This is a genomic window from Paraburkholderia bengalensis, from assembly GCF_037126505.1.
In the GTDB taxonomy this organism is placed as follows: domain Bacteria; phylum Pseudomonadota; class Gammaproteobacteria; order Burkholderiales; family Burkholderiaceae; genus Paraburkholderia; species Paraburkholderia bengalensis.
This window is the reverse complement of the sequence record NZ_JACFYJ010000017.1, coordinates 1-56,130: the sequence shown is the minus strand read 5'-3', so window position 1 is coordinate 56,130 and position 56,130 is coordinate 1. Positions and strand designations below refer to the sequence as shown.

Here is a 56,130-nt window from a genome sequence, read left to right as displayed (position 1 = left end):
CGGACACCGTAACCGCTCCGGAGGGCAAACACGCCCTCCATTTCAAAGCATCCAGCACGGTGTCTCGTATCTGTGCGTCACTGCGGCGCAAATGCCGAGGCACTTCGACGGTCAGTTCTCCGGTGACGGAGGCAATGCCATGCACCTCCTCAGCCGCTTCCAATGCTGCAATCCGGGCGCCATAGTTGGACACGGTGCCTCGCAGGACGGCTCGACAGTCCCGCACGTCAACGCAAATTGACTCGTGGCACAAGGAAGGATCGCGGCGAATATTCTCAACGATGCAATTCGTGAGGTCACAATCCCGCGGTGAAATGTTGAATGTCGCTGTCGTTGTGTTCACGCAAGCCTCCTTTCGTCGAAAACGTTGTCTCTGCCGAAATCGGAATCAGGACAAGGGTGCCCCCGAGATGCCGTGGCGTTGACGGCCCATCCTGGCGATCGGTCGGACGCGTGGTCTGAACGCTCGACGGTTCATGTTCGAAGCGGCGATTGATGATAGTGACTCACCGCGACGTCTACCTGAGCTTGATTTGCATCAATCGGATTAAATGGACGCGTTCGAAAACCGTCGTCGGGACGTCAGAGAGGCGGGATAACGACATCGCAGACGAACGGTGAAGCCGCGCCTTGCGCGCGTCTGGCGCGCCGGAATTGATCGGTGTCAATTATATGAATAATGTCGCCAGGCAGTATGGAGGTGGAGACTACTAAATCTGCGGAGCTGCCATGTCCTCGTCGTCGTATCAGGAACTCGAGCGCGATCTTGCGCATCTGAAGGCCGCAATCTCGTTGCTCGAACAGACCCGGGCGTATTTCTCAGTGCGCAGCCCCGTCACCGATCCCGCGTATTGGAAGGCGCGCCTGAGAACAGCACTGGGTAGCGCGGAATGTGACGAAGCAATTGCTCAGCAGATTGAACGTCTGCTCGGACGATTGACAAGCTTGCAAGCCGTCGCCGACAGCAATCGGGAATCTGGCCGCAAAGTGCAGACCCACGCTGCAGGCAGGCACGCTTAGCGCTATAGCGGGAGCCCCCAGAAAGCGAACAATACGCGTCGGCAGCCGGATCATGTCGACGTGACCGTGCGGGTCGCCCGACAATTCATTGTCCGTGTAGCTGAAATTCAGCATGGTCAGGCGGGCCGGATGCACAGCACCGAAAATCGGTCCGTCGACGCGTCGAACCCATGAGCCCGTCGGGAAAGTTTGCCTCCCTCGCGGAATTGACCGCTATCAATGAGCGATCACACTGGGCGTGCCGCGTCCTTCAAGCGCTGCCCGCCTCAACAACCGAGAGCGGCAGCATGATGGTGAGCGCGAATCCCCGGCCGGGCGCGGTCTGGATGGTCAGATCGCCGCTCAGGGCGGCGACGCGTTCCCGCATGCCTATTAAACCAAATGAGGTAGGGGACGGTCGAATATCGCTTCGGCAACCGCGCCCGTTGTCGACGATACGGACGATACAATACGGTTCGCTGCGCGTGATTTCGAGCGTTACCTGAGTCGCGTGCGCATGGCGAGCCACGTTCGTCAGCGCCTCCTGAACGATTCGAAACACTGCGGTGGAACTGTCCTGGTTGAAGTGGATATCTTCCGCGTCGATTTGCGCGTCGACCGATATCTCGTACCGCGACGAGAACCGCTCGATGAACCACTCGATAGCAGGCAGCAGTCCGAGATCGTCGAGCATGGCGGGCCGTAAATCGGTCGCAATGCGTCGCACGGAAACCACCAGCTGATCGATCAGCGCATAGATAGTGGACATGTCCGCGCGCTCTTTCGTCGTACCGTGATCTCGGCCAAGGCTGCCATTTTTCGCGCATTCGATCTTGAGTGCCGCCAGCTGTTGACCGAGATCGTCGTGCAGTTCGCGTGCGATCCGGGTTTTTTCATCCTCGCGGGCTCGTTGAATGCTCACGGACAGCCGCTTCAACTCTTCACGCGACGCTCTCAGTGCCTCGTCGGCCAGCCGACGCTCCGTTACGTCGATAATCCAGCCCACCATGCGATAGGCTTCGCCCGCCTGGTTCCATAGGGCCTGCCCTCGTGCATGCACCCAGCGGTACTCGCCCGTTTTGGCACGTATGCGGTATTCGATCTCGTAGGCGTATTTCTGCGCGAGGTGCGCGGCGAGTTGCGTCCTGACGGTTTCAATATCGTCAGGATGGATCAGGTCGAGGATAAGATGGCTGTCGTTGGGCAGTTCGTCCGCCTCGTACCCCACGATTTCCTTGAATTGAGGCGACAGATAAACGGCGCCGGACTGTGGATTCCAGTCCCACAGTCCGGCGCTCGCGCCTCTGACGGCGAGCTGGAACCGCTCCTCGCTCTCCTTGAGCGCCATCGCAATGTGATGACGCTCTATCGCATAGCGTATGGCGCGGCCAAGCTCAGATGAATTGATATCCCGCTTTGAAAGATAGTCCTGCGCACCCTCCTGAATAGCCCTTAGTCCCACCGATGTATCTTCAAGTCCGGTCAGCACCAGCACAGGCAGGTCGGCGGCATGCTGATTCAGTGCCCTGAACGTGCCAATTCCTTGCGCGTCCGGTAAGCCCAAATCCAGAAGCACGATATCGAATTGCGCCGACTGAATACAATCAAGTGCGTCAGACAAGCGGTTTGCACGGACCAGACGGTGCTGAAAGTCCAGCACATCAGTCAGTGCTTCCTCTATCAGCAGAGCGTCCGTTGGGCTGTCCTCGACAAGCAGGACCCGGACTTCCCGTGACATGTTCATGATCTGGCAGGGGGCAAAGTCACCACGCCGAACCAGAATTCACTGATTCTGCGCACCACCTCGACGAACCTGGTGAAGTCGACCGGCTTGGTGATGTAGCAGTTCGCGTGCAGTCCATAGGTTTTCGCCACATCTTCTTCTGACTTGGAAGTGGTCAACACGACGACGGGAATGTTCATCAGGTCGGGGTCCGCCTTCAGTTCCTGAAGAACTTCGCGTCCGCTCTTTTTAGGCAGATTGAGGTCGAGAATGACCAAGCCGGGCCGGGGCGCGTCACGGTGCCTGCCTTCGCGCCGTAGAAACTCCATCGCCGCAACGCCGTCTTCGGCTACGTGCAAAGGGTTGAGAAGCTTGTAGTAATCGAAGGCTTCACGCGTGATCATGACGTCGGTCGGGCTATCCTCAACCAGAAGGATATGGATCAGATCGTCGGCGGGCTGTGAAAGCATGAGCTACTCCAGCGAGTTGTGCTGTGAAGGGATACTGTCTCCCGTTACTGCATTGAGCGTGAAGAAAACTGTCGTGCCGTCGCCGGGTTGGGACTCGACCCAGATGCGTCCGCCGTGCTGCTCGACGATACGCTTGCATAGCGCAAGGCCGATCCCTGTACCAGGGTAATCGGCACGGGAGTGAAGACGCTGAAAAATCATGAATATGCGTTCAAAGTATTGCGGATCGATGCCGATGCCATTGTCCTTCACCGAGATCACCCAGTTGTGGTCCGCTCGGCGAGCGCCGATGTCGATGCACGCGGCGCGATCGACCTTCCGAAATTTGACAGCATTGCCGATCAAATTCTGAAACAGCAGGGCGAGTTGAGTTGGAATCGCCATGACGGCGGGCAATTCCCCTCGCGTGATCTGCGCACCGGACTCCTGTAGCGCGACGCTCAAGCTCTTAAGCGCCTGGTCAAGGGCTGCAGCACATTCGGTCAACTGCAACACCGCGCCCGATCGTCCGACCCGGGAATAGGAGAGCAGATCGTCTATCAGCTTTTGCATCCGCGTGGCGCCATCCACTGCATGCATGATGAACTCGTCCGCGCGCCCATCGAGTTGTCCTTGATATCGGCGCTGCAGCAGTTGAAGCGGACCCGCGACCGCACGTAACGGCTCCTGTAGATCGTGGGACGCCACGTATGCAAATTGTTCGAGATCCCGGTTCGAGCGCGCGAGTTCTTCGGTTCTGCGTATGAGCTCCTGTTCCGCGCGCTTTCTCTCGGTGATGTCGACAATGGCGGCGAGCACGAAGTTTTCGTTGGCGGTCCGTACCGGGTTGAGCCCGATTTCCACGGGAAACTCCGAACCGTCCTGACGGCGGCCGTACAGGTCGCGGCCCATGCCCATCGGCCGCGGTTTCAGATCATCGAGATATGCGCTTCGAGACACTTGATGACCGGCGCGAAACCGCTCGGGCACAAGGGTTTCGATTGACTTACCGAACAACTGGTCACGACTGTAGCCAAACAGATGCTCGGTCTGCGCATTTACGAGGACGATCTTTCCCTGCTGATCCACCATCACCATTGCATTCGGCGCGGCCTCTACCACTTGCCGGAAGCGTTCCTCCAGGCGTCTGCGCTCGGTGATATCGACGATGGCGGCCAGTACGAATATGCCCTCGTCGGTGGTGACAGGGTTCAGCCCGATCTCGACGGGAACTTCGCTACCGTCCTTTCGTAGCGCAAAAAGGTCACGGCCGGTTCCCATCGGTCTGCTGCTCAGGTCACCATAGAACATGCGTCGGTAGTCGGGATGCGCGCGGCGCAGACGCTCGGGCACGAGCATGTCGACACTGCTGCCGACGAGTTCGTCGCGCGGATAGCCGAAAAGCTTTTCCGCCTGCGCGTTGACGAGAACGATCAGCCCTTCCCGGTCGGCCATGACCATCGCGTTGGGCGCAGCTTCCACAACTTGCCGGAAGAGTTCGTGGGTCAAGCTGCTCAGTGGCTTGTGCGGCTCCATTCGATCTCCGTCGCTTAAAGTAGCAACCTCCGCGTGGACGCTGCTTCGCTGGGCAGCGCGTTGCCGCGGGGCGGTAGCTGATTTATAGCCTACGCACACACGAAATATGATCGCTCGCTTTCGCCCTGTCGTGTGCTGCCGTCACACACGCGTGCCGAACTGGAGGGCATCAGGGTTTTCCCTTTACCGTGGCGGCCGTTCGGACCGTCGGCAGTCGCCTGACCCCGGCCCTCGCGCGCGGTTGATACAGGTCAACGAGGACAGTACGGCACAGGCGATGATGTCCCCGTGGCACAAGTAGTTATCTACGCGCAGTGGATATAGGCGTGTGACGGAGGCGAAGATGAGCATCAGCATGCAGATCGTCTATCTGGGCTTCTGTGGAACGACACGACTGGAAGGCGAGGCCGCGGCGCAGCTAGTGCGGCTCGAACGGTACAGCGGGCTGCTTTCAAATTGCCATCTGGCAATCGAGGAGATTCATTCGCCGTCGGCCAAGCCGACCTACGAAGTTCGCCTCGACCTGATCACGCGCTCGCGCGACCTCAAACCTATCGAACATTGTTCCAGCGAAAATGCGGAACACGCGGTCCGCTGCGCATTCGACGCCGCGGAAAGAGAACTCCAGGCCGCCGAGAGCGCCGCGAAACATCGGCGGCAGTGATGTCTGGCCGCACGGCGCAGATTCAGAGACCGCCTTCGGCAAACACGCCGTTTTCCGGATCGGACTCCGTGTAATCGACGCACTGAACGTGCCACTTGCCGATAACAGGCGCGTGATGAGCGTGGCGGTACCACAACGCCCGTCCCGACTCGCCTTCGCATGGACCCGTGGCTGAACCAAGGTCGAGCCCGGTGAGTTCGAAGATCCCACGGTCGTACCCGGCGCCGCATACACGGGTGTTGTCGTTCCGGTAGGCCAAAGTACCCCATTCGGGCAATTCGAACACTGCGTGTCCTTCTCGTGACCACAGACGCGATTCGCGATCTAGCCACAGAACGGCATACGCGGCGTCGGCGTACTGAAACGCATCGAGGTGGACGGTAACTCTCATCAGTGTCTCCGGGATCGACCAACGACCAGGCGCTGGGAAGCATCTCATTGGGACATGACCCACTCGATCAGTTTGTGTGCATCTTCGGCGGACAGCGGGCCGCCACGTTCGGGCGGCAGAGGCATGGGCGTATCGCCCCAGTGCGCGCGACCGCCTTTTCTCAGCTTGATTTCGAGCATCGCCCTCGCATCGGGCACGTCCCGATAGCGGTCCGCGATCTGATGAAACGACGGCGCAAGAAATGGCGCATCCGACGTGTGACAGAACATGCAATGCTGCTGGTCGACCAGTTCGGTCGGTTCATCGACTCGCGCATAGGCTGTGTTCAGTCCGGTGTCAGAGAGCGCCAGGGCGCACGTAAGCAGAATGGACCAGCGGGCGTGGTTCACGACAAAGCTCCTTGTTGGCGAGGCGAGGTGAGCGGATTTCGGTCAGTCGGGAACAGTCGATAAAGATCGTTATTACGTTGTTCATGTGAGACATTGCTTGGCCGTGCGAGGACCACGCCTCTTGCCCTGCATTTATCGTGGCATGCCTCGGCAACTCGTCTTTGAGACAAATCAACCGTCTGAATTGACGTTGTCAGCCAGTCCGCATAGGTGCCGCCGAAGCCGCTCCGCTCACGCCTTGCTACGCGCGGTCAGACTTTCGCCAGCCGCTCGGGGTCGACGATGCGGACTGTCTTGCCGTTTGCATGGACGAGATGCGCGCGGTGAAACTTCGAAAACATACGGCTCACGGTTTCGAGTTTCATTCCGAGGTAACAGCCGATTTCCTCGCGTGTCATGCGCAGATGAAACTCAGCGGCCGAGAATCCACGCGTCTTGAAGCGCCGGGAGAGATTAAGAAGAAACGAGGCCACGCGCTGCTCTGCCGACATCGTGCCGAGCAGCATCATTTGTACTGACTCCCGCACGATTTCACCGCTCATCATCTGATAAATATGATGCTGCATCGACTTCACCTCGCGGCAGATGACCTCGAGCTGCGCGAACGGGATAATGCAGACAACGCTGTCTTCAAGTGCAATTGCGTCGCAGTTGTGTTCGCCCGCGCAGACGCCGTCGAACCCGAGCGCATCGCCCGCAATCTCGAAACCTGTCACGTGTTCCCGGCCGTCGCGGTGCATGACGACCGTTTTGAACGATCCGGCTCGTATCGCGTAAATGCTCTTGAAATGGTCGCCGGTACGAAACAGCGTGTCGCCGCGTTTGACGGTCTTCGTCGTGCAGATGACTGTGTCGAGTTTCGACAGATCCTCTGCGCTCAGATCGGGCGGCATGCAGACGGTGCGCATCGAACACGACGAGCAGCGCGCCGTGGCTCGACGCGCCGAGTTGCTCTGCTCGACGGGACGGATCGGAATGATCGCGGCAGTGGCGTCTTCCGGGGCGTGACTGGAAGCCAGCGTGTTTGCGTCAAACATGTTTGTCTCCTCGACCGTCGTTTGCGCCCGCATGGTGCGCGGCGCTTGGCGGTGAATCAAGTATCGGCGCGCTTATCGCGAAAAAGTATCGGCGACGCTTTAAGAGGAGATAGGATGCAAGGTAGCTAAACTAGGAAAATTCCTACCAACGTTGGCAATCGAAAGGTATCTACAGCTCGTCATCGTCGACGAGTTTGTAACGAATCGCGTAGCGAACCAGCGCGTTCTCATTCGGCAACTGCATTTTCTCGAGTACGCGTGTCTTGTGCGTGCTGACGGTTTTTACGCTTACGCATAGTTCGTGGGCGATTTCCGTAATGCTCTGACCGGAAACGATTCGTCTGAAGACATCGAACTCGCGGTCGGAGAGGCGTTGATGCGGTAATGCTTCCGTGGGTTCGTTCAGGGTTTGCGCGAAGCGTTCAGCCATTGCCAGACTGATGTACACCCCTCCAGCCGCTACCTTCGTGACAGCGTTGACGAGTTCCAGGCTTGCGCTTTCCTTCGTGAGATAGCCGGCGGCGCCCGCCTTGAATGCGCGTACCGCATATTGCTGCTCGGCGTGCATCGTCAGCACGAGGATGCGCAACGCGGGTTGCTCGTCCTTGATCTGCCTGATGAGTTCGATGCCGTTTCGACCGGGCATGGTCAGGTCGAGAACCAGCACCTGTGCCGGTGTGGAGCGGACGAGCGCGATAGTGGTCACGCCGTCCCACGCTTCGCCGGCCACCTCGAATCCGCTGGCGTTCTGCAGTATGTGACGCAAGCCGTCGCGGACGAGGGCATGGTCGTCGGCCAACAGTACCTTGATCATGGTTGGGTTTCTTCCTGTCAGACAGATTGCAGGGGAAACTTGACCGTTCTCGCGAAGCTGCGGTCTTTTGCCCGACGACAAATGACCGCTTCACAGACGTTGCCGGGCACGACTGAGGATCGATATTTTGATTGTACGCGTTCACATATCGCGCGTGTGGCCCTAAAAAAAGCCGTTTTTGAGCGGCTACATAACAGTTGGTCACACCGCCGACACCGGACCATCGTCCGGTTGACCTGAGTCAATCGGCGACGAGGGGACAGGAACACACTGCCTTTTATACGATTCGGTACACGTTCCAGGTAGCCGATGCGTCACAACGGGAGGTTCATCATGTACGACCGAATCCTTGTTGCACTTGACGACAGCGCGAGCGCACAGATGGCGCTCGGTGAGGCGGTCAGGCTCGCAAAAGAGTCCAGAGGCGTGGTGTATGGGGTGTCCGTGGTGGACCGTGGACGATGGCCGGGGGAGGTCAGCGCACGGTTCGAGTTCGAGCCTGAACCTTCTGCCGCGTCGAACGCCGCGACACATATCTTCGACGAGGCGAATGCGCTGTTTCGGGACTCGGGCGTCAGTGGCAAGACGCGCGCGATCGATGCGTACGGTGAGAGCGTGCCGGAGGTGATCGCTCGCGCGGCTGAAGAGTGCGACGCCGATATCATCGTGATGGGTACGCACGGGAGGCGGGGTGCATCGCGGTTCATGCTCGGCAGCGTCGCAGAGTCGCTCGTTCGCGCGTCGCAGAGGCCGGTCCTGCTGGTTCGGCACCATGGTCATGGTTCTGGCGCTCAGACAGCATCACAGGCGTGACGCCTCGCGTACGCGCGTCCCGTTCGTTCATGCGGATGCCGCTCGCCGGCGAGGCCATCAATGGTGGAATGCACGTGAAATGATGACCGTGCGCCGACCGGCTTACACGGTGGACGTCAAGTGGAGATGACTCGCATGTCAGAGCCTCGCAGCCCGATTCTTGTCGTGTACTACTCGCGCAGCGGTAGGACCCGGCGTATTGCCGAAATGCTGGCGTCGGAGCTTGGCGCCGACATCGAGCCAATCTGCGAGCGGCGCCTGGGAGTCGGGCGAAAAGGCGCACGCAGTTACGTAGGGTCGCTGGTGGATGCATGGCTCCAGCGGCGTGCTGACCTGTTGCCTGCGCGTCACGACGTCTCGAGCTATGACGTCGTGGTGGTCGGGTCCGCGGTTTGGGCGCGACATGCTTCGGCTCCTGCCGTGACGTGGCTGAAAGAGCACGGCGGGCACATCCAGCGGCTGGCGCTGTTGTGCTGTCTGCGTCGCCGGGGCGCCACCCAGGCGTTGACGCAGTTGGCGCGTGCGGCGGGCAAGCCGGCTATCGCAAGTTGCGTGGTTGCTGCCCGTGACTTGCGTCTGGGCGTCGACGGCTTAAAGCGTCAGGCGTTCGCGCGTAGCATCCGGCACCGGCTGCAGGCCCGGCGGCCAACGGAGCGGGTGGTGTGACGCCCCGGCAAGGGGGCGCCTGCCTTTTTCGTGCGCGATGGCGCGTCAATCGGGTTCCGTCATGATTCGTCCATCTACCGTCCCATCGAGGCGCTGTTGAAGACCGTGTTGACGTTCCTCAGGCGGTCCGCGACGCATATGGGCGCGGACGCTGCATTGCTCCGCGAGGTCGAGCGATTCCTGCAGGTCGCGGCGCGTGCCGACAGGCGATCCGTCGTTCGCGCGATGGGAACCATGCGTGCAGTCATTGATCAGGATCAGTTCCACTCAGGCGCTCCCCGTTATCTTGAAGGGATTCAGGAATTCGACGTGGAGCACGGAACGTGTCGATTGACGAGAGTGGAGAAGCCAGCCAGATCGAAAGATTCGCCGCGACGGGGCGCGTGATCGCAGCGCGTGGCGCCGTTGTCGATATCGATTTCGACAGCGGCGCGCTGCCGCCCGTCGATACCGCGATGTTCGTCTCGACGTGCGATGGTCGGCAGCCGGTGCTTGCGGAAGTGCAGGCGCACATCAGCGACACCGTCGTGAGGGCGCTCGCGCTGCAGTCTACGGCCGGCATTGCGCGCGGCATGCCGGTACATTCGACCGGCCTGCCAATCGAGGTTCCTGTCGGCCCCTTGACGCTCGGGCGGTTGTTCGACGTGTCGGGCGCCGTACAAGACGCGGGCGCACCGCTGCCGCAGCGCGTGGAGCGCCGTCCGATTCACCGCGCGCCGCCAGCGTTGTCGGCACAACGCGGTGCGACCCGGCTGTTCGCTACCGGGATCAAGATCATCGACCTTTTGACACCGCTCGCGCATGGAGGGAAGGCCGCGATGTTCGGTGGCGCGGGGGTGGGAAAAACTGTTCTGGTGATGGAACTGATCCACGCGATGGCCGAGCAGCACAGCGGGATTTCCGTGTTCGCGGGCGTTGGCGAGCGCTCGCGCGAGGGCCACGAGATGCTTGCAGACATGCGCAGCTCCGGCGTGCTGCCGCGCGCCGTGCTGGTTTACGGCCAGATGAACGAGCCGCCGGGGGCACGCTGGCGCGTGCCGTTGACAGCGTTGACCATCGCCGAGTATTTCCGCGACGAACGCCATCAGAACGTGCTGCTGTTGATGGACAACGTGTTCCGGTTCGTGCAGGCGGGGGCAGAGGTTTCGGGGCTGCTGGGCCGCATGCCGTCGCGAGTCGGATATCAGCCGACGCTCGCGAGCGAGGTTGCCGCGTTACAGGAGCGGATCGCGTCGATCGGCGAGGCGGCCGTGACAGCGATCGAAGCCGTCTACGTTCCCGCCGACGATTTCACCGACCCTGCTGTAACGGCGATTTCGTCGCACGTCGACAGCATGGTGGTGCTGTCGCGTGCACAAGCCGCCGAAGGCATGTATCCCGCAATCGATCCGATCGCCTCGACGTCGATCCTGCTCGATCCGCTTGTCGTTGGCGACGAGCATGTGAACGTGGCCAATGCGGTGCGCCGTGTGATCGAGCATCAGCGTGAGCTGCAGGATGTGATCGCACTGCTGGGCATCGAGGAACTCGGTGCTGACGACCGCCGGATTGTGCAAAGGGCCCGCCGCCTGCAGCGCTTTCTCACGCAACCGTTTTCGGTGACGGAGGCGCTCTCCGGGCAGCCTGGCCGGTCGGTTGCATTGACGGACACCATCGCCGGGTGCAAGGCCATTCTCGATGGCGAGTGCGATGACTGGCAGGAGAGTTCGCTGTACATGGTCGGTGCGCTCGACGAGGCGCGTGTGAAGGAAGCGCGCGGCAGGCGAACGGGTACCGTTCCCGCTGCGGTCTGACGGAGATGCGCTCATGCCGGACATATCGCTCAAACTGACCATCGCGACGCCGGCACAGGTGGTGGTCGACGGCTTGCGAATCGTCTCGTTGCGCGCCGAAGACGAAAGCGGCGGATTCGGCATTCACGCCGGACACGAGGACATGGTGACGCTGCTCAGCGCTTCCGTCGTGAGATGGACGACGCCGGACGGCGTCGCACATTTTTGCGCCGTGGACGGCGGCGTGCTGATCGTGTCGAACGGTGTGGCCGTGTCGATCGCATGCCGGGAAGCGGTGCCGGGCGCGTCGTTGCAGCGCCTGGAGGCGGAGGTTCACGAGGTGCGGGCGGCACAACTGGATGCGACGCGGCGCGCCCGTGTCGAACAGACTCGATTGCATGCACACGCTGTTCGCCAGATGCTGCGTTATCTGTGCCCGCAAGCGGAGCGCGGAGTACCCGAATGACGAGGCACCGCAATGACCGTTCCGCTACCGACGATCGCGTCGCGAAAGCGGCGCAGAACGCTGCAAGCCGCGACGCACTGGGACGCGAAGACCGCGAGCCGTCCCTTGCCGCGCGGCTCGGACAGATCGGCGTTCTAGGCTGGACGATCGTTTTGCCGACGCTCGTCTGTCTCGCGCTGGGTCGCTGGCTGGACCGGCTGATGGGAACGCGAGTGTTCTTTTCGGCTCCGTTTCTGATGATCGGCGCGGCGATAGGCCTCTGGGCCGCATGGAAGTGGATGCATCGGCAGCAAAGGAGAGATCGTGACTAGTCCGGTTTTCGCTCATTTGCACAGTGCACTGGCATTGATCGTTGCGGGTGGCGCGGTCGGCTTGCTCATCGGCGCGGTGCATTTCGTATCGCTGCGCTGGAATGCCGCCCTGTTCATCGCAGGGCGCCCGGCTGGCGCATTGTTGCTGCAACTGTTGCGTATCGCGCTGTCCGCGGCGGTGTTCGTCGTACTGGCGAAGGCGGCCATGCTCGCCTTGCTCGCAGGAGCAGCCGGTTTCATGTGGGCGCGGAGCATTGCGCTCCATCTCGGTCGAGTCGAATCATGATGCGTTCCCCGCTGACCACGGAACCTCTGCTGCATATGGGGCCCGTTACGATCAGCACGCCCGTGATTGTCGCGTGGGCGATCATCGCGTGCCTCGCGATCGGCGCTGCGTTGCTCACGCGCAAGCTCCCGGTTGCGCCTTCCAGAGTGCAGACGGTTCTCGAGCTGCTCGTCGAAACCATCGACGCCCAGATTCGCGACACGATGCAAACCGCGCCGGCCTCCTATCGCGCGCTGATCGGCACGCTCTTCCTGTTCGTGCTGGCCGCCAACTGGTCGTCGCTCCTGCCCGGCGTCGAGCCGCCCACGGCGCATCTGGAAACCGATGCCGCGCTCGCCTTGCTCGTGTTGCTCGCGACGGTTGCGTACGGCGTGCGCTCGCGCGGCCTGCGCGGATACCTCGCGACATTCGCCGAGCCGACGTGGGTCATGATCCCGCTGAATATCGTCGAACAGCTCACGCGCACCTTTTCGCTCGTCGTGCGCCTGTTCGGCAACGTAATGAGCGGCGTGTTCGTCATCGGCATCGTGCTGTCGCTCGCGGGCCTGCTCGTGCCCATTCCGCTGATGGCCCTCGATCTCCTGACGGGAGCCGTGCAGGCTTACATCTTCGCTGTGCTCGCAATGGTGTTCATCGGCGCCGCGGTTGGCGAGACGCCGCATCCGGCAGACAACAACCAGAAGGAACACGCATGAACCTCATTGAAATCATCAGCATAGCCGCGGCGGCGCTTGCGGTGTCGTTCGGCGCAATCGGTCCGGCGCTAGCGGAAGGCCGCGCCGTGGCGGCTGCGATGGATGCGATCGCGCGACAACCCGACGCGTCGGGTACGTTGTCCCGGACGCTGTTCGTCGGGCTTGCGATGATCGAGACAATGGCCATCTACTGCCTCGTGGTCGCGTTGCTGCTGCTGTTCGCCAATCCTTTCGTCAAGTGACCCGGCGATGAAGATCGACTGGTCGACGCTGGGGTTGCAAACGGTCAATCTGCTGGTGTTGCTGTGGCTATTGCAGCGCTACCTGTTCCGTCCCGTCGCGAAGATCATCGCCGAGCGTCAGGCCGCCGCGCGCGCGCTCATCAGCGATGCTGAAGCCGCGAAGATCGCGGCGCGCAAGGAACTCGACGCGATGACTGCCGAGCGCGCGCAGCTTGCCGCGCGAAGAGCCGATGCCATTGCGCAGATCGAGCACGACGCGAGCCAGCAGCGCGACGCATTGCTCGCGGCGGCGCATGAAGACGCCGACAGGGTGCGCGCGGAGGCGATTGCGCAAATGCAGCGAGACCGGGCGGCGTTGGCCGACGAGGCATCTGCACGGGCCGTCATCCTTGCGGTCGACATCGCGCGCAAGCTGTTGGCGCGCATGCCTGAATCGACACGGGTTGAGCCGTTCATCGACGGACTTGTGGACGGCGTGAACAGGCTTTCCCCGGCAGCGCGACAGCAACTGATCGGCGACGCGTCGCTACAGTTGACGGCACCGCGCGCGCTGACAGCCGACGAGCAGCGCGCGTGCGAGGCCGCGCTTGCGGCTGCGCTAGGCCACCCTGTCGTGTGGCACGCGCAGATTGACGGCACGCTGGTCGCGGGGCTCGAACTGGTCGGCCGGCACGGCATCGTGAGCAACAGCTGGCGCGACCAGCTGGAGCAGGTTCACAACGGGTTACTGAACGACGACGGACATGTTTGACGATACGAGCGACGGATGGCTGGCCTGCAAGCGCAGCGCGCTCGCGGCGATCGAACTCGAGACGCGTGCGACCTTGATGGGCCGCGTTGAGCGCGTCGCGGACGGCATCGCGTTCGTGTCGGGACTGCCGGATGTGGCGCTAGACGAACTGGTCGATATCGAAGGCGGCGTCACGGGCTACGTGCATTCGCTCGATGTCGACGTCGCGAGCGTCGTGATGCTCGACAGTGGCGAGTCTGTGCAAGCGGGTATGCGCGTGACGTCACGCCATGCCGTTCTCTCTGTGCCCGTTGGAGAGGCACTTCTGGGACGTGCGGTCGATCCGCTCGGGCGGCCGCTCGACGGCGGTGACACGATCAGGACTGACAGCAGCCTTCCTGTCGAGCGGCCGGCGCCCGCCATCGTCGAGCGGGACTTCGTCAGTGAGCCGCTCGAAACGGGTGTCCTGATCGTCGATGCTTTGTTTGCGATTGGACGAGGGCAGCGGGAACTGATCATTGGCGACCGGGCCACAGGAAAGACTGCGCTCGCGATCGAGACGATCGTCAATCAACGACATACCGACGTTATCTGTGTCTATGTAGCTATCGGTCAACGGTCGACGGCCGTGCAGCGCGCGATCGACGCGATACGGCGATACGGCGCGCCCGAGCGATGCGTCTTCGTAGTGGCATCGTCAGCGTCGCCACCCGGCCTGCAATGGATCGCGCCGTTTGCAGGATTTTCGATTGCCGAGTTTTTTCGGGACCGGGGGCGGCACGCGTTGGTCGTCGTCGACGACCTCACCAAACACGCGGCCACGCATCGCGAGCTTGCATTGCTGACACGCGAGCCGCCGGGGCGCGAGGCCTACCCGGGCGACATCTTTTACCTGCACGCGCGCCTGCTCGAACGCGCGGCCCGGCTGTCTGCGGACCTGGGCGGCGGCTCGCTGACAGCCTTGCCGATTGCCGAAACCGATGCGGGCAATCTGTCCGCCTACATCCCGACCAATCTGATTTCGATCACAGATGGGCAGATCGTGCTCGACGCGGGCCTCTTCGCGGCCAACCAGCGACCCGCCGTCGACGTCGGCCTGAGCGTGAGCCGTGTGGGCGGGAGGGCGCAATATCCGGCGTTGCGCGAAGTGGCGGGCCGTTTGCGGCTCGACTACGCGCAGTTTCTCGAACTGGAAGTCTTCAGCCGCTTCGGTGGTCTCGCCGATGCCCGTGTGGTCGCGCAGATCGAGCGCGGCAAACGCATCCGCGCGCTGTTCGCTCAGCCGCGCTTTAGCGCGCTACGGGGCATCGATCAGGTCGCGTTGCTTTCCGCGCTGGCTGACGGTCTGTTCGATGGTGTGCCCGTCGAAGCGATCGCACAGGCGCGGCAGCGCCTGGCTACATCAGGCATCGCGCATGGGCTGACGGACGACATACTCGCAAAGCCGCTCGGCGAATCCACGCGCAAGCGGCTGATCGATGCCTTGTTCGGCGTTGTCGGGCGTGGGGGCCTGGGACCGGCCGACATTCCGACGACGCGGGAGCACACGGATGACCAGCCGGCTCAGTGAAATCGAAGGCCGGATGGCAACCGCGCATCAACTGGATGCCGTGATTCGTGCGATGCGTGGAATCGCTGCGGCGCGGGAGCGTGAAGCACAGGCCCGGCTGGCGGGAATCCGTTCTGTTGCGGCAACGGTCGGCGAAGCGATCGGCATGGTGCTGACGGCAACACACCGGGACACGGGCGGTTTCGCGCGCGAGCACGACCTGGCTCCCGTCCTGATCGTGTTTTGCACGGAGCAGGGTTTCGTCGGTGGATTCAACGAGCGGCTGCTCGAGCGTGTCGAAAACTGGCCGTCGCCCGGTGCGGCCGCGCTGTTCGTGGTCGGCACGCGCGGTGCTGCCTTGGCGGATGAACGACGGCTCGCGTATGACTGGTCGGTGCCGATGGCCAGCCATGCCGAAGACGTGATGCGCGTGGCCGGGCGCATCAGCGATGCTGTGTTTGCGCGGTTCGCAGCGCATTCCGCGTCGGCGATATGGCTGATACACGCGGTGCCAGCACAAGGGGCGCAGGTGGCGATCGTGACGAGGCGGCTTGTTCCGTTCGATTTCGACCGCTTCAGGACTGCGACACGCGTGCGGCCGCCGTTGCTCACGTTACCTGTCGACAAGATGTTGACGGGGCTTGCCGAGCGTTACGTCTATGTCGAGCTATGCGAGGGCCTCATGTTGTCTTTTGCTGCGGAAAACGCAGCTCGCATGACGGCAATGCTCGCGGCAAGCGATCACGTCGGCGAGACCTTGAAAGCGCTGACGCGCGAGGCTCGCATCGTCCGCCAGGATGAGATCACGACTGAAATCGTCGAACTCGCGGTCGCGGTGGCGCCTGCTTCGGGAAGCGGCATCGGGAAGCGGGCGTAACGATGCGCAAAAAAGCCCTGCTGTGCGCCGCTTTGACGGGTTCGACACTTCTCGCCGCGTGTTCGACGCGCTGCGAAACGCCGCTTCGCGGGATGTCGCGACGGCCCCTTGTGACGACGCGTGGGCGCGAACCCGGACGTTTATTCAGACACACGGCGTAACGTAGATCGTTCAGGCAGACGACTCGGCGATTCAGACGGCGTTTCCGCATGCGTTTGGCTTCGTCTATCTCTCAGCCTCGAAAATCGGTGACGATGCCGGCAATATGGTCATTCGTCTTAGGCCGATGTGCCGGGGCATCTGTGACAGCGACGGTCGCGCCCGGGGCTGTTGTACCGCTCTTGCGCGCGATCGATCGCGTCGGTCGAGGCTCAATTTCGCACATGGATGACGGTGAACCGTTGACGGCTTGCGCGTAGGCGGCCCGCCATCGGGGACGGATATCCGGCAATCTCAGTTAGGAATATTCCTACTTGATGGCTTCATCGACTACCCGCGTTTAAAGGCTCGCCGATTTCAATCGAAGCAGGGGCCCTCAATAATGTTCTTAACCCGCCGCCGACACACAGACTCGCATTCGGTCACGGGCGCAGGCAGAACGAGGAGCACGAAATGAACGGCAATGGCATTTCTCTCAGAGATCTCGTCGACAAATGGCTCGCGCCGACGCGTTCGATTCCGGCCAAGGTGACTCAGACCGGGCGTTTCGGCGCCAGCGGCGCTCGCTTTGTCCGGCTTGAGGGCGCGGTGTCGAACGGTCCGTTGAGCATCGTTTTTTTCCGGCATGGTCAAGGCGCCTGGGACGTCTTTCCGCCCGTGCCCCACACGCCCGCGATGGGAACGCGTCTTTTCGCGCCCTGATTCATGCGAGTGGCTGGCAGCGCGTTACGGTCGAGGACCGATCTGATCAAGCCTCGAATCGAAACGTGACATAGCCTGACAGGCGTAGACACAACGTCAGTTTGTCCGCGTGCCCTTGCCGTCAAGATGACGGCACCGCCTCACGCACCGCCCGTCCGGTTTCCTGGCGTCGCACGATGGCCAATAGTCTCAGCTTCTTCACACAATCAGCTCGATGTCCTGATCACTGCCGGCGCGGCCCGCTGAGCGCGGCATGGGGCGCGCCGCCGTGGCAGACAGCCGAATGGGTGCTGCGCGTCCCGTTCGTAAGTCTCGTCGGGAGCGGATCGGGTTGTCACTGCACGAGTTCTTCACGCCGAACCGGATAGTCTGATTGCTGGCGGCGGTCGCAGCCGTCCTCGCCACGGCGGGCGTGGACACAGATAAAGCCGTCGCGATTCACTCGCCGCGAAACCGCGGTGCGGCTATTGATTGTTTGGCCGGGTTCTTGACGGGCGGGGTTTGCGTATGCGCGAGGTCGGGAGAATCTGTCGCGGCGGGGCTCGGAGATCCGTTCACGGACAGTCCGATGGAGGCTGCGGGCTTCGCGGTTTCCGCGGCCGGCAGTGGCATGGTGTGCACCGCATGCGCGCCCGCAGCGATGTCCGAGATGCGTTTGCAATACAGCATCGCCTGCGACGCGCAGGCGGGCAACATCAAACTTCCAATCGCGGCGTACTCGAGCGGATTGCGCACGGCCGCCGCACGCAACCACGTTTCCTTGCAGAGCGCCGTCCAGCTCGCAAGCGCTTCGGTGTTGGCCGTTGCGAGCGCCTCCATCGTTTCGGCTCCAAAGCCCGAGGGCGAGAAAGTATTCATGAACGTCTCCTGTGCGATTCGGCATCTCCGCTGTCCGGTTTGACTGTATGACGGCCACATCTCAATCCGTTGAGGCACGTCAATCGGCGGGACATTTTTCCAGCAAAACACACACAGGTGCGCGACGTCGAGCCCTTGATTCAGGTCAAGCGCCGATCCGCGCAAGCACCGAAGATAAGAAGCATGCGATGCAAAGCGTGATGGGGCGCAGCGAGTCGTGGCGCGAGCGAATTTCAAGGAGGCGTTCATGTACAAACAGATTCTGATTGCACTAGACGGTAGCAAGACGTCGGATCGAGTGCTGAACGAGGCAGTGAAGATGGCGCGCCTCACGGGCGGAAAAATACAGGCCGTGTACGTCGTCGACAAGACGCCGCTCTTCAGCTATGCCGGGTACTACGATCCCATCGCGCTGGTCGATGCGCTGCGCAAGGATGGCCATACCACTCTGCAGAAGGCGGAAGCAGCGTGCCGTCAGGCAGGTGTCGTGTGCGATGCGGAGATGGTCGAGACCGAGCGTCTGAACGAGGACGTCGCGACGACGCTGCAACATTGCGCCGAGCGGCTGGAGGCGGATCTCGTCATTCTGGGTACGCACGGCCGACGAGGGGTGCGCAGAATCGTGCTGGGCAGCGTGGCCGAGCGCTTCGTCCGGTTTGCGCAATGTCCCGTGCTGCTCGTGCGTGGCACCGAGCCGGAACAAGGAGAGCAGGGCTGAAACCCGGCGTGCGGCGGCGGCTGATGACGCGGCAACGACCGCGCCTATCAGGCCATCGCCCAGCGCCTGCAGGCCACAGTTGCACGTTATGCGGCGCTGGGTGGCGGTCGGTTTCCGATTTCGGATCGCCGTCGGCAAGTGCCGCACCGAACGTCCTGGCGTCGCGCGGCGCTCACGAGGCCTTCTCAGATGCGTGAACGAACGCTTTGGGCGATTCGCCCCAGCCAATCGGGGCGAAAACGGTCCCGCCCGCCAGTTCGATCAGTTCGATGAATCTCAGCAGCGTGAAGCCCGCCATGATGTGGATCTGCTTCCCGTGAAAATAGCTTTCAGTGCGCAGCCAGGGAGACGCGCCCGCATTGAGTTCGAACACGCTTATCGAGTGACCGTTGAGTCCAGCTTCGGGCGGGAAAAGAGGGCCGTCGAAAGCGATCTTCAGAATCTGATCGGTGCCGTCGCCGTAGGGCGGATGCGCCTGAAGCTGATAGGGTTTCTTATCCCAGCCATCGCCCCATTGTTCGTCGAGTCCGGTGCGGGTGAAATACGCCCAAGGCCCGCGTATGAAGCAAAGGCGATAGAGGTTGCCCACACCCTCCAGATCGACCCGCAATGTTGTCATTTATGCACCCCATCTGCATGCCGAACACATGAGCCTGCAATGTATGAAGGCCGCAAGTCAATCGTTGCACGCGTTGGACGGATCGGGTTGATGCAGGTCAACGGGCACAGGGTTGATCCCGGTCTCGCGGACGTTGACGTGCATCAAATCCGGCAGCATGCGCGGGGCTAATCTGACGTTTCAGTCTTGCGGTCCAGGTGGAGTCATTGCCATGCAGATATCGTTTCCCTCCTGCCGCCCGGATTATTGCGCGCGCGATCTGGTGTTGACCTTTCCCGCCCGCGTCGACGAGCAATCCGTGCAATGCGCGATTACGGCAGAAGCGCTCGAAGATCATTTCGGCGCGCGGTCGCTGAGAGAAGAAGACCTGTTCGACGCGTTCAATGCGCATCGTCTCGACATCGAAGTGGCCGCTCGCCGGATGCTGAACGAGGTAGGGGGCAATCCCGTTCTGCTGCATAGTGGCTACTTCCGCTTTTGCACCTGATGCGGCAAATATCGGACGCGGGTTCGACCGCAGACGAAGACATCAGATCAAGTACGGACTCCCAGAAGGTGGCTTCGTCGAAGTCCTCGACGGGACGGGTGGTATCGAAGGCGAAGGTCTGGGTCGTTTCAGCAGATGTCAGCGCGTCGGCGGTGGCGAGTTGCAGTGACAGCGTGGATGCATCGGCGTCAGACGCATCGTGCTGAGTGCGCTGACGTATGCGGATGCGCTCTGCGAGGACGTCGGGCGCGGCATGAAAGTCCAGCAGGCGCACCCGCGCTCCCAGCCGCTCCCCGAGCGAAAAAAAGGCGCTGCGATGGCGATGCTCCAGGAAGGTCGCGTCGACGATCACACTATAGCCAGCCTGTAGAACACGGAATGCGATTTGAAGCAGGTGGTCATAGACGGCGTGCCGGGCCTCAAGCGTATAGTGCGTCGCGTCCAGGCGAGCATTTGCCGCGATCGTGGACTCCAGACGCTTGCGTTCAACGTCGCTCGACAAATACACCGCACCGCTTAATTCGGCCAGCGCGCGACCGGCGACGGATTTGCCCGAGCCAGAAAAACCATGACACAGCAGCAGAACGGGCGGCGGCCTTCGCGTCTCGCCCATAGCGATGCCTATGTAGCATGCGGCATCATGTGCTGCTGCGGCGGCTTTCGGATGCGAGCCGCGTTTGCTGTACAAACAGGCCACAAGCGCTCGAACCAACGCGCGATACACAACATAGAGCGGCATCAGTTCCAGCGCGGCGTAGTCGCCCGTCGCCTCAAGCCACCGGTTGAGCAGGCGGTTGGACAGACGGGCGCCCGCCCGCGTCCGCAGATCCATGACGAGGAATGCAGCGTCGTTGGCGATGTCGATCCAGCGCAGCGCGTCGTCGAAGTCGATGCAATCGAACATCGACACATCGCCGCGCCAACGCATCACGTTGTCGAGGTGCAAATCGCCATGGCAGGCGCGCACGAGACCATTCGCCCGGCGTCCGTCTATCGCGCCCGCGCGTTGCGCAAGTTGCTGTTCGCACCAGGCGGCGGTTTCACGCAGCCCCGGCTCCGCGCAGTCGGCCTGAAGGGCTGCAATAACTGAGTCGATCTGCGCCTTGAGTAGCGCGGCGCTGCCGTATCGTGCGAGCGGCGCGACTCGCGGCGCGTGCCGATGCCAGGTGGCAAGTCGATGTGCCGCGCGATCGACTTCGCGCGGCCCCAGCGCTCCGCTTCGCGCGAGGCTGGAAAAGAGCCCGGATTCGTCGAACCGACGCATCTTGACTGCGTGCTCGACTCCGTGGCCGCTCGATTCGAGCGTAAACGTTCGCCCGCGCCGCGTGATCGGGAGCACGCCCAGATAAAGTCCCCGCGCAAGCGGTCTGTTCAGCCGCAACTGCGCTTCGCAGCAATGTCGGCGCGTTTCTGACGCCGTGAAATCCGCGAATCCGGGCGCGACGGGCTTGATGATCTTGTAAGCAAAGCGGCCCGCGAGATAGACGATGGAGATATGCGTTTCTATTCTGACCACCCTTGCGGCCGGATGCCGATAGGTGCCCGATCGTTGCATGGCGGCGTCGACGCCGCGCACCTGACGTCGCGCGGCGCGAATACGGTTTTCGCCATGCAGTGTGCCCGTCTCCGTCGAATGGCCGCGCAATCTGGCAGGGCTGTGTCTGACAGGTACTCTCACGCCTGCCTCCTGCTACGGTTTGTGCTGGTTTTGTCCGGTCGTGTGCGGACCTTCGACGCTGCCTCTTCGACGTCACGCCAGAAACTGCACAAAGCCGGATGCACGGCATCGCGCCAGCGGGTCCCCGTGAAAAGGTCATAGTGATTGCACGCAGGAACGGTTATCTGCCGGTCGAGCGGTGCCATTGAAGCACCGCACAACGCGTGCGCGCAGTGCGTCTGGCCGGCGCCCGTGATGTCGTCGAGTTCGGCTTCCACGGTGCATAACGGCATGCGGCGCAGTGCGTCCGGTTCAACGTGCCTGCCTCGAACCCACCATGCATTGCGCGGCAGCAAATGCTCCTGGAAGACGATTCGAAGGATGTCGAGGAAGTAGCGTTCCGCCATGTCGAGTACAGCGGCATATTCGCTCAATGCTCGCAGCGCCAGGGTGGCGGCGCGCGTGTCGCCTGCCAGCCAGTGCGCCCAGTAAGCTGATTCGAGACGGACGTGGCGTTCTGGATGCGCCGCGAAGATGGCGCCCTGCTGGATAAAGCCAGGATAGACGCGTCGTCCTGCACCGCGATACGGCGGTGGAACGATGTCGATCACATGATCGCGAAACCATGTCAGCGTATGCGACGTAGCGAACCGGTCGATGACGGTCGGACTGATCCGGGTATCGATGGGCCCGCCGAGCAGCGACAAGCTGGCGTAGGGCACCGTCCGCGCATTCGCGAGCAACGCTGTGGCCGCGAGTGCGGGTACGGTTGCCTGGCACACGGCGAGGACGTGTACCGGCGGTCCGTGGGCGTGGGCCACGCCTATGAAACGTTCGAGAGCAAGGACATAGTCGTCGAGCGAAAGAGGGCCTGATTCTGGCGGCACATCACGCGCGTCGGCCCAGTCTGACACGAACACGTCGCGTTCCTCGAGCAACGTTTCGGCAGTTTCGCGCAACATCACGGCGTGATGGCCCGCAAGCGGTGCGCAAAGCATGACGGGCCATTGGGTGGCGGAATGGGGCGCAGCACAGTTGCGCGTGAACTTGCGCAGCACGCCGGTCGGCAATGAATCGACAACCGTTTCTTCGATGTCGATCCCGTTTCCACGGCTCGACACCGAGTGAATTCCGAACGGCGGTGCTTGCCGGTATGCAGACATCGACCTGAGCAGCCAGTGACGGAAGGCGTTGACGACATCAGCGGGACTTTCCCCGGACGATGGCGCCGTGATATTCCAGAGCTGCGTTCTATCGGCAATCGTGCGAACGAGGCGCCGCTGTGCATCGATGAAGGCGTACCACATCATCAGCTCCGTCTGCCGTCATTACGCAGAAAACGCTGCCACCCGTTCGGAACGCATCCTCATGGCGGGCGATTCGTGCCTGAATAGCCTGCGGGGCGGCATCGCTCGATCGCAGCCAGGTTTCAGTCGATCCTATCGCACTTTGCATTGCACTCGTGTTTTCAGCCGGGCGATCGATAGGATCACGCTGCGGCCCCCAAGGTCCGAGCGTGACCTTGACGGCTTCGGCGAGCGCATTCGCGCCGTTGAGCAGGGGTGACACGGCAAACCTCCGCGGGCGTTGGCCGATAGCGCATTGGATGCGCAACGGTAGTGGACTGTCTGCCTATTTAAGTCGCCGTGAGCGGCAACCCGATTGATCTGCATCAACCGGTCGGGGGCGATGGCGGCAGAACATCATGAAACCGGACATGCCAATCCTCGTTGTTTCCGAGAGACCATGATGCCCACGCAGCGTCCTTTGCGCGATGCGCGCAAATTGCCCCGTTGGTTTCGACCTGGGCAGTATCGCGTTCACGATGTTCTTTCGTGACGGTCGTCGTATTGCAGTTCACGACGACAGAAATCGCTTATAGCGACTTTCAGCATCCCGTCGCGGGCGAGCAGGTCGCCGATCTGGAGGTGGCGCCCACGCGTATCACGGGTACGCATCGAGATGCCAGGCGCGGCTTCGCGATTGCCGGCGTCCGACGCAGCCGTCCCGACGCGCATCTCGACGGTTGCGATGCCGGCCGCAACGGAAGCCAGACGAATCTACGGAGAACTAGAAACGGGCCTCATTCCCAAGCCCGTTTCCGTGTTAGCGCAACGTGAACATTCCAGCAGGCCCGGACGCCGCGCCGCGCTGCGCTGGCCGGTAATGGAGGACGACGTCAATCCGCGAGAGAGGTCAGTGTCGTGCCCGGCGCGCCGATTGTTTGCGCAAGAACAGGCAGTTCGTCTTCGTTCAGCTTTAACGCGTCGCTCAGCAGACGATGATTGATCCACCCGCGCACGACGCAGCCAAGCCCTTCGGACGCGCAGTACAGCGCGACGTTCTGCGCCATTGCGCCTGCCGCGACAGCCGAGAAGATATCGCGCTGCTGAGGGGGCATCTCCAGCAGACGCGACATGTTGACTACGTAGACCAGGTCCAGCGGCGCAGTGCCGACGAAGTCCTGATAGCCGGTCAGGTTGCGCGCATCGCTGGCATGTTTCAGCACGAGCCGATGCTCAGGTGCATCGTATCGGTACACACCTTGCGGCAGCACGGCGTAGAGGTCGATTTCGTTGAATGCGTGCGCCGATGGTGCGGTACGACCACCTTGGCGCGGCCGATTGATGCCGTCGGCGGCCCACAGCAGCGCGCCGAGTGTAGCGGATGTCAGCGGCGCGTCGGAGAACTCGCGCGTGCTGCCGCGTAGCGCGAGGGCTCTCATCAGCGGCGCCCCTGAGGACATGTCGGGTTTCGGCAATTCAATAACGGCCGGGGTGTCGCCCCGCGCGGGAGCCGGCGCACGACCGTGCGCGGGTTCGTAAGTCAGCAGCTGTCTGTCGGTCATGATCGACTCCTTCGTGGATGGGTCGATGCATTCGCATCGGCGTAGGTGTGTCGCTTCCAGGATAGAGGTGACCCGAAGTACGGCTGTTGACTTCAGTCAATCGCATCGCGATGGAGATTGTGGGGCTCATCGCCGAACGCGGTAACAGGACCGATCAAACGCAAGTACACCCTTGCAATCAGGAAGCCTGTCATGTGCCGTCGCCTTCCGCCGCGCGGGCCCGCGGCTCGGACCCGTATCCGGCAAGCGCCGGGAAGACTCGCATTCTTGATCTGTATCAGTCCCATCGTCGGTCTGCGGAGAGATGCTTCCGTGTGGTGGCGCCGGCCACGATTCACATCGAGGAGATGCGTGATGAAATCAGACCGCCAGTTGAGGAAGGAAGTCGAGGATGAACTTGATTGGGACCCCGCCGTAACCGCAACCGACATCGGCGTGGAGGTGACGGATCGTGTAGTCACGCTGTCCGGCCATCCTCCAAGCTACGCCGAGAAGCTTGCCGCCGAAAAGGCGGCGCATCGCGTGGCGGGCGTGAAGGCTGTCGTCGTGGACATGCAGGTACGGCTGCCGCAGAAGGACGAACGTACCGATGAAGACATCGCCAGCGCCGTACACGATATCGTGCACTGGACAGTCGGGTTGCCGGACGATTCCGTGAAGGTTCAGGTCGAAAAAGGCTGGGTCACGCTGACGGGCACGGTGGACTGGGCGTATCAGGCCCACATCGTCGCGCGTGCGATAAGCCATATGCGTGGCGTGCGCGGCGTCAGCAATCGTGTCGAGGTGCGTGGCCATGTCGCACCGCATGATATCGGCGCGCAGATCGCACAGGCCATGCAGCGCCACGCGGACCGTGAAGTCAAGCATATCGGGATCGAAGTCAAGGATGGGACTGTCACCCTGACGGGCAAAGTCGGCTCGTACGCTGAGCGCGCCGTCGCGAGGGGAGCCGCTTGGAGCGCGCCGGGCGTGCGAGCCGTGGTCGACGATCTCGTTGTCGAATGACATGACATGCCACCTCTCCCGCCGCTGCGCCTCTTCGTGGCCCTCAACGGCGAAGGCAAAGGAGCCTGCGATGACTTTATCGGGAAACGTGCAGGAAGGAGCATGGTCCGTGAACGTGCAGACAGAACCGGTCGAAGACGGCGGATATCGATCGACCATTCAGGTCCGGCATTCGTCGCCGGAAGGCGATTTCGAACGCACCTTTTTGCAGGGCAAAAAGTTTGGCACGGAACGCGATGCCGTGCTGGACGCCCTGCGTGAAGGCATGACGTGGATAGAACTGAAGATGGCACGGACCATCAAGGTGTAAAGCGGAATCTGCTTCCAGCAGCTTCACGCATCTCAATTGTTCGAGTCCGTGCACGCGCAGCGTCGGCACGGATGACTAGCCGGATCGACCGAACGACGATGGCAACGCTTCCTCTCACGCTCGAACCCATGCCGGAACGCGCGGCTCGACTCGCGACGCTCACGTCGGGGACTCACTCTCCCCGTGGCATTGGGCCGGGTCACGCCCAGAGCGGTTGTCGCGGTGAAGGCCGTCCCCACCCCATGCTTTCGCGCGACGCGCTTGACCGCGCGGCGCATGCCGGCGTCGCTGCCTTGACGGGCGGCCTGTCGCCGGCATCCGTGGCGCTCGCCTTCATGGATTGGGCGTTGCACATGGCAGTCGCGCCTGGAAGGATGCTGGAGTTGTCGACCGAGGCCGTATTGGCGAGCACGCAGATTGCACAGGGTGCAATGCGCGAATGTGTGGACCGGCCAAAGCATGGACATGTGCCCGAGGACCCGCGCTTCACGGACGACGCCTGGACCACCTGGCCGTTTCATGCGTATCGCGACGGATTTCTCCGACTCCAGCATTGGTGGGAGTCGGCTTCAACCGCGATACCGGGCGTCGAAAGACATCACGAAGAACTGGTGCGCTTCCTGGTTCGCCAATGGCTGGATGCGTGCTCACCCAGCAACTTTGTCGCCACCAATCCAGAAGTGCAGCGGGCGGCGTGGTCGAGCGGCGGGACGAGCTTCGTCACGGGCGCATTGCACTGGCTTGCTGACCTGCGCGATCTCGTGCATGGCCGTTCTGACGATGAGCACGCATACCCTTCGGAATGGCTGCCAGGCAAACAGGTTGCGATCACTCCGGGCAAGGTCATCTGGCGCAACGAGTTGTGCGAATTGCTGCAGTACGCACCCACGACACCAACAGTGGCGAAAGAGCCAATCCTGATCGTGCCGTCGTGGATCATGAAGTACTACATTCTCGATCTTCAGCCGCACGATTCGTTGATCCGCTATCTCGTCGACGCGGGCTACACCGTCTACACGATTTCGTGGCGCAATCCCCGTGAGGCGTTCCGTGACGTCGGACTGGAAGCGTATCTGCAGGAAGGAATCCTCGCGGCCCTTGCGCAAGTGCGCGAGCGTGACGCGCAGCCGGTGCACGTGGTGGGCTATTGCCTCGGCGGGACCTTGCTCGCCATCGCGGCGGCCGCGCTCTTTCGCGACGGCAGGGGCGACGAGGTGAAAACCATGACGCTGCTCGCCGCGCAGACGGACTTCACCGAACCTGGCGAACTCGGCCTTTTCATCGACGCCAGCGAACTCGCGGCACTCGATGCGTTGATGTGGCGTCAGGGTTATCTCGACGGCTCACAGATGTCGGCGGCATTCCAGTTGCTCAAGGCGCGGGATCTGATCTGGTCGCGGATGATGAGCGAATATCTGCTTGGCCGTCGTTCGCAACCAAACGACCTGATCGCGTGGAACGCCGATACGACGCGCCTGCCGTACCGGATGCACAGCGAGTACCTGACCTCGCTCTTTCTCAACAACGATCTCGCGGAAGGGCATTACTGCGTCGATGGACGGCCTGTTGCACTGTCCGACATCGAAGCGCCGATGTTCGTCGTCGGCACCGAGCGCGATCATGTCTCCCCGTGGCGCTCCGTCTACAAGCTTCACCTGCTCACACACAACGAGCTGACGTTTCTTCTGACGGCGGGCGGGCACAACGCCGGCATCGTCTCGCAGCCGGGCCACCCGGACCGCTATTACCGTTGCGCAACGAGAGCGGCGGGCGAGCCGTATCGCGGCCGACAGGAGTTCCTCTCAGCCAATGAGCCTGTCGACGGCTCGTGGTGGCCGAAGTGGAATCAATGGCTGCGCGACCATTCGGGCGGTGAGGTCGTCGGGCGCGAGATCGCCAATAGCCTGGAAGACGCGCCGGGCACGTACGTGTTCGAAAGATAGCTGCGCAGTTTCGGAGCCCGAGGGCGCGTTTCTCAGTCTGTATTTGTTGGCTCGCAGTGCGTGACGCTCCGACTTCGGGTGCTGTTCGTCAGCCTGGACTGGGACGGCACTGCTGCTGCACAAACGGCAATTGCGGCTGAGGCCTGCTCGCTGGCGTGGAAACGGCCGGTTGACAATCAGGAAGCGAAAGCGAACCGTTCGCCGGCGAGAAAGACGCCGTAGCGCGCACGCCGTCGTGCCTGCTCCACTATCAGGCCAGAGCCGCCATTGTTCCCCGGTCGCGCACCAGCAAGACGGGCGTATCGGCAAGTCGCACAGTGCGGGCCGCGACGCTGCCGACAAGCCAGCGCTCGAAGCCGCGCCGGCCATGCGTGCCGAGAACGAGCAGGTCGCCTTTCCAGTCCTGAACGTCACGGACGATTGCGTGAGGAATATCGTCGTGGCTCTTGTGCGTTTTGAGCAGTGCCGTCTCCGTGTAGCGCCCCTGCTCGGCGCAGAGTCGCGCTGCACGATCGAGTGCTGTGCAACCCTCTTCGAGATAGGCGCTTTCCAGGACGTGGATGACATCGCCATCCATCACGTTGCTCGCACGATCCACGACAAAGACCGCGCGCAATCGGCTGTCAGGCGTCGTGAGTTGCAGACCGGTGCGCAACGCGACGATTGAACAGGCGCTGCCGTCCAGCGCGAAGACTATACGTTGGGCGGGATTGTCGGTTGGCACGCGGCTGTCCTCGGGAACCAGCAGCAACGAGCAGCTTGCGCGGCGCGCGACCGGTTCGGACACAGTGCCTTCCACCCAGCGCAGCAGACCTTGATGGTTTCGCATGCCCATCACGATCAGGTCCGCATGCCACTCCGAGGCGGCAGTGAGCAAAGCATCCGCCGTATTTCCGCGGTGGATGGACAGGTCGATGAGGCCGAATTCCAGCTGCGTCCCGGCAAACATGGTCTCGATCCTCGCGAGCGCGGCGCGCGCATCTCCCACGATTTCATCTCTTGCGCACGCGAGAGTGTCCCGTGCGGTTGAGCCGAGTGGAATCAGCGTTCGCGGGTTTTGCGCAACGGTCACCACCCGGATCGTTGCCCGCCCGGCGAACTGGGCCTTCGCGTATTCGGCCGCGCGTGTCGTCGCTTCGGAGTCGTCGACCGCCAGCATCACGCGCTGGAACGCGCGGCCGGCGGCTGACTCTAGGCTGGATGCTTGCGCCATGGTGATTCTCCGTATCGGACGAGAGGGCGTCGTATGGATTCTCCGTTGAAAAGAGTGCTTCCGATTGATCATTGTCAATTGACCGTGAACACGGTTTTATTGTTCGGCCAATCGTCCCGTGGCGACCTGGTTGACTTCGATCAATCGCGCGGGATGCGGGCGGATTAGTCTGACCGTGTGCTGGGCGTTCATTTCTCGAACGAAAGCACTTCAGGAGGGCGGATGCCATGAAATCGGACAGTCAACTGCGTCGCGAAGCGGAGGAAGAGCTCGCCAACAATCCGGCTATCGATGCGAACCGGATTGGCGTGGCTGTCGCGGATGGCATCGTCACACTCAGCGGACACGTTCCGGACTATGCGCAAAAGGTCGCGGCCGAACGATCGGTGCTGCGGATCGCTGGCGTGGTCGCGATGGTTGCGCATATCACCGTGACGCTGCGTGAGACGGATCAAAAGACCGATGAAGACATCGCATTGAGCGTGCGAGCCGTGCTCGACTGGATTTCGGGCCTCGAAGAAGACGCCATCAGGATCAAGGTAGAGCAAGGATGGGTGACATTGACCGGTAACGTCAGGGACGGCTACCGCAGCCATATTGCAGAGAAACATATCGTGCATCTGCGAGGGGTCAAGGGCATTACGAACAACATCCGGATTTCGGGTTCGGCTTCGCCGACAGATATCGAATACAACATCCGCAAGGCGATCCAGCGTCATACGGATCGCGAACTGAAGCATCTCGACGTCCAGGTCGATGGAGGCAACGTCACGCTTTCCGGGCATCTCAGCTCGACAGTGGAACGCGCGATCGTGTGGGGCGCTGCCCGCGCAACGGCGGGTGTCAAAGCCGTCGTTGATCGTCTTGTTATTGGTTGATGCAACACCGCGCGCGCGGCCGGCGGAATCCGCGGGAATCGTCGCGGTATCGATGATATGAAGGGCAATGATAGGAGACGGATATGAACTGGCTGACGGAATACTTTGCTCAAGGCACTCGCACCTTGAACTTGTCCTTGTGGGCCTATCCGCCTGCTGTCATGGGTCCCGACGGTCCGATCGTTCAGTCTGCCGCATTGTGCGCCCGGTATCCAGGTGTCGAACTCGTGTTTTCGCCTGCGGGCAAAGTCCGGCATGGCGATCGGACTTACGAGCTTCCGGCACGATACGACAGCATGGGTTCGGCCAAACAGCCGGTTTCGGCAGCGGCGAAAGACCAAGCGAGCTTCTTTCGCGAGGTTTCCATATTCGCCCCATCGCATCTGAATGGCGAAGCCGTCATCGTGATCAACCATGCGTTCTCATTCGCACCGCAATTTGCTGCCGACGGTACGCCCGGTTTCGTCGGGATTGCCATGCCAGACTCAGATGAGTATTTCCGCACCGGCCAGATGAAGCTTCCATGGATGTTCGCGGGGTATCTCAGTATCTGAACAAGGCAGACGTAGACACGGGTAGGTCACAAGCGAGGAGGAGCCCATGAGAAGGACTGAAGCGGAGGTCGTCTGGTTCGACGCTTTGCGCCGTTCAGACGTGGCGACCGTGGGCGGCAAAAATGCGTCGCTGGGGGAGATGGTGGGCTGCCTCGCCGTCAAGGGCATAAGTGTTCCGCCTGGCTTTGCGACGACAGCCGATGCGTACTGGCAATTCATCGACGCGAACGGGCTGCGCGAAAGTATCTCGGCGGTGCTCGCGGAATTCCGTGCTAACCGGCGCTCACTCGTCGATACGGGGGAAACGATCCGACGCCGCATTCTTCGGGGAGAATGGCCCGCCAGCACGACGCGCGCTATCTGTGACGCGTATGCAGACCTTGGCCGTCGCGTCGGTGTCGACAATCCGGACGTCGCCGTGCGCTCGAGTGCGACGGCCGAAGACTTGCCCGACGCGAGCTTCGCGGGCCAGCAGGAGACCCTGCTCGCCATTCATGGCGCGGCTGCATTGATGGATGCGTGCCGCCGCTGCTATGCATCGCTATTCACGGATCGCGCGATCAGTTATCGGGAGGCACGAGGCTTCGATCACATGAAAGTTGCGCTCTCGGTCGGCGTGCAACAAATGGTGCGCTCGGACCTTGGTGGGGCGGGCGTGGCATTTTCGATCGATACTGAAACAGGCTTCGACAAGATTGTCCTGATCAGCGCCGCATGGGGGCTCGGCGAGAACGTCGTGCAAGGCGCCGTCGATCCAGACGAATATGAGGTATTCAAACCGCTTTTGCACAACCCGGCGCTTGCGCCGATTGTCGGCAAGAAGCGCGGCAGCAAGCTGAAAAAAATGGTGTACGCAAAAGGCGGCGCGCATCCGACGAAGAACGTGCCGACTTCGAAAGCCGAGCGCGCTGCGTTCGTACTGTCCGACTGCGACGTGCTGACCATTGCACGATGGGCGTGCGAAATCGAATCGCACTACGGGCAACCGATGGACATCGAATGGGCAAAGGACGGACTCACAGGCAGCATCTTCATTGTTCAGGCACGGCCCGAGACCGTCCAGTCACGGCGCGAGGCAACCGCCATCAAGACTTTCCGGCTGGAGTCGGCGGGACGCGAACTCGTTACAGGAGTCAGCGTCGGGCAGGCGATCGCTACCGGGAACGTGTGCGTCATCGACAGTCCTGTCGAGCGGGATCGCTTCATCGAAGGCTCCGTTCTGGTGACAGCGGCAACGGACCCCGACTGGGTGCCCGTGATGCGGCGCGCCGCGGGCATTGTGACGGACCACGGCGGCCGCACGTCGCACGCGGCCATTGTGAGCCGCGAACTCGGCCTGCCGGCCATCGTCGGCACGGGCAACGCCACGCGGGTGTTGCACGACGAGCAGGAAGTGACGGTGTCCTGCGCGCAAGGCGAAGTCGGGCACGTATTCGAAGGCATCGCGCAGTACCGGGTCGAGGAGATCGACTTTTCGGCTATCCCGCGTACCCGCACCCAGGTCATGCTGAATCTCGCCAACCCCGACGCCGCGCTGCGCTGGTGGCGCATGCCGGCGGACGGCATCGGACTGGCGAGGATGGAGTTCGTCATCAGCAATCACATCAAGATTCACCCGATGGCGCTTGCCTGCTTTGACCAGTTGAAGGACGCTGAAGCGGCCCGGACGATCGTCGCGATGACGGAAGGATACCGCGACAAGACGGAATACTTCGTCGACCGGCTCGCCTGCGGACTGGGCCGCATAGCGGCCGTGTGTTATCCGCGGCCCGTGGTGGTTCGGCTAAGCGACTTCAAGACAAACGAGTATGCGCATCTGACAGGAGGCCGGGCGTTCGAGCCGGTCGAGGAAAACCCGATGCTCGGCTTTCGCGGCGCATCGCGCTACTACTCGCCGCGCTATGGTCCCGGCTTTGCACTCGAATGCCGCGCGCTGCGGCGTTTGCGCGTGGAAATGGGCCTCGACAACGTGATTGTCATGGTGCCGTTCTGCCGGACACCGGACGAGGCCGATCGTGTCCTCGACGCGATGGCGGCCAATGGGCTCAGGCGCGGAGCAGACGGATTGCAGGTCTATGTGATGTGCGAAATTCCGTCGAACGTGATTCTGGCCGACGCATTTGCGCAACGATTCGACGGCTTCTCGATCGGCAGCAACGATCTGACGCAACTCACGCTGGGCGTCGACCGCGACTCCGCGGAACTGGCATCGCTGTTCGACGAGCGTAACGAAGCCGTGCGGTGGATGATTCGAGAGGTCATCGAACGGGCACATCGTGCTGGCGCAAAAGTCAGCCTCTGTGGTGAAGCGCCGAGCGCGCATCCCGAGTATGCAGGCTTTCTCGTCGAGTGTGGCATCGACGCCATATCGGTGAGCCCGGACAGTTTTATCGCCGTCAAGCGGCACGTTGCGCAAGCGGAAGCGCGCAATGGTTCGACTGGCGACGGGCCGCGCGGGTCGATGCTTTCTGAAACGGTGCATTAGAGTCCTGCCATGACCGACATTCTCACAGTCACGTTGAATCCCGCCATCGATCTGTCGACGTCCGTCGATCGCATCGTCGATACGCACAAACTGCGATGTGAAGCCGCGCAGCGCGATCCAGGCGGCGGGGGCATTAACGTTGCGCGGGTACTGCATCGCCTCGGCAGCGAATGCGTTGCACTGTTCGTCGCGGGTGGAGCGACGGGCCGCATCTTCAGCGGCTTGCTCAACGGCGAGACACTTCGCACGCACTGTGTCGACATCGAAGGTGAAACGCGAGAGAACTTCTCTGTGATGGAAACGTCGACCCGGCGTGAGTACCGTTTTGTGCTGCCTGGTCCAACGCTCGCGCCCGCGGAGTGGAGTGAATGTCTGCGCAGCGTGTCTGCGAATCTCGGCTCTGCGCGCTTTCTCGTTTTAAGCGGAAGTCTGCCTCCCGGCGCACCGCCGGATGCCTATGCCCAGCTCATCCGTGTTGCCGTTGCTGCGCGCCCGAACATCCGTGTCGCTGTTGACGCATCGGGCCTCACACTTGCGGCAGCCCTCGATTGCGGGCTCGTCGATATCGTCAAGCCGAGTCTGAGCGAACTGAGGGAGTTGACAACACTGCCGCTGAACGACGTGGAAGATCAGATCGATGCGGCACGAATGTTGATCGCGGAACGCAAGGCGAGGATGGTCGCACTCACCCTCGCGGAGAAAGGCGCAGTGCTCGTGACACGTGACGAGACGTGGTTCATGCCTGCGCTGAAAACGGAAGTTCGAAGTGCCATCGGCGCAGGCGACAGCTTCCTCGCCGGGTTGATCTGGGCACTCGACCACGGGGCCGTCGCGAGTGAAGCGCTCGCCTACGCGACCGCGGCTGCCGCCGCGACGATGAAGCAAACGGGTACGCGGCTTTGCGACGCACGCGATGTGGCGCGAGCCTACGCAAAGGGCGAACGTGCTGTACCGGCGCAAGATATCGCACGCTTTCGCATCGTGCATCAGGAACTGATGCCCTCGAAGCAGTGAAGCGCTCTTTTGCGGACGCTTCGATCCTCGCGTAGACCCAGCACGAAGTATCCGCTTCGCGTAAGAACAGGGTAGGCGGCCGCTCGTGAGGCGGCATCGCGCGCATGGACACGACAAATGGCCGCGGTGCACGCGCACAAGCATTGCGTCATGTGATGCCCACGCGGTCCCACGCACGTCCGCTTGCCACTCGTTTTCGCTTCATTGGAATGTGGCGGCGCTGTTCCGTATCTATCTTGATGCTGCATTAACGGCTCGAATCCGCGAGTGGGTTTGAAGAGCGCGTAGGAGCCGATCCATTCCGTCAGCCCAGTCCAAATCGTCGGACAAACCATGTTTTCGTTAAATGGGTCAATGCTGCGTAGCTGAGAAGGATCAGGAGCAGCGCGGGCCAATACGTCCACGGTAATGGTGTGAATCCGAGCATCTTGCCGATGGAGGCGAAAGGCAGGCTGATTCCCGCGACGGCAACTGCGACGCTTGTCGCAATGAGAGCCGAGCTCGCACGACTCTCGACAAAAGGTACTTTGGCCGTGCGAATGATATGGATGATCAGCGTTTGCGTGAGTAGCGATTCGACAAACCAGCCGGTCTGGAACAACGCGGGGTTGTTCCATGCGCCGAATATCTTCAGCATCATGAAGAACGTCGCATAGTCGAACAGCGAACTGACGGGGCCAATCACAAGCATGAACTTCACAATGTTGCCGAGATCCCACCGGCGCGGGACGCTGAGATACTCAGCGTCGACATTATCGGTGGGTATGCTGGTTTGCGAGAAATCGTAAAGCAGGTTGTTGGTAAGGACCTGAATAGGCGCCATAGGCAGAAACGGCAGCATGATGCTCGCGCCAAGCACACTGAACATGTTGCCGAAGTTCGAGCTTGCGCCCATCTTGATGTACTTGGTGATATTGCCGAATACCTTCCGGCCTTCGAGAACCCCATCGCCAAGCACTGCAAGGCTTTTTTCGAGCAGGATGATGTCGGCCGAATCTTTTGCGATGTCGACGGCACTATCCACCGACATACCTACGTCCGATGCCTTGAGGGCGGGCCCGTCGTTGATGCCGTCGCCGAGGAATCCGACGACATGACCCTTGCCATGCAAGGCATCGACGATGGATGCCTTTTGCGAAGGCGAGACTTTGGCGAACACGCACTCCTTTTCGGCCAGCTCCGCGAATTCGGCTGGAGTCAGTGCCTCGAGCTCCTTGCCGAGCACGATCCGGTCCACTTCGATCCCAACGTCGTGACAGATCTTTCGGGTGACTCTGTCGTTGTCGCCCGTCAGGATCTTCACCTGCACGCCACTTGCCTTTAGCGCCGCAAGCGCCGCCGCTGCTGTTTCTTTCGGCGGATCGAGGAATGCGATGAATCCTAGTAAGGTCAATTCCCGTTCGTCTGCCACTGTATATGTGGTCTGGTCAGCGGGCATCTCCTTGTAGGCCACTGCGACGACACGAAAGCCATCCGCGTTGAGCGCATCGGTGATTTCTTTGCTCGCCGTGTAGTGACTTTCGTCGAGCGCACCTGTATGGTCATCGATCGCGTAACGCGTGCTGACCGAAAACATTTCTTCGACGGCACCCTTTGAGATCATGATATGCGCGCCATCGTCCCTCGCGAGGACCACCGACATGCGGCGGCGCTCGAAGTCGAAGGGCATCTCGTCGATCTTGGTGAAGCTTTCGTGGGCCTTGAGCTGCTCATGAAGTTCGACATGTTTTAATACGGCGACGTCGAGCAGGTTTTTCAGTCCCGACTGGTGCGCGCTGTTCAGATAGGCATATTCGAGAACCCGATCCGATTCATTGCCGTGAATATCAAGGTGACGCTTCAGAATGATGCGGTCTTGGGTCAGGGTTCCCGTTTTGTCGGTACATAATACGTCGAGCGCACCGAAGTTCTGAATTGCATTCAAGCGCTTCACGATCACCCGTTTGCGCGACATATCGATCGCACCTTTCGCAAGATTGACGGTGACGATCATCGGCAACATCTCGGGCGTGAGTCCGACGCCCACGGCGACCGCGAAAAGAACGGCCTCGAACCAGTTTCCTTTCGTCAGTCCATTGATCACGAAAACGAGGGGAACCATCACCAGAATGAAACGGATCATCAGCCACGTGAACCGGGTGATGCCCCTGTCGAAGCTGGTTTGCACGCGCTGTGACGCAACCACATCGACGATTGCGCCAAAGCTGGTTGTCTGGCCCGTCGATACCACGACTCCGCAGCCCACGCCGCTGATGATTGCGCTGCCCATGAAGCAGAGATTCGACAGCTCGAATTGCGAGTCGACGGGCACCGCGCTGGCGTGCGCATTCTTTTCGCACGGCATCGATTCACCCGTTAGCGCCGATTGATTGACGAACAGGTCGCGTGCAGAAATCAACCGAAGATCGGCGGGCACCATATCTCCGGCGGATAGCAGCACGACGTCGCCCGGCACGATCTGTTCGATGGGAATATCGACGTGGGTCAGACCATCCTGCCCGGTCGGGCGCACGACGGTCGCCGTGGTGCGCACCATTTTGCGGAGCGCGTCTGCGGCCTTGTTCGATCGATGCTCCTGTACGAAGCTAAGCGACGTGCTAAGAAATACCATTACGCCGATCATGATCGCGGCACGCGGATCGCCGAGAACATACGATGCCGTCGCAAGCACCAGGAGCAGCAGATTGAGGGGATTCAGCGTTCTGTTGACGAGCTCGCCGACGAGCGTGTGATGTGTATCGTGGACGACACGGTTCGGGCCACAGGCGCGGAGGCGGCGTCCGGCTTCGTCGGCGGCGAGCCCGCCTGCTGCACTGTTCAGCCGCGCGAGCGCCTCCTCGGTTGACAGTTGAGCATAGTCTTCCAGGGAGGCGGCATCCATGGACCGCTGATGCACTGCGTCACGGGAAGACCGCCAGAGGCGTTCCAAAAGCGTGGGGAATGGTCGCACGTTGCGTGTATCGGCTGTCTGCATTGCGAGGACGCTTTCGAGTCGTAGACAACCAGAGCCTGGCGCACGCGATCCGACAGCGATTGATTTGTGTCAATCAGAATGAGAAGACGGGCCCTCGCCGACAGGCAATGCAAGGGCGCTTAACGCGGCGCGTCTACGCAGCGACCCGTCGAGCATCAGGTTGTACATATCGGCGACGAAACGTTGGAGTGACGACAGCGAGCCCGTTACGCTGTGATAGCGTTCACGTCCGATCAGGCCATCGAGCACCGCCTGCATGCCTGCGCGGCGTGCGATGGCGAGGATAGTGTCGTCGGAAAGCGCGGAGGCCTGCGACTTTGTCGTGTTTTCACAGGCGGCGTTGCAGGCACGCTCGCAACGGCTTGCAGCACGCGCTTGAACGATGGCGACAGAGGATGACATGATCGTTCTCCCCATAGACAGACGCAGACGCAGTGCACATCGGTCCAGGCCGCGCCTGAAGAGACTCGAAATCCATGATTGCAGTATTGACGGTCGCGAGCGCAACCGCTATCAGCGCAGGATGCACATTGGCCAGGGATGCGGCGTTCAGCTATCGGAATTTTCCTGGCGGGCCATGCAAGGCATTTGCACGAGGTCACACGGTCGCTTCACGCGTGTTGTGCCAATGGACGATCGCCTGCCATACGGCTTCAGCCGTCTCACGGAAAACGAACAAGCGCATGTCGTCCTGCGAAATCACGCCCTCGCTTATCATGAAGTCGAAGTCGATTGCGCGCCTCCAGTAAGACTCTCCGACCAGAACAACAGGCAACGGCTTGATTTTTTGCGTTTGAAGCAGCGTCAAGACCTCAAACAGCTCATCGCACGTGCCGAATCCACCGGGAAAGAACACAGCTGCGCGCGCCCGTTCCAGCAAATGAAGCTTGCGGATGGCGAAGTAATGCAGCCTGAAGCACAGTTCGGGCGTGAGATACGGGTTCGGTGCCTGTTCGCGCGGCAAGGAAATATTCAAGCCGATGCTCGGCGCGCCCGAATCGAATGCTCCCCGATTAGCAGCTTCCATAATCCCCGGCCCGCCGCCCGTCACAACCGCAAGCGATGACAGTGCACCGCTGCATTGTGCTGAACCGGCAATACGGCCCAATTCCCGCGCAATGTCGTAGTAGCGGCTTCGTTCAAGTTCAGATTTCGCCGCTTGCAGTGCGTGATGCGCCCGCCGATCACCGGATGCTTCTTGCAGCACGCGCTGGGCGTCCTCGATTCGCTGACGCGCGACAGACGGCGCGGGGATACGGGTGCTGCCGTACACCACAATCGTGTGGTCGATCGCACGGCGCTGCAGTGCCTCCTCCGTCTTCCAGTAGTCGAGTTGCAACCGGACGCCGCACATCTCAGGGCGTCTGAGGAATGCGAGGTCTTCGTCTGCCTGAAGATAGGTCGGACTTTCGATCAGGCCTTGTACACGTGAGGCGAGTTCAGATGGGTAATCAGGAGCGTCTTTCATATGCTCTGCAACGGATAGCAATGACGCACGCGCACGCGGCGAGTGACGGGTTGTATCAAGACTTCGCCACTGGTGTGCCGGATCGGGATCGCGCGAGCGGCATTTGGATAGTGGCCCAGTGGTAAATGGTGTCGGGTGCATGATGAGCCCACCTTCGAAGCGTCCGCTCTGTTTTGCGGTCCCGGGTATCTATTAAGCACGCTCCGTGCGTGGCGCCATTGATGCGCGTCAACGATCCTGGCGAGACCATCGACATCCATTCAGAACCCGTTTCCCGCCTTCGTGACCGAAATTGCCGAATGTCCGATATCTCACCTCGCTTGATATCGATCAACTACAAGGGGCGGCGCTGGCCGAAGATTGAGTTACGCGTTGACGGTTGTTCGAAGGCTGGACGCAGATGCCTGCCGTTCACGCAACCATCATGGAGGAAGCGAGAATGCGCGCAATTGATGTCATGACCACGTCCGTCACGTTTGCACATCCCGATACGACGGTGCAGGAAGCAGCCAGGACGTTGGCCGACAACCACATTAGCGGCATGCCTGTCGTCGATGAAAAAGGCGAGCTGGTCGGCATGATTACGGAGGGCGATCTGCTGCACCGCGCCGAGATCGGCACAGGGGTGGCGAAGCGCGCCTGGTGGCTGGATTTTCTGGCGTCGACTCGCGAACTGGCGAGCGAATATGTCAGGGAGCATTCCCACAAGGTGAGTGATCTGATGACGACGGGAGTCGTCGTCGTCAGCGAAGATACGCCGGTTGGCGAGATCGCGGAGTTGCTCGAACGCCATCGAATCAAGCGCGTGCCGGTGGTAAAGGACGGAAGGGTTACAGGTGTGGTGAGCCGCGCGAATCTGATCCGCGCACTTGCCAGCATCGTTACCGGGCCAGACGCATCGGCGTCGACGGATGATCAGTCGATCCGGGACGGTGTTGTGGCCGCCCTGAAGAACACGCGTTGGTCGCTGCCGCGCGAAAGTATCCTCGTCAAGGATGGCGTCGTGCATCTTTGGGGTGTCGTCACAAGCGATGAAGAGAGCAACGCTATTCGAGTGGCTGCGGAAAACGTGCCCGGAGTGAAAGAGGTGAACAGCCATATGGAGTATCCGGTGGCGCTCCCGGCGATGTAGACACGAGTGAAGCAAACCCTATCGCGATCGAACACGGTGCGATGGCCACCCCGATTCTTTAGCACTCGCTCATCTTCGATCCGATTGGCCGCTCGCACTCGCTCGGTTCGCCACGCCGCACCAGGGGCGGCGGTCCGCCATTTGATCGAGGCCAACAGCGACGGCCAGGACGGCCGTACATTCGACGTAATGGGAAACAGGTCGTGCATGACCGCGGCCTGCCAGGGGAGCAAATGATGAAGGCATCACCCGTGACAGAAGCACCGGCAGCGACGGCCAATGAGATACGTACCATCATCGGGCCCTTCGAAGACGATGTCGTGATGAAGATCATGCGCCTCAAACCCACCGTCGACGACGTGAGCCGAGCCTATTCATGGCTCAGGTCCGACGAGTATCTGCAACGGCACCTCGCACACAACCTGCCTGCACGGGCCGCTGACGTTTTCGGGATTCTCGCGAATGAATATCCGGAGCTCGGCGACCCTGTGCTGTGAAACGCGTTCTGCAGTACTCGCGTGCAGCCGTACAGTCCTTCCCGGCCAGTCGGATAATCAGACACAGTGTCGATGACGGGAGGCGCATATGAGCAGCGCGAGTGCACGCGGCACGGGCGACGACAAGGCGGGGCCGGAAGACAAGGCTTCCGGGGAACACCGCTATCATCTCGCCATGGATATCGAAGGCGAATTCGCCATTTTCACGCTCGACACGCATGGCCAGGTCGAGACATGGAATGCGGCCGCCGAACGCATCACGGGGTATGAGGCGGGGGAAATCCTCGGCGAGCCGTTTTCGGTACTCTATCCGGGCGCGTCGGCTGGCATGCCCGATCCCTCTGACATTCTGGCCAGAGCCGCAGCGACCGGGCAAGCATGTTATGAGGGATGGTATGCGCGGAAGGACGGGACACGGTTCTGGGCGAGCGTGCTGATCGTCGCACAGAGACGTCAGCAGGGCGATCTGGCTGGCTTTGCAGCCGTCACGAACGATTTCTCGCACAGGCATCTGATCGAAGCAAGACTTCGCAGAAGCGAGCAACGTCTGCAGGCGATGATCGACAGCGTCGAAGACTACGCGATCTTCATGTTAAGTCCGACGGGCGAGGTGACTTCCTGGAATACGGGAGCGCAGCGGATAAAAGGCTATTGTGCCGCCGAAATTATCGGTTGCCATTTTTCCGTCTTCTATCCGCCGGAAGCACGGGCGGCGGGTTTGCCCGAACGCATGCTCGAGACTGCGTCCATGCAGGGTCGCTCCGAAGCCGAAGGATGGCGCATCCGGCGCGATGGCTCGCGTTTCTGGGCGGACGCTATTATCACGCCGATTCGCGATGACAAGGGCGCGCTCCAGGGCTTCACGAAAGTGACACGTGACCTGACGGAGCATAAGCGGCTGGAGCAGCTCGAACACCTGGGCGAACTCGCCGTAGCGACCGAGCGGGCGCGGGAAGAGGAGAAGAAGAGGATCGCCCGCGAACTGCATGACGACCTCGGCCAGCAGTTGACCGCCTTGAAGATGAGCGCCGTCGTCCTGCAGCAGGAGGTCGAAGCCGGTCACTACACCTCGGCGACTGCCGCGAAGGCGCGCGGTTTAGTGGGGCAGGCCGACGACACAATGAGTGCGATCCGGCGCATCGCATCGAATCTGCGCCCCACCATGCTGGACGATCTGGGATTGCTGCCCGCCGTCGAGTGGCTGGCGGATGAGTTCGGCAAACGCTACGGGATCAAGGTGAAGACCCAGCTGTCTGTGGGAGAACTGGATTTCAGCGATACCGCCGCGACCGCCATCTTTCGCATCGTTCAGGAGGCGCTGACCAACGTCGCGCGTCATGCATTTGCGACAGAAGTCGTCGTCGCGATCGAGCTTGAAAGCCAGGAATGCGAAGTGCGCATTGATGACAACGGACGCGGCGCCGCTTCAGCGACCGGTAACAAGCCGGACTCGCTGGGCCTGCTCGGCATTCGCGAGCGCGTCCGGCAACTCAATGGTGACGCGTCGTTCGTGAACAGATCGGATGGTGGATTTCGCGTCCAGATCCGGTTACCGATCGATACTATCGTTCGCCGCTGATAATGGCTCCGTCATAGCCCCGTTGATACAAATCAAACGGGTCACGCCGACTTCCTCCTATCGTAACTTTGCCAGCGGCCGCTTTCGTTTCACCTCCCGGCTGTCTGGTGTTGTTGCTGACATTGGAACCCCGCCGGTTGCATAGCCGGAACCCTCGCAAAGGCGACGCCTGGCGGGTCTTTTTCTTCGTATCACCACCTGGCTGCCCCTGTCTTCTCTCGCTGCTCACTACCGCGCAGGACCCGCCAATCGCGACATGGCGCAAGTAGTGCTGTACCGGCTCAATGTTGCACAGAAGCCGGTTGAGCGCACGGAGGCGGAAGCAGCAAGGACAAACCAACCGGAGAGCGAAAAATGGGCTTGCTCAGCGATTTCCTGCTGCACCGGCGGGCACCGTCGGACCCGGACAGCGAGAGCAGGATCGGCGACGCAGTCGCACGCGTGCTTGCAATGAATCCACGACTGAAAAGCGCGCGTCGCCACGAGGCGCGTCTGGCGCAATCGCTCCATACGGCACTCAGCTACACGGACGATCTTGTCGCATCCTTGCCAGCAGTGCGCGATGCCAATGCACAAGCGTGGTCGTCGGACCCGGTGATGCGGTCACTTTTCGCCACGCCTGGCGATCTGGCCCAAGCATTTAGCCGCTCGGAAGCATTACGCGCGCTGTTCGAGCGCGACGCGGGATTGACCGAGGCATATGCGGTGCTGGGCATGGCAATGATCGAGCGGCACATTTTGGGCGTTGCGCTCGAAGGTGATTCCATCCGTCACGACGTGCCGCAAACCACGCTGTGTTTCAGTGACCATCGCGTCAGAATCTGCAGCGGTTCAGAGGAGGGATTACGTGACGAAATCGGATGCAGACTGATCGATCAGCTGGCGTTGGCTGGTTTCGAAAGCCTTGCGGCAAACCGGCGCGATCTGGCAGATCAGTCGAGAACCCTCATCGACAAACGCATTGCCTTGCTTCAAAGCCAGGGCGCGGGCTTACGTGGCGTAGTCGGTGAACCTGCGGCGACCGCGCCGGATGAGTTGGCTCGCATCCAGACAGAGATCGAGAACAACTCACGTGCGCTTGCGCGACTCAGAGTGCCTGAGCAATCGCTCGAACTCGAACTGGAGTGTGTCTGCAACGTGTTCCAGCATCCTGCCGATCATCTGCACATAAAGAGCAGGCATATTCGGATCGATTCCATGAATGTCGTACAAGCGCCGGCTAGCAAGGCAGGGACAGATATCGAATTTCATTTCGCCCGCATTCCAGGCAAGCGGGCCGCGATTCGGTCGTTCGTGCTGGTCAAGTTTCCTCGCCGGGAACTGTTACCCGGCGGGCTCGTCATCGATGCGGCGATGCAGGCTTTGTGAAATGCAACGTCGCTAACCGCCCGGCCGGGGACTCGCAGTCGAGCTGAATGAAGGACGGCCGCCCGGGGCATGGCGCGTTGATGCAGATCATGTATCGGCAGCATGCCACGTCACCTCGACTGCAAGCCCCCCCGAGACATCTAGAGCGGCGCACATCGACTGTTGCCGCGTGAAGGGCGATGATTCGCTGGACGATCGACCAACCAAGACCACTGCCGCTTTCGCCGGTACCCGGAACACGAAAGAAGCGCTCACCCAATCGCCGACGATCCGTATCGGCGAGGCCAGGACCGCTGTCCTCAACCAGCAGAAGCGTTTTGCCGTCATCTGTCGCCGTTCTGATGAACACGGACGCGCCAGGCGGGCTGTAACGGATGGCATTCTCCACGAGGTTGCGAATCAAAGCCGCGAGCAATATTTCGTTGCCGATGACGTGGCAGGGCGTTGCACCGTCGAGTTCTAGCGACTGCCGTTTCGCGATCGCTGTCGGCGCAAGTTCCGCGGCCACCCGTTGCGCAAGTGCGCTCAGATTGACCCGCTTGAATTCGAGGGTGGCGCCGGAATCTAGTCTTGAAAGCACCAGCAACTGGCTAACGAGACGCGTCGCACGGTCACAACCTTCGATGGTGGCGCGTAGCGCGTGCTGACGGAGGCGATCGTCCGTTTCTGCCAACGCGACCTGAGCCTGCGACCTGATTGCCGCGATAGGTGTGCGCAACTCGTGCGCGGCATCGGCAGTGAACCGGCGTTCTGCGTCCCATACCGTCTGGATACGCTCGAATAGCTGGTTGAGCGCTTCGAGCACCGGGGACATTTCGGCAGGCGTTTGCGTCATCATGACGGGAGCCAGATCATCCGGCCCACGCTGGGCAATGCTGCGCCCCAGCTTCTTGAGCGGCATCACGCCTTGTCGCACTGCCCACCAGGTGGCAAGTCCAAGAAGGGGCAGCGCGGCCAACATGGGCCACAATGTTCCGCGCAATACCGCTAGCAGTATGTCCGTGCGCGAATCGATACGCTCACCGACATAAATGCGTGTATCCCTTCCCGTTCCGTGCACGGCGAACACGCGCCACGCATCACCATTAAGTTGCACCGTCGCGAAACCCTGTCCGAACTCGCCATTGACGGAAATCATCGGTTCAGCCGGTGCATTGGCCGAACGCACGACTGTCTTTCCTTCGTGAAAAATCTGGAAAGCAACCTTCGGTGCATAGGGATGCGGAACGCGCGCATCGACCTCGCCATCGTCGTCGTCAATCGATTGTGTCTGCTGGACCACAAGCAGTGCAGCTGCCTGCGCGAGGTGACTGTCGAGCAGTTCGTCGAGTTCCCGGCGGGCGTCACGCCAGATGAACAGCGCAGTGATCAGCCATACGACGACCACGCCGCCAATGACCAGCACCAGCAAACGTCCCTGCAATGAGCGAGGCAGGATCATCACGGAGCGGAACCCTCTCGCATCAGGACGTAGCCGACGCCACGAACTGTTCTGATCAGGTCGCCGCCGAGTTTGGCGCGCAGGCGATGGATGTGCACTTCAACTGCGTTGCTCTCCACTTCTTGACCCCAGCCGTACATGGCCTGCTCCAACTGTTCGCGCGACATGACTCGGTCCGCGTTGAGCATCAGTACGTACAGAAGGTCGTACTCGCGGGTGGAGACGGTGATGCGTTCTCCGTTCCGGTAGACAAGTCTCGCAGCGGGTTCGAGCGTGACGTCCCGCACCTCCAGCCTTTCCTGCGGCTGACCGTGCGCGCGACGCACGAGCGCTCGCAGGCGCGCGGCGAGTTCCAGAAGATCGATGGGCTTGACGACGTAGTCGTCGGCACCGATGTCGAGTCCCCGGACACGATCGAGAACCGTATCGCGTGCAGTCAGCACAAGCACGGGCACGGTCACGCCCGCGTGACGCACCGACGACAGGACGTCGATGCCATCCTTGAGCGGCAGCCCGAGATCGAGAACGGCGGCCGCGTAGGACCGTGTACGCAGTTCGGTCTCGGCAGCCTGGCCGTCGCGAACCCAGTCGACCTGAAACCCTGCTTGCCGAAGCCCCGCGCGAATTCCATCGCCAAGCAACGGATCGTCTTCGACGAGAAGGATACGCATGATGTCCTTAACATTTGAAGGTCGTCACTCTGCATCTTCGCTGGCGGTCTGGTGCGCAGTTGCTGCGGCATTGGGCGTCATCGGCGCGGGTGCGACTTGCCACTGCCACCACCAGAACATCAGCACACTGGCGAGCACAATCGCCGCTACCGTTCGCCATGCGCGTTTGATGCCTTCTTCCGGTTGGCCGAACTTGTATCCACTCAGCATCGCGCCAACCAGATTCTCCCGATGAAGCCAGCTGCTCACGACGACGCCGGCCACATGTACGCCAACCAGCCCAAGCATGATGCTGGCCAACGCCTCGTGCACTTCACCCAGCCAGTTTCCTCCGACATCGTTGAAGATCGCCCAACCGGTGACGGTCACTGCGCATGCCAAAGCCAACATGGCGACGATGACGGCGGCGCCTGCCGGGTTGTGTCCAACATGGCGTTGCGGATGGCCGCGCAATATCCCAACAAGATATCGCCCCACGTACGAAGGGCCGCGAACGAAGCTGGAAAAGCGGGCGTACTTCGTCCCGATCAGCCCCCATGCAAGTCGAAATATCACGAGACCACCCGCCGTGTAGCCTAGCGCGACATGCACGAGCCGCCAATGCTCGCTTTCCGCGGTCAGCCATGCGCCCGCAAAGCAGGCCGCGAACAGCCAGTGGAAGAGCCGTACGGGAGCGTCCCAAACCAGAATACGACGTTGGGTCGTATCGCGGGTGCTCTTGTTATTGCGGTATGCGGATGAAGTGTTCATTGAAGTTTCCTTGTTCTGCACGGGTATGGCAGGCCGCGCAATTCGACGCGCTTCTGATCATCGGACGCTTCCATGTGTCGGCAGGCACTTCTGCGTGCTCTTGCCGGAACCAGCGAGAGCGGGTGATGCGATCTTCGGGCGGAGCAGCGCGCGCGGCCGCTTCTCCCGCCGAAGTTTCGGAGAGCCACGCCGAAATCTGCCTGACGGAGTCGGCATCGAGTGACGCATCGGTGCCGAAATGGTGTTGCAGGTTACCCACAATGCGCTGCCATGACGCGGCAGGGAGCATGTCCCGCGGGTAGGCGATATGGCAGGTCGCGCATTCCTGCCGATACTTTGCGAGCACGTCGACCCGGCTGGGCGTCCCTTCTGATTCGGCCGCGGCGATCGGGGGCATCAAGGTAGCGATAACAGCGGCGACGCAAACGAGATGACGGGGCACGAGCGTGAACTGCATGGGAGTCGCTCCGGGGACGGACTTTCGATAGTGGAGGGAGCCGGCTACGGCTTGAGCGTCAGAAGCCACGCAATCAGATCCGCTTTCTCCGCTGCACTGCACTCGCGTCCGACAACGTCGTTGCAGTTGCGGCGGAACCATTTCTCAACCTTCGAGGCGTCGGTAAAGCGGTCCGGGTTGAACGCCGGAGCCAAAGGTGCGATTGACTTGCCGGTGACGACATGCCTCCCCGTCTGCGTGGGTACCGCGCCGTGGCACGAAGCGCAACGCCACTCATGGCCGTGTGAGGAATTGAAGAACTGTTGCCCGCGCGACGGGGCGGGCTCAGTATTGCCAGACTGCGTGCGGTAAGTGCCGAGAAGTTCTGATGGCGTCGCCGCATTGGCTGTCGCCATTGAGATCACGGCGAAGACCAGCACGAGCACCCCGTACCCGGCCGGCAGCGAATGAAATGATTTGCTCACGAAAATCTCCGTTGGTTGCAGATCATCTTGGGCAACCTTCCTTACCGGAGTCTTAACGCTTAACTCTCTCGATGTGCTCGCGTTGCGGTTGCTGTAACAGGGAATCGGGCCGGCCTATGGCTTGCGATGACTGTTCCTTTCGGATCGCACTGGAAACAGATGCGCTACACGCCCGGCGAGCGCATGCTGGTGAGCGCGCAGCCCCGATCGTGCCGCGCATGGATGAACTCGCCGGAAGATGGCGGCGCTTCGACGAGAATGCCGAACCAGCCGAGCAGATAGGGCTTATCGCGTGGTCTGCAATGCCATGCCGCGCTCGGTCAAGCTTCTGAGTTCGTCGAGTAGACGCGCGGCTGGCCGTGGCAGTATCCCATTGCGGCGCTTAAACGCTGTCAGTGTTCTGGCCGCGCTAATTCCCGGAATTGGCAGAGTCCCCATGATCCCTGCCTTGCTTTCAGCGTCGTACATTGGTTCGGGCATCCAGCTCAGAAACGAGCATTCGGCTACCAGACTTTTAAGCACTGTCACCGACCGCGTCCGGACAGCAATTTCCGGCATGTCGAGGTTGCGGGAGAGGAACGTCTCTCGCATGTGTTCATAAGGGGCTGTACCTTTGGGAGGGATGGCCCATCGCGCGGTCAACGTGTCGGCAAGAGTGAGCTTAGGTTTCTTGCGCAATGGATGGCCGAAAGCCGCTACCACAAAGCTGTTGTCCTCCCATCGGCAGTCAGGCACGGCCACGATCTCGTCGCTGTCATTGATAGCCGTACTTAGAGCGAGGTCGATCTCGTAATTGATGAGCCCCTCGGCGAGGCGGTCCCACACGCCTTCAATTATTTCGACGTGCAAGTTGCCCCATTTCCCTAGGACACGATCGACGGCCAAAGGAAGGAAGTGGGCAGCAAGACTGCCTACTGCTCCCACCTTGATCGTTCCTTTGGCGAGTCCGCGCATCGCGTCGATTTCTTCGCGCGCATTTTCTGCCTCGCGCAATAGAAGCTGAGCATGCGGCAGCAACGCAGCGCCAATGTCCGTCAACTGCATGCCTTTCACGTGCCGCTCAAAGAGCGACGCGCCAACATCTTCCTCCAGGCGCTTGATCGTTCGACTTAGTGCTGGCTGAGTCACATTGAGCAATGCTGCGGCCCTTCCGAGACTACCGGACGACACGATGGCCGTAAAAGCATGCAATTGATGGAGGTTGTAGGTCATGAGTTCGCGCAGGTCAATTCGATGCCGGCAAGCGTCAGACCGCGGAACGCGCCAGGACGCATCTCGGGGTGTTCCCTGAGGACACTGGCCTGCAGCATCGGCCATCAACGCAAGGTGGACCTTTAAAAACTCTTCATAAACAGACACGTACCTAAAAATATGAGAATTTCCACCAGTTCCAGACCTTAACCTGAAGGTAAATGGTTTCGCGCAAAAAAGCAATATTCAAGCATGCCTCCAAATTCCATACTCGTTTTACCGAAGAGCAGACGCTCTTGAACGAAAAAGGAATTGCAATGACAGGCAGCGACAAACAAGGCGAGGGAAGCAGTCCGTCGACACGAGCCACCGTCAGGGACGTCGTCATCGAGCTTGTGCGCGAACTGGGAATGACGTCGATCTTTGCTAACCCTGGATCGACGGAGCTTCCGATGTTTCGGGACTTCCCTGCCGACTTCCGATACGTCCTGGGCTTACAAGAAGCGGCAGTCGTCGGGATGGCCGATGGCTATGCGCAAGCGACCGGAAACGCAGCCTTGGTGAACCTCCATTCCGCGGCCGGCGTCGGCAACGCGATGGGCAACATCTTCACGGCATTCAAGAATCAGACGCCGCTTGTTATTACGGCGGGTCAACAAGCCCGTTCGATCTTGCCCTTCGACCCGTTCCTCTCCGCCGCACAGGCAGTCGAGTTGCCCAAGCCATACGTGAAGTGGGCGATTGAGCCCGCGCGTGCGCAAGACGTGCCGCGTGCACTCGAGCGCGCGTATCACATTGCAATGCAGGAGCCACGCGGGCCTGTCTTCGTTTCGATTCCCGTGGATGACTGGGACCAGCCTGCGGAGTTTCATGAGCGCGCGACTGTCAGCCATTCGGTCCGTCCTGACCCGGAGGCATTGGCGAAACTCGGCGCAGCGCTGGACGCATCGAGAACGCCTGCTCTCGTCGTGGGTGCGGGTGTCGACCGGGCTGGCGCATGGAAGGAAGTTGTTCAACTGGCCGAGAGACATCACGCACGCGTGTTTGTCGCGCCGATGAGCGCTCGTTGTTCGTTCCCCGAGGACCACCGACTCTTCGCGGGATTCCTACCTGCGATGCGTGAAAAGATCGTCTCGCTGCTCGATGGGCACGACGTTATCGCAGTCCTTGGCGCGCCTGCTTTTTCTTACCACGTCGAAGGTACAGGCCCGCACGTGCCTCCCGGCACGGCCCTTTATCAACTCATCGACGACCCCAATGTCGCGGCGTGGACGCCTGCGGGGACTGCCGTGGTCGGTAATGTCCGCCTCGGCGTGCTTGACCTGCTGGCGCGGGCAGCACCTGGCGCTCGCCCTTTGCCTGAGCCTCGGCCCAGGCCACCCCGTGCTGAGGCGTCGCCCGTGATGTCGGTCGCCTTCGCGCTGCAGACCCTGGCTGAGCTTCGCGACCCGAACGACGTTGTCGTTGAAGAGGCACCGAGTTCTCGCCCGGTCATGCAACGGTATCTGCCATTCACAAGGAGCAGTACGTTTTTCACGATGGCTAGCGGCGGTTTGGGCTACGGCATGCCTGCAGCGGTCGGCGTTGCGCTCGCTCTTCCCAGCAGCAGAGTGATTGGACTGATCGGCGACGGCTCGAGCATGTACTCCATCCAGGCGATCTATAGCGCCGTGCAGATGCGTCTGCCCATCACGTTTGTGATTTTGAACAACCAGCGCTACGCCGCGCTTCAAGAGTTTGCGCCGGTGTTTGGCTTCGCTTCCGACGACCCGGTTCAGGGTACCGATCTTCCGGGTCTGGATTTCGTGTCGCTTGCCCAAGGCATGGGTTGCAAAGGTCTCCGTGTCACGGACGCCGCGGAGCTTGCTGAGAAGTTGAAGCAAGCCCTCGAGGCGGGCGAGCCGCGTCTTGTAGAGGTCGTGGTTGCCTGACGGACCTCGTTCGAAAAAAGAGAAACATACGGCGGAGACTATGAAGACAATTTTGATGCTCATCAACGGAGCGCATGTCGGCGCGAGTAATGGCGCGACATTCCAACGCTCTAACCCCTTGGATCAGGACGTCGCAAGCGTGGCCCCTGCGTGTACGCTTGACGATGTTCGTGACGCAGTGGAGTCAGCTGCTGTCGCGTTTTCTCACTGGTCTCAGTTGGGCCCGACGCGGCGTCGTTCCTATCTCCTTGGCGCGGCGCAAGCGCTCGAAGCAAAGGCGGATGCGTTTGCTTCCGCGATGGCGGCCGAAACGGGCGCTTCGCGCATCTGGGCTGACTTCAACGTGCGATTGGCCGCAGACGGCCTGCGGGAGGCAGCGTCACTGACCACGCACATTTCAGGCGAAGTCATTCCGTCCGACGTACCCGGCAGCCTGGCCATGGCGGTTCGGCAACCGGCAGGCGTATGCCTCGGGATTGCGCCGTGGAATGCGCCTGTCATCCTTGGAGTCCGTGCAGTTGCCCTTCCACTCGCTTGCGGTAACACGGTTGTACTGAAGGGTTCGGAAATCTGCCCGGCGACGCACGCACTCATTGCGGAAGCCTTCATGGATGCAGGGTTGCCCGCAGGCGTCGTCAACTTCGTGACCAACGCGCCCGCTGACGCAGGTCCGGTTGTCGAGGCGCTGATTTCGCATCCGGCTATCCGACGTGTCAATTTCACGGGCTCAACAAAGGTCGGGAAAATCATTGCAGAAAGCTGCGCACGGCATCTCAAACCGTCCGTTCTTGAATTAGGCGGAAAGGCCCCGCTGATCGTGCTCGAGGACGCCGACATCGCGGCAGCCGTCGATGGTGCAGCTTTTGGTGCCTTCGCCAATTCAGGACAAATCTGCATGTCCACCGAGCGCATCATCGTTGATCGGGCAATCGCCGACGAGTTTGTCCTTCAACTTGGTGAAAAGGCTAAAGCGCTGCCGCTCGGCGACCCGCGAAAGGGGCCGGTCGTCCTGGGCTCCGTTGTCGATATGGCGACGGTACAGCGATGCAACGCTTTGATTGATGACGCCCTGCTCAAAGGCGCAACCCTGGTCTGCGGAGGAAGAGCAGACAGCACGCTTATGCCTGCAACGCTCGTCGATAACGTCCGGCCGAACATGCGGATCTACAACGAAGAAACGTTTGGCCCTGTCAAGGCAATCGTGCGCGTTGACGGCGAAGAAGAAGCGATCCGATGCGCTAACGATAACGAATACGGTCTTGCTGCGGCCGTGTTCAGTCGCGACGTCGCGCGCGCGATGCGGGTAGCTAGCCGCATCCAGTCCGGGATTTGCCACGTCAACGGGCCGACCGTCCACGACGAAGCACAGATGCCCTTTGGAGGCGTCAAGGGTAGTGGCTTTGGCCACTTTGGTGGACACGCAGGCATTGCCGCGTTCACCGACCTGCGCTGGATCACTGTGCAAACGTCCCCGCGACACTATCCGTTTTGAGTTGCGCCCCGTCACTCTCGTCAACGCATTCGACAACTCAAGGTAAGACCGCAGCCACGGTCGACATGTCAATTATGGAAATTGCCGTACTCGGTGCAGGAGCGATGGGGTCGTTGTTCGGCGGTCGCCTCGCGGAAGCCGGTCACTCAGTGACGCTGGTCGACATCAATCAACCGCATTTAGAAGCGATTCGTGCGAACGGCCTTTGCGTAGAGACAGATGGCAATACTCGCGCCATCAAGAACATCGCCGCAGTACGACCTGGAGCGACGGACAAAACGCCTGAGTTGCTGTTGGTTTTCACGAAGTCGATGCACACCCGCGTGGCCTTGTCCGGCATTGAGCATCTGCTCGGCGAGACAACCGCCGTGCTCACGCTGCAAAACGGACTGGGAAACGTTGAGGCGATTCGCGACTTCGTGCCACTTTCCAATGTACTCGTTGGCGTCACAACGTGGCCAGCGGACCTCGTCGGGCCTGGCTCGGTGAGTAGTCACGGCGAAGGGAAAATTCAGATGATGAGTGCCGACGGCGAACGCACTTCCAAAGTTGGCGCCGTCGCCGAAGCCCTCCATTCTGCTGGACTGAATTGTCAGGTCGACGACAACGTCTGGGCAGCTATCTGGGAAAAAGTGGCTTTCAACGCCGCTCTCAACAGCATCTGTGCAGTCACTGGAACCACGGTGGACCAGATTGGACTGCTGGAGGACAGTAAGAGCCTGGCACTGACCGTTGCCGCCGAGGTCATCTCAGTGGCGAATGCCAGCGGAATTGCCGCGGATCTGAGCGTGTGCTCGGCAAGCATCGTTCATGCGATTGAGCAGCACCGCGGTCACAAGCCGTCGATGCTGCAAGACGTTCTAGCCGGGCGGAAGACAGAGATCGAAGGCATCAACGGCGCAGTCGTCGATGTGGCCCGCAGTCTCAGCGTGTCTGTTCCGCACACCGAGACATTGGCCAAACTCGTCAGGCTTATTGACGCGCGAAACGCATCAGCCGTTACGCAGTAGATAGCCGCGGACAACGACACAAACAACAAACGTCCGCGTTCATGCATCAAAAGACGCGTCGGTCAGCCACGGCGCAGCGTACCCAGGAGACACCGTCATGAAGATTTATTTTGCTATACCGCCGCGCGACGTCGCAGACCCTGTTGCAATCGACAGACCATCCAAAGCGTGCGCGGAGGCCGTGTAATGAATTCGCAGACCTTCAGCACTTCAAAGACTGCCGACATCGGCAGTCTTCTCGACGACGGACCATTTACGCTCATTCAGAAGTTGATCGTTTGCCTGGCCGCGATGTCGATCGTCATGGATGGCTTCGATGGCCAACTCATCGGTTACGCCATTCCCACGATCATCAAAGAATGGGGCATAACACGCAACGCGTTCGCGCCGGCCGTAGCGGCGGGTCTGGTTGGCATGGGCGTCGGGAGCGCTTGCGCTGGCCTGTTTGCCGACAGATTTGGGCGGCGCTGGGCGCTCATCGGTAGCGTCGTGGTGTTCGGCGCCGCAACCTGTGCCATCGGACTTGCCCAAAACATAACGATGATTGCCGCGCTTCGGTTTATCGCGGGCTTGGGCATCGGCGGAGCGCTTCCGAGTGCCACGACGATGACGGCAGAGTTCACGCCTGCACGTCGCCGCACGCTCGCCGTCACATCGACCATCGTTTGCGTGCCGCTCGGAGGCATGCTTGCTGGATTCTTCGCCGGTGCAGTTTTGCCGACCTTCGGTTGGCGTGGCTTGTTCTTCATCGGTGGCACGATCCCCTTGGCACTTGGCATTCTGCTGTTTTTCGTGTTTCCGGAGTCTCCCCGCTTTCTTGCTCGCAAAGAGCAGCGCTGGACCGAGTTGCACGCGCTCCTCTCGAAAATGTCGCGGCCGGTTAGTGCACAGACGATTTTCATTGACGCCGCCGAGCAAAGGCTCGAGCAACGCGACGGCTTCGGGTCACTTTTTGAGCCGGGTCAGCGACGCAACACCATTGCTATCTGGGGTGCGTTTTTCATGTGTCTGCTGGCAGTCTATGCCGCCTTTAGCTGGCTACCTACCATGCTCGCATCGGAAGGGCTTCCTGTGGCAATTGCGGGTTCGGGCCTGACCGCATACAACCTGGGCGGCGTCTTCGGCGCACTCATCTGCGCCTTGGCCATCACGCGTTTTGGTTCGCGTTGGCCGCTCCTGGTGTGCTGCGCGGGAGGATGTGCGAGCGCCTTTTTCCTACGAGGCGTTGACGTGTCAACTCACACGAGCCTCCTTGTTATCGGTCTGGGCGTCCACGGTCTCTTTGTCAACGCAGTTCAGTCGACGATGTACGCCTTGTGTGCGTATGTTTATCCGACCCGCGTGAGAGCAACCGGCCTCGCTTCGGGGCTCGCGTTTGGACGACTAGGTGCCATTCTTAGCGCATTCGCTGGCGCCATCGTCATCACCGTAGGCGGAGCGACCCTTTATCTCGCGATGCTCGGAGTCGCAATGCTGTTGGTACTGATTTCGCTGTCGGCAGTCAAAAACCATATCCCGGCGCTGCGTCAGAAGCAGCTGGTCACTCAAGTCGTCACTGAGTAACGCGGCAACAGCGACTGGGATGGGCGGCGCTTTCTCGCTCCGCCTACCAGTCGCAATCGCCGCAGCGTTAAGACGGCGCGGTCTGTCGCAACAGGCACCACGTGACCGGCTGCGATTTTGTTCCGGATTGGCTTGTGCATCACGAACTGATTCTGGCAATAAATCGATGTGTTGCTGCCGGTCAAACTGCGGCTGGTCTTCGTCTGAGGTTGGCGCTCGACGGTCACGTGAGGAGCGGTAAGAAACTGCTTTCTTTCCCCGCTTTCCATTTCAATCACGCAAGACGCAATCATGACAAGAGCATTTCCCGGGATCTTCTCCGTCGGTGACTATCGTTCCGAGGCTCGGCGCCGGTTACCAAGGATGGTATTCGACTATCTGGAAGGCGGGGCTGACGACGAGTCCGGCCTGAGGCACAATCGCGCGGCCTTTGACAGGTGGGAATTGCGCCCCCGGCGCCTTATCGATGTGAGCACGCGTGTGCAGTCTACCGAGCTTCTGGGAAGACAAATCTGCTCGCCGCTCGTTATCGCGCCGACCGGTCTCAATAGTGCATTCTGGCCCAACGGAGATCTTTCGCTTGCACGCGCTGCGAGCAAGGCTGGCATTCCGTTCGCACTCTCTACCGCGTCGAATATGTCCATCGAAGAGGTATCGAGGGGCGCGGACGGAGACTTGTGGTTCCAGTTATACGTGGTACACCGGAATCTGGCGAAGAGCCTGGTCAGCCGAGCGCGTGCGGCAAACTATTCGACGTTGATCCTGACCACGGACGTTGCAGTGAATGGGTTCCGGCAGCGTGATCTGCGAAACGGGTTCGCCATGCCATTCAAAGTCACTCCACGAGGCGCTCTCGATGGCATTTCACATCCCCGTTGGCTCTGGTCCTATCTAACGAATGGTATGCCGCAGTTGAAGAACTTCGCGACCGATGACGCGTCCGATACCGCCTCGCAGGCTGCCGTGCTGCGGCGGGAAATGGACGCGAGCTTCGGCTGGGACGACCTCCGCCGCTTGCGCGACGACTGGCCCGGGAAGCTGCTTGTCAAGGGCATAATGACGGCTGAGGATGCCGAACGATGCGTGGAAATCGGCGCCGACGGTGTCATCGTCTCCAATCATGGAGGACGACAGCTTGCGGATCTTGCTGCACCGATCGACGCATTGCCGAGCATTTCCGATGCGACTCCGACCACGGATCTCATTCTGGACAGTGGCATTCGAAGAGGAGCCGATGTGGTAAAGGCGGTCGCATTGGGTGCGACGGCCGTCATGCTCGGACGCGCCACCTTGTATGGGCTCTCCGCGAAAGGTGAGGCCGGTGTGTCTGATGTCATCGCAATGATCAAGGAGGATATCGACCGGACCCTCGCCCTGATCGGGTACAGTTCGATAATGGAGGTCGATCGGAGTTGCGTCGCTCGGCGGCCTGTGTAGCGGAGGAAGCCGCCTGCACATTGACGCGATATTTTGCGCGCGGGAGCGTGCGGTACTGTGCATGACGGCGGCTGTTCCAGCAGGCGGATTGGCATAAATAACTTCACCGTTGCCTGGCAAAGCGAGATTCCGCGGGAGGCCATTCCGGGTCCTCGCGCTGCAACTTTCCTGCGACGAATGCTGGACCGTCCCGTCTCCGTCACGGGCGGCGGGAACGATCGAAAACCCCGGCCGCCCCTAAGGCGTGTAGCGCCTGGTAAGGGCGATAGCGCGGAGGGCGGGTAGGCGGAACCCGCACCGTGTTCAAATGGCAGAGCGCATGACTGGCCCCTATGGGGACGGGATATAGACTCGAGTCGTCGTCGCGTGCACGAAAATGCCGGTTGCGCCGAACGCCGACTTACTTCGACCAGAACATATGTCATCCAGATGTGGACCGTCACGAATACCTGTATCCCCACGCTGGCGTACTACTTCAAACGATGAGTTGCGAACATGTTTAGGCATGCTAAAAGATGGCGGGCTACAAGAACGGCCTCGAGCTCAGGCAATCTGGGGCTTTGTCGCGCCTCGCGGCGTTCGGCTCGCGTCAGCGCGAGCCGTTGACCCTTTTTGAGTGATCGCCGATCTCGCGCCCCGTCCCGAAAAATCGTGTTTCCACGCGAGCATTCGCCCTCAGTGTTGCGCCGAACCGGGCGTGCGAAAGGGCGATTGAAAACACAAGGTGGCCGATTACCTTGACCCGCCCTCTTGCGTTCCATGCCGGTCATCGCGCGGTCGATCGCTTCGTCGAAGTCCGCCATATCGACGGCCTGCTTGTCCGCCTCGGCAGCATGCAGTGCCGCC

The 56,130-nt window shown here is 61.0% G+C and carries 56 protein-coding genes (1 of these 56 only partly in view); 32 read left to right on the top strand and 24 right to left on the bottom strand.

The features are described from left to right. Positions 1–343: the start of a BON domain-containing protein gene (locus H3V53_RS13130; protein ID WP_336598272.1), read on the bottom strand. It extends 347 nt beyond the left edge of the window; only the first 343 of its 690 coding nucleotides appear in the window; it begins with the start codon at positions 341–343; its stop codon lies beyond the left edge, outside the window. A gap of 386 nt (positions 344–729) precedes the next feature. On the opposite strand from H3V53_RS13130, the gene H3V53_RS13125 reads away from it, so the two are divergent. Further along, complete coding sequence (locus tag H3V53_RS13125; RefSeq protein WP_336598271.1) at positions 730–1,020, top strand: hypothetical protein; 291 nt, start codon at positions 730–732, stop codon at positions 1,018–1,020. A 250-nt stretch (positions 1,021–1,270) separates the two neighbouring features. On the opposite strand, the gene H3V53_RS13120 is transcribed toward H3V53_RS13125, so the two are convergent. From H3V53_RS13120 to H3V53_RS13110, 3 genes are read right to left on the bottom strand one after another with little or no spacing between them, the layout of a single operon-like run. After that, a complete protein-coding gene (locus H3V53_RS13120) occupies positions 1,271–2,746 on the bottom strand; it encodes a PAS domain-containing protein (RefSeq protein ID WP_336598322.1) in 1,476 nt (491 codons plus the stop codon). After that, the gene (locus H3V53_RS13115; RefSeq protein ID WP_054924479.1) at positions 2,740–3,192 is read right to left on the bottom strand and encodes a response regulator; all 453 of its coding nucleotides are present in this window, start codon (positions 3,190–3,192) and stop codon (positions 2,740–2,742) included. Before H3V53_RS13115 ends, H3V53_RS13120 begins: the two co-directional genes overlap by 7 nt. Before the next feature lie 3 nt (positions 3,193–3,195). After that, positions 3,196–4,707 carry a sensor histidine kinase gene (locus H3V53_RS13110; protein WP_336598270.1) on the bottom strand — a complete coding sequence of 504 codons (1,512 nt, stop codon included), beginning with the start codon at positions 4,705–4,707 and terminating at the stop codon, positions 3,196–3,198. A gap of 355 nt (positions 4,708–5,062) precedes the next feature. On the opposite strand from H3V53_RS13110, the gene H3V53_RS13105 reads away from it, so the two are divergent. After that, on the top strand, positions 5,063–5,371 hold the full coding sequence (locus H3V53_RS13105; protein WP_419539489.1) for a hypothetical protein: 309 nt from the start codon (positions 5,063–5,065) through the stop codon (positions 5,369–5,371). Between the two features lie 22 nt (positions 5,372–5,393). Here the strand turns inward: H3V53_RS13105 and H3V53_RS13100 are convergent, their stop codons facing one another. The 4 genes from H3V53_RS13100 to H3V53_RS13085 form a co-directional block, all read right to left on the bottom strand. Further along, positions 5,394–5,762, bottom strand: coding sequence for a DUF3564 domain-containing protein (locus tag H3V53_RS13100; protein WP_336598269.1), 369 nt, complete (start codon positions 5,760–5,762; stop codon positions 5,394–5,396). Between the two features lie 44 nt (positions 5,763–5,806). Continuing rightward, positions 5,807–6,112 carry a c-type cytochrome gene (locus H3V53_RS13095; RefSeq protein WP_336598321.1) on the bottom strand — a complete coding sequence of 102 codons (306 nt, stop codon included), beginning with the start codon at positions 6,110–6,112 and terminating at the stop codon, positions 5,807–5,809. 290 nt (positions 6,113–6,402) lie between these two features. Continuing rightward, entirely contained in the window at positions 6,403–7,188 is a 786-nt protein-coding gene (fnr, locus tag H3V53_RS13090) for a fumarate/nitrate reduction transcriptional regulator Fnr (protein ID WP_054924474.1), read from the bottom strand. A 169-nt stretch (positions 7,189–7,357) separates the two neighbouring features. Next, positions 7,358–8,002, bottom strand: coding sequence for a response regulator transcription factor (locus tag H3V53_RS13085; protein WP_336598320.1), 645 nt, complete (start codon positions 8,000–8,002; stop codon positions 7,358–7,360). Between the two features lie 333 nt (positions 8,003–8,335). On the opposite strand from H3V53_RS13085, the gene H3V53_RS13080 reads away from it, so the two are divergent. Continuing rightward, positions 8,336–8,815, top strand: a complete 480-nt coding sequence (locus tag H3V53_RS13080) for a universal stress protein (protein ID WP_054924482.1) — start codon at positions 8,336–8,338, stop codon at positions 8,813–8,815. A gap of 135 nt (positions 8,816–8,950) precedes the next feature. After that, positions 8,951–9,481, top strand: coding sequence for a flavodoxin (locus H3V53_RS13075; RefSeq protein WP_336598268.1), 531 nt, complete (start codon positions 8,951–8,953; stop codon positions 9,479–9,481). Positions 9,482–9,526: 45 nt separating this feature from the next. On the opposite strand, the gene H3V53_RS13070 is transcribed toward H3V53_RS13075, so the two are convergent. Continuing rightward, positions 9,527–9,748 (bottom strand): hypothetical protein, encoded by a 222-nt coding sequence (locus H3V53_RS13070; protein WP_336598324.1) that lies wholly within the window; start codon positions 9,746–9,748, stop codon positions 9,527–9,529. A 56-nt stretch (positions 9,749–9,804) separates the two neighbouring features. Between H3V53_RS13070 and atpD the strand changes: the two genes are divergently transcribed. The 10 genes from atpD to H3V53_RS13020 all read left to right on the top strand — a co-directional run bounded on the left by atpD (position 9,805) and on the right by H3V53_RS13020 (position 17,270). Next, positions 9,805–11,274, top strand: coding sequence for a F0F1 ATP synthase subunit beta (atpD, locus tag H3V53_RS13065; protein ID WP_336598267.1), 1,470 nt, complete (start codon positions 9,805–9,807; stop codon positions 11,272–11,274). Positions 11,275–11,287: 13 nt separating this feature from the next. Further along, positions 11,288–11,719 (top strand): F0F1 ATP synthase subunit epsilon, encoded by a 432-nt coding sequence (locus tag H3V53_RS13060; protein ID WP_054924469.1) that lies wholly within the window; start codon positions 11,288–11,290, stop codon positions 11,717–11,719. Beyond that, positions 11,716–12,030, top strand: a complete 315-nt coding sequence (locus tag H3V53_RS13055) for an AtpZ/AtpI family protein (protein WP_336598266.1) — start codon at positions 11,716–11,718, stop codon at positions 12,028–12,030. Before H3V53_RS13060 ends, H3V53_RS13055 begins: the two co-directional genes overlap by 4 nt. After that, positions 12,023–12,316 (top strand): ATP synthase subunit I, encoded by a 294-nt coding sequence (locus H3V53_RS13050; protein WP_336598265.1) that lies wholly within the window; start codon positions 12,023–12,025, stop codon positions 12,314–12,316. The genes H3V53_RS13055 and H3V53_RS13050 overlap by 8 nt, the downstream gene beginning before the upstream one ends. Further along, a complete protein-coding gene (locus H3V53_RS13045; protein ID WP_336598264.1) occupies positions 12,313–13,011 on the top strand; it encodes a F0F1 ATP synthase subunit A in 699 nt (232 codons plus the stop codon). The genes H3V53_RS13050 and H3V53_RS13045 overlap by 4 nt, the downstream gene beginning before the upstream one ends. Next, the gene (locus tag H3V53_RS13040; RefSeq protein WP_336598263.1) at positions 13,008–13,253 is read left to right on the top strand and encodes a F0F1 ATP synthase subunit C; all 246 of its coding nucleotides are present in this window, start codon (positions 13,008–13,010) and stop codon (positions 13,251–13,253) included. The genes H3V53_RS13045 and H3V53_RS13040 overlap by 4 nt, the downstream gene beginning before the upstream one ends. 7 nt (positions 13,254–13,260) lie before the next feature. Next, a complete protein-coding gene (locus tag H3V53_RS13035) occupies positions 13,261–14,004 on the top strand; it encodes a F0F1 ATP synthase subunit B family protein (RefSeq protein ID WP_336598262.1) in 744 nt (247 codons plus the stop codon). Next, positions 13,997–15,553, top strand: coding sequence for a F0F1 ATP synthase subunit alpha (locus H3V53_RS13030; protein WP_336598261.1), 1,557 nt, complete (start codon positions 13,997–13,999; stop codon positions 15,551–15,553). The genes H3V53_RS13035 and H3V53_RS13030 overlap by 8 nt, the downstream gene beginning before the upstream one ends. Beyond that, positions 15,534–16,409 (top strand): F0F1 ATP synthase subunit gamma, encoded by an 876-nt coding sequence (locus H3V53_RS13025; RefSeq protein WP_336598260.1) that lies wholly within the window; start codon positions 15,534–15,536, stop codon positions 16,407–16,409. The genes H3V53_RS13030 and H3V53_RS13025 overlap by 20 nt, the downstream gene beginning before the upstream one ends. 612 nt (positions 16,410–17,021) lie before the next feature. Beyond that, positions 17,022–17,270 carry a hypothetical protein gene (locus tag H3V53_RS13020; protein WP_336598259.1) on the top strand — a complete coding sequence of 83 codons (249 nt, stop codon included), beginning with the start codon at positions 17,022–17,024 and terminating at the stop codon, positions 17,268–17,270. Positions 17,271–17,708: 438 nt separating this feature from the next. Here the strand turns inward: H3V53_RS13020 and H3V53_RS13015 are convergent, their stop codons facing one another. Further along, positions 17,709–18,128 (bottom strand): hypothetical protein, encoded by a 420-nt coding sequence (locus H3V53_RS13015; protein ID WP_336598258.1) that lies wholly within the window; start codon positions 18,126–18,128, stop codon positions 17,709–17,711. A gap of 247 nt (positions 18,129–18,375) precedes the next feature. Between H3V53_RS13015 and H3V53_RS13010 the strand changes: the two genes are divergently transcribed. Next, positions 18,376–18,846 carry a universal stress protein gene (locus H3V53_RS13010; protein ID WP_336598257.1) on the top strand — a complete coding sequence of 157 codons (471 nt, stop codon included), beginning with the start codon at positions 18,376–18,378 and terminating at the stop codon, positions 18,844–18,846. Positions 18,847–19,018: 172 nt separating this feature from the next. Here the strand turns inward: H3V53_RS13010 and H3V53_RS13005 are convergent, their stop codons facing one another. After that, positions 19,019–19,465: a hypothetical protein gene (locus tag H3V53_RS13005; protein WP_336598256.1), complete on the bottom strand. Its 447-nt coding sequence runs from the start codon at positions 19,463–19,465 to the stop codon at positions 19,019–19,021. Positions 19,466–19,676: 211 nt separating this feature from the next. On the opposite strand from H3V53_RS13005, the gene H3V53_RS13000 reads away from it, so the two are divergent. Beyond that, positions 19,677–19,952 (top strand): DUF1488 family protein, encoded by a 276-nt coding sequence (locus H3V53_RS13000; RefSeq protein ID WP_336598255.1) that lies wholly within the window; start codon positions 19,677–19,679, stop codon positions 19,950–19,952. Here H3V53_RS13000 and H3V53_RS12995 read toward each other — a convergent pair. From H3V53_RS12995 to H3V53_RS12985, 3 genes are all read right to left on the bottom strand, one after another. Further along, the gene (locus tag H3V53_RS12995; protein ID WP_336598254.1) at positions 19,846–21,528 is read right to left on the bottom strand and encodes a bifunctional aminoglycoside phosphotransferase/ATP-binding protein; all 1,683 of its coding nucleotides are present in this window, start codon (positions 21,526–21,528) and stop codon (positions 19,846–19,848) included. The genes H3V53_RS13000 and H3V53_RS12995 overlap by 107 nt on opposite strands. A 98-nt stretch (positions 21,529–21,626) precedes the next feature. Beyond that, positions 21,627–22,916 carry a polyhydroxyalkanoate depolymerase gene (gene phaZ, locus H3V53_RS12990; RefSeq protein ID WP_336598253.1) on the bottom strand — a complete coding sequence of 430 codons (1,290 nt, stop codon included), beginning with the start codon at positions 22,914–22,916 and terminating at the stop codon, positions 21,627–21,629. An 872-nt stretch (positions 22,917–23,788) separates the two neighbouring features. Continuing rightward, on the bottom strand, positions 23,789–24,457 hold the full coding sequence (locus H3V53_RS12985; protein WP_336598252.1) for a SagB/ThcOx family dehydrogenase: 669 nt from the start codon (positions 24,455–24,457) through the stop codon (positions 23,789–23,791). A gap of 354 nt (positions 24,458–24,811) precedes the next feature. Here H3V53_RS12985 and H3V53_RS12980 point away from each other — a divergent pair, with 354 nt between their 5' ends. The 3 genes from H3V53_RS12980 to H3V53_RS12970 all read left to right on the top strand — a co-directional run bounded on the left by H3V53_RS12980 (position 24,812) and on the right by H3V53_RS12970 (position 27,715). After that, on the top strand, positions 24,812–25,462 hold the full coding sequence (locus H3V53_RS12980; RefSeq protein ID WP_054924452.1) for a BON domain-containing protein: 651 nt from the start codon (positions 24,812–24,814) through the stop codon (positions 25,460–25,462). A gap of 70 nt (positions 25,463–25,532) precedes the next feature. After that, entirely contained in the window at positions 25,533–25,772 is a 240-nt protein-coding gene (locus tag H3V53_RS12975; RefSeq protein WP_336598251.1) for a hypothetical protein, read from the top strand. A 98-nt stretch (positions 25,773–25,870) separates the two neighbouring features. Then, positions 25,871–27,715 (top strand): PHA/PHB synthase family protein, encoded by a 1,845-nt coding sequence (locus H3V53_RS12970; protein ID WP_336598250.1) that lies wholly within the window; start codon positions 25,871–25,873, stop codon positions 27,713–27,715. 250 nt (positions 27,716–27,965) lie between these two features. Here H3V53_RS12970 and H3V53_RS12965 read toward each other — a convergent pair whose 3' ends face one another. After that, positions 27,966–28,928 carry a universal stress protein gene (locus H3V53_RS12965; protein WP_336598249.1) on the bottom strand — a complete coding sequence of 321 codons (963 nt, stop codon included), beginning with the start codon at positions 28,926–28,928 and terminating at the stop codon, positions 27,966–27,968. 227 nt (positions 28,929–29,155) lie between these two features. Between H3V53_RS12965 and H3V53_RS12960 the strand changes: the two genes are divergently transcribed. The 4 genes from H3V53_RS12960 to H3V53_RS12945 all read left to right on the top strand — a co-directional run bounded on the left by H3V53_RS12960 (position 29,156) and on the right by H3V53_RS12945 (position 33,859). After that, a complete protein-coding gene (locus tag H3V53_RS12960; RefSeq protein ID WP_336598248.1) occupies positions 29,156–29,806 on the top strand; it encodes a BON domain-containing protein in 651 nt (216 codons plus the stop codon). Positions 29,807–29,889: 83 nt separating this feature from the next. Then, positions 29,890–30,360 (top strand): hypothetical protein, encoded by a 471-nt coding sequence (locus H3V53_RS12955; RefSeq protein ID WP_336598247.1) that lies wholly within the window; start codon positions 29,890–29,892, stop codon positions 30,358–30,360. A 46-nt stretch (positions 30,361–30,406) separates the two neighbouring features. After that, positions 30,407–32,845, top strand: coding sequence for a phosphoenolpyruvate synthase (gene ppsA, locus H3V53_RS12950; RefSeq protein WP_336598246.1), 2,439 nt, complete (start codon positions 30,407–30,409; stop codon positions 32,843–32,845). A 9-nt stretch (positions 32,846–32,854) separates the two neighbouring features. Further along, positions 32,855–33,859: a 1-phosphofructokinase family hexose kinase gene (locus H3V53_RS12945; RefSeq protein WP_336598245.1), complete on the top strand. Its 1,005-nt coding sequence runs from the start codon at positions 32,855–32,857 to the stop codon at positions 33,857–33,859. Between the two features lie 304 nt (positions 33,860–34,163). Here the strand turns inward: H3V53_RS12945 and mgtA are convergent, their stop codons facing one another. From mgtA to H3V53_RS12930, 3 genes are all read right to left on the bottom strand, one after another. After that, entirely contained in the window at positions 34,164–36,740 is a 2,577-nt protein-coding gene (gene mgtA / locus H3V53_RS12940) for a magnesium-translocating P-type ATPase (protein WP_336598244.1), read from the bottom strand. A gap of 162 nt (positions 36,741–36,902) precedes the next feature. Next, positions 36,903–37,235: a hypothetical protein gene (locus tag H3V53_RS12935; RefSeq protein ID WP_336598243.1), complete on the bottom strand. Its 333-nt coding sequence runs from the start codon at positions 37,233–37,235 to the stop codon at positions 36,903–36,905. A 196-nt stretch (positions 37,236–37,431) separates the two neighbouring features. Further along, complete coding sequence (locus H3V53_RS12930; RefSeq protein WP_336598242.1) at positions 37,432–38,301, bottom strand: LOG family protein; 870 nt, start codon at positions 38,299–38,301, stop codon at positions 37,432–37,434. Between the two features lie 439 nt (positions 38,302–38,740). On the opposite strand from H3V53_RS12930, the gene H3V53_RS12925 reads away from it, so the two are divergent. The 4 genes from H3V53_RS12925 to H3V53_RS12910 all read left to right on the top strand — a co-directional run bounded on the left by H3V53_RS12925 (position 38,741) and on the right by H3V53_RS12910 (position 42,877). Beyond that, complete coding sequence (locus tag H3V53_RS12925) at positions 38,741–39,433, top strand: CBS domain-containing protein (RefSeq protein ID WP_336598241.1); 693 nt, start codon at positions 38,741–38,743, stop codon at positions 39,431–39,433. 233 nt (positions 39,434–39,666) lie between these two features. Continuing rightward, complete coding sequence (locus H3V53_RS12920) at positions 39,667–39,930, top strand: hypothetical protein (RefSeq protein WP_419539485.1); 264 nt, start codon at positions 39,667–39,669, stop codon at positions 39,928–39,930. An 88-nt stretch (positions 39,931–40,018) separates the two neighbouring features. After that, entirely contained in the window at positions 40,019–41,509 is a 1,491-nt protein-coding gene (locus H3V53_RS12915) for a PAS domain-containing sensor histidine kinase (protein ID WP_336598240.1), read from the top strand. Between the two features lie 354 nt (positions 41,510–41,863). Beyond that, positions 41,864–42,877 carry a hypothetical protein gene (locus tag H3V53_RS12910; RefSeq protein ID WP_336598239.1) on the top strand — a complete coding sequence of 338 codons (1,014 nt, stop codon included), beginning with the start codon at positions 41,864–41,866 and terminating at the stop codon, positions 42,875–42,877. Here the strand turns inward: H3V53_RS12910 and H3V53_RS12905 are convergent. The 6 genes from H3V53_RS12905 to H3V53_RS12880 all read right to left on the bottom strand — a co-directional run bounded on the left by H3V53_RS12905 (position 42,849) and on the right by H3V53_RS12880 (position 47,872). Further along, complete coding sequence (locus H3V53_RS12905; RefSeq protein WP_336598318.1) at positions 42,849–44,318, bottom strand: ATP-binding protein; 1,470 nt, start codon at positions 44,316–44,318, stop codon at positions 42,849–42,851. The two genes, H3V53_RS12910 and H3V53_RS12905, sit on opposite strands and share 29 nt — an antisense overlap. Beyond that, the gene (locus tag H3V53_RS12900; protein ID WP_054924438.1) at positions 44,318–44,989 is read right to left on the bottom strand and encodes a response regulator; all 672 of its coding nucleotides are present in this window, start codon (positions 44,987–44,989) and stop codon (positions 44,318–44,320) included. Before H3V53_RS12900 ends, H3V53_RS12905 begins: the two co-directional genes overlap by 1 nt. Before the next feature lie 24 nt (positions 44,990–45,013). Further along, positions 45,014–45,739, bottom strand: coding sequence for a cytochrome b/b6 domain-containing protein (locus H3V53_RS12895; protein ID WP_336598238.1), 726 nt, complete (start codon positions 45,737–45,739; stop codon positions 45,014–45,016). Continuing rightward, positions 45,711–46,196 carry a diheme cytochrome c gene (locus H3V53_RS12890; protein ID WP_336598237.1) on the bottom strand — a complete coding sequence of 162 codons (486 nt, stop codon included), beginning with the start codon at positions 46,194–46,196 and terminating at the stop codon, positions 45,711–45,713. Before H3V53_RS12890 ends, H3V53_RS12895 begins: the two co-directional genes overlap by 29 nt. Positions 46,197–46,240: 44 nt before the next feature. Next, complete coding sequence (locus H3V53_RS12885; protein ID WP_054924461.1) at positions 46,241–46,660, bottom strand: DUF1924 domain-containing protein; 420 nt, start codon at positions 46,658–46,660, stop codon at positions 46,241–46,243. A 285-nt stretch (positions 46,661–46,945) separates the two neighbouring features. Next, a complete protein-coding gene (locus tag H3V53_RS12880) occupies positions 46,946–47,872 on the bottom strand; it encodes a LysR family transcriptional regulator (protein WP_336598236.1) in 927 nt (308 codons plus the stop codon). Positions 47,873–48,168: 296 nt separating this feature from the next. Between H3V53_RS12880 and mdlC the strand changes: the two genes are divergently transcribed. The 5 genes from mdlC to H3V53_RS12855 all read left to right on the top strand — a co-directional run bounded on the left by mdlC (position 48,169) and on the right by H3V53_RS12855 (position 55,284). Continuing rightward, complete coding sequence (gene mdlC, locus H3V53_RS12875) at positions 48,169–49,782, top strand: benzoylformate decarboxylase (protein WP_336598316.1); 1,614 nt, start codon at positions 48,169–48,171, stop codon at positions 49,780–49,782. A 40-nt stretch (positions 49,783–49,822) separates the two neighbouring features. Next, on the top strand, positions 49,823–51,274 hold the full coding sequence (locus H3V53_RS12870; RefSeq protein ID WP_336598235.1) for an aldehyde dehydrogenase: 1,452 nt from the start codon (positions 49,823–49,825) through the stop codon (positions 51,272–51,274). A 74-nt stretch (positions 51,275–51,348) separates the two neighbouring features. Beyond that, positions 51,349–52,284, top strand: coding sequence for a ketopantoate reductase family protein (locus tag H3V53_RS12865; protein ID WP_336598315.1), 936 nt, complete (start codon positions 51,349–51,351; stop codon positions 52,282–52,284). Between the two features lie 186 nt (positions 52,285–52,470). Beyond that, entirely contained in the window at positions 52,471–53,847 is a 1,377-nt protein-coding gene (locus H3V53_RS12860) for an MFS transporter (protein ID WP_336598234.1), read from the top strand. A gap of 291 nt (positions 53,848–54,138) precedes the next feature. Then, positions 54,139–55,284, top strand: coding sequence for an alpha-hydroxy-acid oxidizing protein (locus H3V53_RS12855; RefSeq protein ID WP_336598233.1), 1,146 nt, complete (start codon positions 54,139–54,141; stop codon positions 55,282–55,284). The last annotated feature ends 846 nt before the right edge of the window (positions 55,285–56,130 follow it).

Excerpts from the sequence above, each read along its gene's own strand:
- H3V53_RS13125 (WP_336598271.1), top strand. The coding sequence starts at position 730 with ATGTCCTCGTCGTCGTATCAGGAACTCGAGCGCGATCTTGCGCATCTG.
- H3V53_RS13115 (WP_054924479.1), bottom strand. The coding sequence starts at position 3,192 with ATGCTTTCACAGCCCGCCGACGATCTGATCCATATCCTTCTGGTTGAG.
- H3V53_RS13110 (WP_336598270.1), bottom strand. The coding sequence starts at position 4,707 with ATGGAGCCGCACAAGCCACTGAGCAGCTTGACCCACGAACTCTTCCGG.
- H3V53_RS13105 (WP_419539489.1), top strand. The coding sequence starts at position 5,063 with ATGCAGATCGTCTATCTGGGCTTCTGTGGAACGACACGACTGGAAGGC.
- H3V53_RS13100 (WP_336598269.1), bottom strand. The coding sequence starts at position 5,762 with ATGAGAGTTACCGTCCACCTCGATGCGTTTCAGTACGCCGACGCCGCG.
- fnr (WP_054924474.1), bottom strand. The coding sequence starts at position 7,188 with ATGTTTGACGCAAACACGCTGGCTTCCAGTCACGCCCCGGAAGACGCC.
- H3V53_RS13085 (WP_336598320.1), bottom strand. The coding sequence starts at position 8,002 with ATGATCAAGGTACTGTTGGCCGACGACCATGCCCTCGTCCGCGACGGC.
- H3V53_RS13080 (WP_054924482.1), top strand. The coding sequence starts at position 8,336 with ATGTACGACCGAATCCTTGTTGCACTTGACGACAGCGCGAGCGCACAG.
- H3V53_RS13075 (WP_336598268.1), top strand. The coding sequence starts at position 8,951 with ATGTCAGAGCCTCGCAGCCCGATTCTTGTCGTGTACTACTCGCGCAGC.
- H3V53_RS13060 (WP_054924469.1), top strand. The coding sequence starts at position 11,288 with ATGCCGGACATATCGCTCAAACTGACCATCGCGACGCCGGCACAGGTG.
- H3V53_RS13055 (WP_336598266.1), top strand. The coding sequence starts at position 11,716 with ATGACGAGGCACCGCAATGACCGTTCCGCTACCGACGATCGCGTCGCG.
- H3V53_RS13045 (WP_336598264.1), top strand. The coding sequence starts at position 12,313 with ATGATGCGTTCCCCGCTGACCACGGAACCTCTGCTGCATATGGGGCCC.
- H3V53_RS13040 (WP_336598263.1), top strand. The coding sequence starts at position 13,008 with ATGAACCTCATTGAAATCATCAGCATAGCCGCGGCGGCGCTTGCGGTG.
- H3V53_RS13035 (WP_336598262.1), top strand. The coding sequence starts at position 13,261 with ATGAAGATCGACTGGTCGACGCTGGGGTTGCAAACGGTCAATCTGCTG.
- H3V53_RS13030 (WP_336598261.1), top strand. The coding sequence starts at position 13,997 with ATGTTTGACGATACGAGCGACGGATGGCTGGCCTGCAAGCGCAGCGCG.
- H3V53_RS13025 (WP_336598260.1), top strand. The coding sequence starts at position 15,534 with ATGACCAGCCGGCTCAGTGAAATCGAAGGCCGGATGGCAACCGCGCAT.
- H3V53_RS13020 (WP_336598259.1), top strand. The coding sequence starts at position 17,022 with ATGAACGGCAATGGCATTTCTCTCAGAGATCTCGTCGACAAATGGCTC.
- H3V53_RS13015 (WP_336598258.1), bottom strand. The coding sequence starts at position 18,128 with ATGAATACTTTCTCGCCCTCGGGCTTTGGAGCCGAAACGATGGAGGCG.
- H3V53_RS13010 (WP_336598257.1), top strand. The coding sequence starts at position 18,376 with ATGTACAAACAGATTCTGATTGCACTAGACGGTAGCAAGACGTCGGAT.
- H3V53_RS13005 (WP_336598256.1), bottom strand. The coding sequence starts at position 19,465 with ATGACAACATTGCGGGTCGATCTGGAGGGTGTGGGCAACCTCTATCGC.
- H3V53_RS13000 (WP_336598255.1), top strand. The coding sequence starts at position 19,677 with ATGCAGATATCGTTTCCCTCCTGCCGCCCGGATTATTGCGCGCGCGAT.
- phaZ (WP_336598253.1), bottom strand. The coding sequence starts at position 22,916 with ATGTGGTACGCCTTCATCGATGCACAGCGGCGCCTCGTTCGCACGATT.
- H3V53_RS12985 (WP_336598252.1), bottom strand. The coding sequence starts at position 24,457 with ATGACCGACAGACAGCTGCTGACTTACGAACCCGCGCACGGTCGTGCG.
- H3V53_RS12980 (WP_054924452.1), top strand. The coding sequence starts at position 24,812 with ATGAAATCAGACCGCCAGTTGAGGAAGGAAGTCGAGGATGAACTTGAT.
- H3V53_RS12975 (WP_336598251.1), top strand. The coding sequence starts at position 25,533 with ATGACTTTATCGGGAAACGTGCAGGAAGGAGCATGGTCCGTGAACGTG.
- H3V53_RS12970 (WP_336598250.1), top strand. The coding sequence starts at position 25,871 with ATGGCAACGCTTCCTCTCACGCTCGAACCCATGCCGGAACGCGCGGCT.
- H3V53_RS12965 (WP_336598249.1), bottom strand. The coding sequence starts at position 28,928 with ATGGCGCAAGCATCCAGCCTAGAGTCAGCCGCCGGCCGCGCGTTCCAG.
- H3V53_RS12960 (WP_336598248.1), top strand. The coding sequence starts at position 29,156 with ATGAAATCGGACAGTCAACTGCGTCGCGAAGCGGAGGAAGAGCTCGCC.
- H3V53_RS12955 (WP_336598247.1), top strand. The coding sequence starts at position 29,890 with ATGAACTGGCTGACGGAATACTTTGCTCAAGGCACTCGCACCTTGAAC.
- ppsA (WP_336598246.1), top strand. The coding sequence starts at position 30,407 with ATGAGAAGGACTGAAGCGGAGGTCGTCTGGTTCGACGCTTTGCGCCGT.
- H3V53_RS12945 (WP_336598245.1), top strand. The coding sequence starts at position 32,855 with ATGACCGACATTCTCACAGTCACGTTGAATCCCGCCATCGATCTGTCG.
- mgtA (WP_336598244.1), bottom strand. The coding sequence starts at position 36,740 with ATGGATGCCGCCTCCCTGGAAGACTATGCTCAACTGTCAACCGAGGAG.
- H3V53_RS12935 (WP_336598243.1), bottom strand. The coding sequence starts at position 37,235 with ATGTCATCCTCTGTCGCCATCGTTCAAGCGCGTGCTGCAAGCCGTTGC.
- H3V53_RS12930 (WP_336598242.1), bottom strand. The coding sequence starts at position 38,301 with ATGAAAGACGCTCCTGATTACCCATCTGAACTCGCCTCACGTGTACAA.
- H3V53_RS12925 (WP_336598241.1), top strand. The coding sequence starts at position 38,741 with ATGCGCGCAATTGATGTCATGACCACGTCCGTCACGTTTGCACATCCC.
- H3V53_RS12920 (WP_419539485.1), top strand. The coding sequence starts at position 39,667 with ATGATGAAGGCATCACCCGTGACAGAAGCACCGGCAGCGACGGCCAAT.
- H3V53_RS12915 (WP_336598240.1), top strand. The coding sequence starts at position 40,019 with ATGAGCAGCGCGAGTGCACGCGGCACGGGCGACGACAAGGCGGGGCCG.
- H3V53_RS12910 (WP_336598239.1), top strand. The coding sequence starts at position 41,864 with ATGGGCTTGCTCAGCGATTTCCTGCTGCACCGGCGGGCACCGTCGGAC.
- H3V53_RS12905 (WP_336598318.1), bottom strand. The coding sequence starts at position 44,318 with ATGATCCTGCCTCGCTCATTGCAGGGACGTTTGCTGGTGCTGGTCATT.
- H3V53_RS12900 (WP_054924438.1), bottom strand. The coding sequence starts at position 44,989 with ATGCGTATCCTTCTCGTCGAAGACGATCCGTTGCTTGGCGATGGAATT.
- H3V53_RS12895 (WP_336598238.1), bottom strand. The coding sequence starts at position 45,739 with ATGAACACTTCATCCGCATACCGCAATAACAAGAGCACCCGCGATACG.
- H3V53_RS12890 (WP_336598237.1), bottom strand. The coding sequence starts at position 46,196 with ATGCAGTTCACGCTCGTGCCCCGTCATCTCGTTTGCGTCGCCGCTGTT.
- H3V53_RS12880 (WP_336598236.1), bottom strand. The coding sequence starts at position 47,872 with ATGACCTACAACCTCCATCAATTGCATGCTTTTACGGCCATCGTGTCG.
- mdlC (WP_336598316.1), top strand. The coding sequence starts at position 48,169 with ATGACAGGCAGCGACAAACAAGGCGAGGGAAGCAGTCCGTCGACACGA.
- H3V53_RS12870 (WP_336598235.1), top strand. The coding sequence starts at position 49,823 with ATGAAGACAATTTTGATGCTCATCAACGGAGCGCATGTCGGCGCGAGT.
- H3V53_RS12865 (WP_336598315.1), top strand. The coding sequence starts at position 51,349 with ATGGAAATTGCCGTACTCGGTGCAGGAGCGATGGGGTCGTTGTTCGGC.
- H3V53_RS12860 (WP_336598234.1), top strand. The coding sequence starts at position 52,471 with ATGAATTCGCAGACCTTCAGCACTTCAAAGACTGCCGACATCGGCAGT.
- H3V53_RS12855 (WP_336598233.1), top strand. The coding sequence starts at position 54,139 with ATGACAAGAGCATTTCCCGGGATCTTCTCCGTCGGTGACTATCGTTCC.